The organism is Belliella filtrata (assembly GCF_022549775.1).
GTDB lineage: Bacteria > Bacteroidota > Bacteroidia > Cytophagales > Cyclobacteriaceae > Belliella > Belliella filtrata.
This window is the reverse complement of sequence record NZ_JAKZGP010000036.1, coordinates 1-50061: the sequence shown is the minus strand read 5'-3', so window position 1 is coordinate 50061 and position 50061 is coordinate 1. Positions and strand designations below refer to the sequence as shown.

At 37.8% G+C, this 50061-nt stretch carries 37 protein-coding genes; 19 read left to right on the top strand and 18 right to left on the bottom strand.

The window, feature by feature from the left end; translation table 11 throughout:
* Positions 1-362: 362 nt before the first annotated feature.
* Entirely contained in the window at positions 363-1430 is a 1068-nt protein-coding gene (locus MM239_RS13540; RefSeq protein ID WP_241348784.1) for an agmatinase family protein, read from the bottom strand.
* Positions 1431-1724: 294 nt separating this feature from the next.
* Entirely contained in the window at positions 1725-2195 is a 471-nt protein-coding gene (locus MM239_RS13535) for a SixA phosphatase family protein (RefSeq protein WP_241348783.1), read from the bottom strand.
* 161 nt (positions 2196-2356) lie between these two features.
* On the opposite strand from MM239_RS13535, the gene topA reads away from it, so the two are divergent.
* The 3 genes from topA to MM239_RS13520 all read left to right on the top strand — a co-directional run bounded on the left by topA (position 2357) and on the right by MM239_RS13520 (position 6631).
* On the top strand, positions 2357-4675 hold the full coding sequence (topA, locus tag MM239_RS13530; protein ID WP_241348782.1) for a type I DNA topoisomerase: 2319 nt from the start codon (positions 2357-2359) through the stop codon (positions 4673-4675).
* A gap of 65 nt (positions 4676-4740) precedes the next feature.
* Positions 4741-5919: a carboxypeptidase-like regulatory domain-containing protein gene (locus MM239_RS13525; RefSeq protein WP_241348781.1), complete on the top strand. Its 1179-nt coding sequence runs from the start codon at positions 4741-4743 to the stop codon at positions 5917-5919.
* A gap of 13 nt (positions 5920-5932) precedes the next feature.
* On the top strand, positions 5933-6631 hold the full coding sequence (locus tag MM239_RS13520; RefSeq protein ID WP_241348780.1) for an SIR2 family NAD-dependent protein deacylase: 699 nt from the start codon (positions 5933-5935) through the stop codon (positions 6629-6631).
* 142 nt (positions 6632-6773) lie between these two features.
* On the opposite strand, the gene MM239_RS13515 is transcribed toward MM239_RS13520, so the two are convergent.
* Complete coding sequence (locus MM239_RS13515; protein WP_241348779.1) at positions 6774-10157, bottom strand: alpha-L-rhamnosidase; 3384 nt, start codon at positions 10155-10157, stop codon at positions 6774-6776.
* Between the two features lie 987 nt (positions 10158-11144).
* Between MM239_RS13515 and MM239_RS13510 the strand changes: the two genes are divergently transcribed.
* The 7 genes from MM239_RS13510 to MM239_RS13480 all read left to right on the top strand — a co-directional run bounded on the left by MM239_RS13510 (position 11145) and on the right by MM239_RS13480 (position 17955).
* Positions 11145-11504, top strand: coding sequence for a hypothetical protein (locus MM239_RS13510; RefSeq protein WP_241348778.1), 360 nt, complete (start codon positions 11145-11147; stop codon positions 11502-11504).
* Between the two features lie 123 nt (positions 11505-11627).
* Positions 11628-12329 carry a LytR/AlgR family response regulator transcription factor gene (locus MM239_RS13505; RefSeq protein WP_241348777.1) on the top strand — a complete coding sequence of 234 codons (702 nt, stop codon included), beginning with the start codon at positions 11628-11630 and terminating at the stop codon, positions 12327-12329.
* Complete coding sequence (locus tag MM239_RS13500; protein WP_241348776.1) at positions 12322-15333, top strand: histidine kinase; 3012 nt, start codon at positions 12322-12324, stop codon at positions 15331-15333. The genes MM239_RS13505 and MM239_RS13500 overlap by 8 nt, the downstream gene beginning before the upstream one ends.
* Before the next feature lie 137 nt (positions 15334-15470).
* Positions 15471-15695: a DUF6140 family protein gene (locus MM239_RS13495; protein WP_241348775.1), complete on the top strand. Its 225-nt coding sequence runs from the start codon at positions 15471-15473 to the stop codon at positions 15693-15695.
* A gap of 76 nt (positions 15696-15771) precedes the next feature.
* The gene (locus MM239_RS13490) at positions 15772-16209 is read left to right on the top strand and encodes a hypothetical protein (protein WP_241348774.1); all 438 of its coding nucleotides are present in this window, start codon (positions 15772-15774) and stop codon (positions 16207-16209) included.
* A 57-nt stretch (positions 16210-16266) separates the two neighbouring features.
* On the top strand, positions 16267-16650 hold the full coding sequence (locus MM239_RS13485) for a toxin-antitoxin system YwqK family antitoxin (RefSeq protein ID WP_241348773.1): 384 nt from the start codon (positions 16267-16269) through the stop codon (positions 16648-16650).
* 48 nt (positions 16651-16698) lie between these two features.
* Positions 16699-17955, top strand: a complete 1257-nt coding sequence (locus tag MM239_RS13480) for a hypothetical protein (RefSeq protein WP_241348772.1) — start codon at positions 16699-16701, stop codon at positions 17953-17955.
* 55 nt (positions 17956-18010) lie between these two features.
* On the opposite strand, the gene rplT is transcribed toward MM239_RS13480, so the two are convergent.
* The 5 genes from rplT to MM239_RS13455 all read right to left on the bottom strand — a co-directional run bounded on the left by rplT (position 18011) and on the right by MM239_RS13455 (position 22585).
* Positions 18011-18355, bottom strand: coding sequence for a 50S ribosomal protein L20 (gene rplT / locus MM239_RS13475; RefSeq protein ID WP_241296557.1), 345 nt, complete (start codon positions 18353-18355; stop codon positions 18011-18013).
* Between the two features lie 107 nt (positions 18356-18462).
* On the bottom strand, positions 18463-18660 hold the full coding sequence (rpmI, locus tag MM239_RS13470; protein WP_014773228.1) for a 50S ribosomal protein L35: 198 nt from the start codon (positions 18658-18660) through the stop codon (positions 18463-18465).
* 22 nt (positions 18661-18682) lie between these two features.
* Positions 18683-19234, bottom strand: a complete 552-nt coding sequence (gene infC, locus MM239_RS13465) for a translation initiation factor IF-3 (protein WP_241296559.1) — start codon at positions 19232-19234, stop codon at positions 18683-18685.
* Between the two features lie 90 nt (positions 19235-19324).
* Entirely contained in the window at positions 19325-21274 is a 1950-nt protein-coding gene (thrS, locus tag MM239_RS13460; RefSeq protein WP_241296561.1) for a threonine--tRNA ligase, read from the bottom strand.
* 111 nt (positions 21275-21385) lie between these two features.
* Positions 21386-22585 (bottom strand): 6-bladed beta-propeller, encoded by a 1200-nt coding sequence (locus MM239_RS13455; RefSeq protein WP_241348771.1) that lies wholly within the window; start codon positions 22583-22585, stop codon positions 21386-21388.
* 90 nt (positions 22586-22675) lie between these two features.
* Here MM239_RS13455 and lhgO point away from each other — a divergent pair, with 90 nt between their 5' ends.
* Positions 22676-23875 (top strand): L-2-hydroxyglutarate oxidase, encoded by a 1200-nt coding sequence (gene lhgO, locus MM239_RS13450; protein ID WP_241348770.1) that lies wholly within the window; start codon positions 22676-22678, stop codon positions 23873-23875.
* A gap of 60 nt (positions 23876-23935) precedes the next feature.
* On the opposite strand, the gene MM239_RS13445 is transcribed toward lhgO, so the two are convergent.
* A complete protein-coding gene (locus MM239_RS13445) occupies positions 23936-25459 on the bottom strand; it encodes a DUF4394 domain-containing protein (RefSeq protein ID WP_241348769.1) in 1524 nt (507 codons plus the stop codon).
* Positions 25460-25798: 339 nt separating this feature from the next.
* On the opposite strand from MM239_RS13445, the gene mnmA reads away from it, so the two are divergent.
* The 3 genes from mnmA (at position 25799) to MM239_RS13430 (ending at position 29361) form a co-directional block, all read left to right on the top strand.
* On the top strand, positions 25799-27010 hold the full coding sequence (gene mnmA, locus MM239_RS13440; protein ID WP_241348768.1) for a tRNA 2-thiouridine(34) synthase MnmA: 1212 nt from the start codon (positions 25799-25801) through the stop codon (positions 27008-27010).
* Positions 27011-27033: 23 nt separating this feature from the next.
* Positions 27034-27774 carry a pseudouridine synthase gene (locus tag MM239_RS13435; RefSeq protein WP_241348767.1) on the top strand — a complete coding sequence of 247 codons (741 nt, stop codon included), beginning with the start codon at positions 27034-27036 and terminating at the stop codon, positions 27772-27774.
* Positions 27775-27873: 99 nt separating this feature from the next.
* Positions 27874-29361 (top strand): M28 family peptidase, encoded by a 1488-nt coding sequence (locus tag MM239_RS13430; RefSeq protein ID WP_241348766.1) that lies wholly within the window; start codon positions 27874-27876, stop codon positions 29359-29361.
* Positions 29362-29455: 94 nt separating this feature from the next.
* On the opposite strand, the gene dnaB is transcribed toward MM239_RS13430, so the two are convergent.
* Positions 29456-31042: a replicative DNA helicase gene (gene dnaB, locus MM239_RS13425; protein WP_241348765.1), complete on the bottom strand. Its 1587-nt coding sequence runs from the start codon at positions 31040-31042 to the stop codon at positions 29456-29458.
* Between the two features lie 189 nt (positions 31043-31231).
* On the opposite strand from dnaB, the gene MM239_RS13420 reads away from it, so the two are divergent.
* Genes MM239_RS13420 through MM239_RS13405 form a run of 4 tightly spaced genes read left to right on the top strand, consistent with a single transcriptional unit; the run spans position 31232 to position 35791 of the window.
* A complete protein-coding gene (locus MM239_RS13420) occupies positions 31232-32533 on the top strand; it encodes a cytochrome ubiquinol oxidase subunit I (RefSeq protein ID WP_241348764.1) in 1302 nt (433 codons plus the stop codon).
* Positions 32534-32535: 2 nt separating this feature from the next.
* Entirely contained in the window at positions 32536-33558 is a 1023-nt protein-coding gene (locus MM239_RS13415) for a cytochrome d ubiquinol oxidase subunit II (RefSeq protein WP_241348763.1), read from the top strand.
* 54 nt (positions 33559-33612) lie between these two features.
* On the top strand, positions 33613-34983 hold the full coding sequence (locus tag MM239_RS13410; protein WP_241348762.1) for a UDP-N-acetylmuramate--L-alanine ligase: 1371 nt from the start codon (positions 33613-33615) through the stop codon (positions 34981-34983).
* A 1-nt stretch (position 34984) separates the two neighbouring features.
* Positions 34985-35791 (top strand): 3'-5' exonuclease, encoded by an 807-nt coding sequence (locus MM239_RS13405; protein ID WP_241348761.1) that lies wholly within the window; start codon positions 34985-34987, stop codon positions 35789-35791.
* Positions 35792-35855: 64 nt separating this feature from the next.
* Here MM239_RS13405 and MM239_RS13400 read toward each other — a convergent pair whose 3' ends face one another.
* Positions 35856-39017 (bottom strand): AsmA-like C-terminal region-containing protein, encoded by a 3162-nt coding sequence (locus tag MM239_RS13400; protein WP_241348760.1) that lies wholly within the window; start codon positions 39015-39017, stop codon positions 35856-35858.
* Positions 39018-39144: 127 nt separating this feature from the next.
* On the bottom strand, positions 39145-40236 hold the full coding sequence (locus tag MM239_RS13395; protein WP_241348759.1) for a 6-phosphofructokinase: 1092 nt from the start codon (positions 40234-40236) through the stop codon (positions 39145-39147).
* A gap of 94 nt (positions 40237-40330) precedes the next feature.
* On the opposite strand from MM239_RS13395, the gene MM239_RS13390 reads away from it, so the two are divergent.
* Complete coding sequence (locus MM239_RS13390) at positions 40331-42442, top strand: M28 family peptidase (RefSeq protein WP_241348758.1); 2112 nt, start codon at positions 40331-40333, stop codon at positions 42440-42442.
* A gap of 181 nt (positions 42443-42623) precedes the next feature.
* Here MM239_RS13390 and MM239_RS13385 read toward each other — a convergent pair whose 3' ends face one another.
* From MM239_RS13385 to MM239_RS13360, 6 genes are all read right to left on the bottom strand, one after another.
* Positions 42624-44438: a hypothetical protein gene (locus tag MM239_RS13385; protein ID WP_241348757.1), complete on the bottom strand. Its 1815-nt coding sequence runs from the start codon at positions 44436-44438 to the stop codon at positions 42624-42626.
* 113 nt (positions 44439-44551) lie between these two features.
* Positions 44552-45709 (bottom strand): THUMP domain-containing class I SAM-dependent RNA methyltransferase, encoded by a 1158-nt coding sequence (locus MM239_RS13380; protein WP_241348756.1) that lies wholly within the window; start codon positions 45707-45709, stop codon positions 44552-44554.
* 18 nt (positions 45710-45727) lie between these two features.
* Positions 45728-46561, bottom strand: a complete 834-nt coding sequence (locus MM239_RS13375; protein ID WP_241348755.1) for a DUF4249 family protein — start codon at positions 46559-46561, stop codon at positions 45728-45730.
* Entirely contained in the window at positions 46561-48960 is a 2400-nt protein-coding gene (locus tag MM239_RS13370) for a TonB-dependent receptor (protein WP_241348754.1), read from the bottom strand. Before MM239_RS13370 ends, MM239_RS13375 begins: the two co-directional genes overlap by 1 nt.
* 100 nt (positions 48961-49060) lie before the next feature.
* The gene (locus MM239_RS13365; protein ID WP_241348753.1) at positions 49061-49630 is read right to left on the bottom strand and encodes a DUF4349 domain-containing protein; all 570 of its coding nucleotides are present in this window, start codon (positions 49628-49630) and stop codon (positions 49061-49063) included.
* Positions 49614-49913 carry a hypothetical protein gene (locus MM239_RS13360; RefSeq protein WP_241348752.1) on the bottom strand — a complete coding sequence of 100 codons (300 nt, stop codon included), beginning with the start codon at positions 49911-49913 and terminating at the stop codon, positions 49614-49616. The genes MM239_RS13365 and MM239_RS13360 overlap by 17 nt, the downstream gene beginning before the upstream one ends.
* Positions 49914-50061 lie beyond the last annotated feature (148 nt).

Genomic DNA, 50061 nt, shown 5'->3' with positions numbered 1-50061 from the left:
ACTCCGTATTTCTTACTCCGTTTCCACACGTCCATGAGACCTCCCGTGGTAAGATAACTCACTTTCACTCCATGTCCCTGCCTCATTTACACTCCAACGTCCGTGTAATCTTTGGATTTTGACTTGTTATGCAGTCTTGTCCCATTGGATATGCCTGATGAGATTCGTATTCCTCAGGGCAGAGTTTTGCCGCCAGCTTCCTTCAGATTCCATCTCACAATGGACACCCTTGCTATTGGCTAGTGGTTGGCGATTACAAACCCCCACAGTGGACTTTCACCACCTAGTTAGTTACCATGCACGGCACACAATTAAAATGCCTGCATTGCTAAATGCAGGCATTTTTTCTGTCAAAATTATTTTTATTTCAGATTCAACCTTCCTTGAGATGCCGCATACAAGTTTGCCATGCGATACAAAACTCTAGCTCCTACATTCCCATCCCACTCATCTCCTTCTACACCAGGTGCTACTTCTACTAGGTCAAAGCCCACAATTTTTCTTCCAGACTTCACTACTTCTTTGATTAGATATAAGACCTGCTCAAGCTCAAATCCACCAGCTACTGGAGTTCCAGTATTTGGGCAAAGTTTTGGGTCCAGTCCGTCTATATCTATGGTGACATATACGTCTTGTGGAAGTTGCGCTACTATTTCATCGCAAATGATTTTCCAAGCCTTGCCTTCATACCCATCCCTTTTGATATCCTTATCATAAAAAGTGGTAATTCTATTGTTCTCTTTAGCCATAATGGCTTCAGCTTCACAATAATCTCTAATACCCACTTGTACCATTTTACTTATTTGCGGTAGCTTCAATGCGTTATAGGCAATTGAAGCATGAGAAAACTCAAAATTCTCGTAAGAAACCCTAAGGTCTGCGTGAGCATCTATTTGTAATATACCAAAATTCTCATTTGATTCAGCTACATTCTTGATCAACCCTAATGGTGTGCTGTGATCTCCACCAAGTAGGGCTACCATCTTACCCATAGCGCTGTATTTTTTAGCTTGCTCATATACCCATTCATTCATCTCAACTGAAGCTTTGTTGATCAATCCAGGAACAGCTGCAAATCTCTCCAAATCTTCCTCAGGTGATCCTTTTTCGAGCCAGTGAATATAGTTTGCCGCTAAAATCCTGTGCTTATCACTCAATTCCCTAATAGCTGACGGAATAGGCAACATGTGTATCCCAAGCTTCCACGCATCTCTAATATCATCTTGATAAAGGTCTACCTGCATAGAGGCATTAAGAATTGCTTCAGGACCATCAGCTGTGCCTGGAGAATATGAAACCGTCACCTCCCAAGGAACGGGAATGATGATCATTTCTGCCGTATCCTCATCGAAAGGCAATCCAAAAAGACTATCATGCGTACTTACTCCATTAGGGTCAAAATTTTCAATTATTTGATGTTTTAAGGACATATTATTTTTATTATACTTTAGATTTATTTGTTTCTAATAAGTTAACAATTGTTTTTAAAGTGCTGTTTCAATTTTTATTTCTCCTATCAAAAATACACAAAGAAATGTGATTATCCCATTTCAGAAGTGTTAGTAGGTTGTGGGTTTTTATCTTCTAAGCTCAAAACTTTCTAAAAAAATCCAATATCAGTAAAAATAATCTTGGTCAATATTAAAGAGATCCATGTAGATTATTGATATTTAAATGAGTCTTGAGCCCTCTTATATAGGGTGAAACCGGGTGTTTAAAAAAAATCAAATCATTACTTCTTTGATAATTCCCGTACCTATGCCAACGTGACTCCAATGCGCGATATAAAGCTCAAGTATGATAATCATACCTGGTTCCATACTTAGGTATCCTTGATCTGCTATTTGAGATACAAACAAGCTTATGCCAGGATTGTGTCCAACCAATAAGACTGTCTCAACTTCATCACTTATTTCTGATATTTTGGATGTGATAATAGCGGAGTCAGCTTCGTATAGTTCTTGATGAAAAGTAACTTCAGCATTTGGAAATCCATAAGAGATAATTTCCGTGGTCTGCATGGTTCTGGTAGCTGCACTAGAGATGATTTTTTGAGGAGAAAAATCTGCTCTGAAGAGACTATCGCTCATTTTTATCAACTTACTTCTTCCTTTTGCAGTAAGCTCTCTCTGAAAATCACTTTCAAAATCAAACCCTGCTTCTCCGTGTCTCAATAACCCAAGCACCTTTTTCATGATATGCAATATGCTAATTAATTATACTGAACAGATGAAATAATCATGCCAAATCAGAGATGAAATACAGTTTAATTTGGAATACAATAGAAAGCCATCTATTTTTAGATTTTAATTGGTTCTTGGAAAAAAAGAATCCATTGTTTAAATCCGAAACAAGCATGTCAAAAAATCTAGTTATAGTAGAGTCACCCGCCAAAGCAAAGACCATAGAAGGTTACCTTGGTAAAGATTTTAAAGTAGCATCGAGCTACGGTCACGTCAGGGATTTGCCTAAGGGAGACAAAGCAATCGACATACAAAATAAGTTCAAGCCAACCTATGAGGTCACAGCTGATAAAAAGGAAGTGATCAAACAGTTAAAAGGATTGGTGAAAAATGCAGAAACTGTATACCTAGCGAGTGATGATGACCGCGAAGGAGAAGCCATCAGTTGGCATTTGAAAGAAGTACTCAAGCTAAAAGAGGAAAGTACAAAAAGGATCGTCTTTAGAGAAATCACCAAAAATGCGATCTTGAAAGCTATAGAAAATCCTCGAACCATAGATTACGACTTGGTCAATGCGCAACAAGCACGAAGAATCTTAGATAGATTAGTTGGTTTCGAGCTATCACCTATACTTTGGAAAAAAATCAAAGCTGGTCTTTCTGCTGGTCGTGTTCAATCTGTGGCTGTCCGTCTTATTGTAGAAAGAGAAAGGGAAATTGAGAAATTCAAATCAAAATCAGCCTATAGAATTACAGCACTTTTTGATGTAGAAGGAAAAACCCTTTCGGCAGAATTGCCAAAAAGATTCGATGAGCAAAGTGATGCTGAAGACTTCTTGAAGAAATGTCTTGATGCAGAATTTACCATCAAGAATTTAGAGAAAAAACCTGGTAAAAAATCACCTGCAGCGCCCTTTACAACTTCTACCTTACAACAAGAAGCCAGTAGAAAGCTAGGCTTCTCTGTGGCTCAGACCATGTCAGTGGCTCAGAAACTGTATGAAGCTGGTAAGATTACCTACATGAGGACTGATAGTACAAACCTATCTGAAGATGCGATGGTAGCTGCCAAAAATGAAATCACTTCTGCTTATGGTGCATCTTTTCATAAATCAAGAAAATACACCACCAAAAATGAAGGAGCACAAGAAGCCCACGAAGCCATTAGGCCTACGGACTTTTCAGAGCACAATACCACAGGGGAAAGGAATGAACAAAGGCTTTATGAGCTGATTTGGAAAAGAGCTATTGCCTCTCAAATGGCTGATGCAGAGTTGGAGAAAACCTTGGTGACCATTGGCATTTCTACTTTACCTCAAACTTTAAGTGCAAGTGGTGAAGTAATTAAATTTGAAGGGTTTCTGAAAGTGTATTTAGAAAGTACGGATGACGAACCAGAAGATGAGGAGTCTACAGAAAAAGGACTTTTACCTCCACTATCTATAGGTCAAGTACTAGATCTTATAGAGATGAAGGGTCGTGAAACATTCAGTAGACCTGCCCCTCGATATACTGAAGCTTCATTGGTGAAAAAACTTGAGGAAATGGGCATAGGCAGACCATCTACCTATGCACCAACCATTTCCACAATCCAAAAGAGAAACTACGTAATCAAAGAATCTCGCGATGGAAATGAGAGGAATTATGTTGAAATGAAAATCAGCAAAGGCCAGTTTAAAAAAGATTCAAAAACTGAAATAGCGGGAGCAGATAAAAACAAATTATTCCCTACCAACATAGCCATGGTGGTAAATGATTTTTTGGTGGAGCATTTCCCAAATGTGATTGATTTCTCTTTTACTGCAAGAGTTGAGAAGGAGTTTGATGACATTGCACATGGTGGTCAAAACTGGGAAGACATGATCCAAAACTTCTACGGAGCATTTCATACGCGTGTAGAAGAGACTGCCAATGTTGCTCGTGCAGATGTGAACAGCGCACGTGAATTGGGCGTAGATCCAAAAACTGGCAAAAAAATCATCGTAAGGCTAGGTAAATTTGGGCCATTGGCGCAAATAGGTGAACAAGACGATGAGGAAAAGCAATTCGCTAGTTTGAAGAAAGGTCAATTCATAGAAAGTGTAACTTTAGAAGAAGCTTTGGAATTGTTTAAGTTGCCTCGAGATGTAGGGTATTTTGAAGACAAAAAGATCGTGGCTGCAATTGGAAGATTTGGTCCTTATCTAAGACATGATAGCAAGTTTGTCTCTCTCGGGAAAGAATATGATCCCCTAAGCATCACCGAAGAAGAAGCTGTAGAACTCATCAAGGCTAAGAGAAAAGCTGATGCAGAAAAGCATATCAAAACGTTTGAAGAAAATGAGGAAATTCAAATTCTAAATGGTCGATGGGGTCCCTACATCAAATTTGGAAAGAATAATTTCAAAATCCCAAAAGATAAGGAGGCTGCTGAACTGACTTATGCTGAAACCATTGAGATCATAGAGAATCAGCCTGAAAAGAAAAAAGGTAAATTCACTAAAAAGAAATAAGTTGATCGAAAGGCAAGATATAAATCTTGCCTTTCTTATTTACCCATTTTTCACTATTTTCAAGCATGAAATTCACGCCAATTTTTACAGCATTAATGTTTTGCATTGGAGCTGGTCATTCTCAATCAATACTTCATGGTATAGTAGAAAATCAAATTGATAGATCTCCTATTCCTTATGCCATGATATTTTTAACCAACACAAGTGTGGGTACTACTAGTGATTCTCTAGGAAGATTTTCACTAGAGATCTCAGATGGAAAGCATGAACTTGTCGTAAAATCAATGGGCTTTCACACCATTACATTTGCACTAGATGGTACCAAAATCCAACCTGGTCTATATCGTTTTCAAATGGGAGAAGAAGAAGTATCTATGGACGAGATTTTAGTAGATGCTCAAAGAGATCCAAGTTGGTATCATAACCTTGAAATATTTAAATACCATTTCATAGGGAGTAGTACTCATGCAAGTAAAACTAAAATACTAAACGAAAAAGACTTGATTATAGATGATGTGACCAAAAGAAACTCACTCTTAGTCAATTCAAAGAAAACATTGCAAATTGAAAATGCAAGTTTAGGATACTTAATTGAATATACGCTGCAAGAGTTCGAGTATACCAAGCAAGATCAAAGAATCTTATATGCAGGGTATATTTTCTTTAAACCTTTGGAAGGATTATCAAATAGAAAAACTAAACAAATTACTAGAAATAGAGATAAAGCCTACGAGGGAAGCGCTATGCACCTCATCCGGGCTATATATAAAAATACTGTTGTAGAAGAAGGCTTTCAGCTGAGAAGAATAAAGAGGTTACCAAACCCTGACAGACCTACAGAAGAAGAGCTAAACCTTCTTTCTGAGAAGTTGAGAAAAGGAGAGCCCATTCCATACAGTATGGAAGAATTTTCTAGGTTAAGAAGACTGCCCAAATTCATCGATTATATGAGTGATGAAGTCCTAGACTTAAGTAAATATATAACTATAGGTGAAGATGGTCAAAAGATTCTTGTGTTTGAAGATTTGATCCAAGTGATGTATAAAAAAGCAAAACCAGACGTCAATTATAAGCCAAAATATCCAACAGATTTCCAAGAAAGCATTATCCATTTGACCAAAGGTACTGTGGAGCTATATGAAAACGGAAGCCACTACCCTCCTTTTGACCTGTTGTTTGAAGGCTATTTAGGTTGGCAGAAGACAGGGGATTTACTGCCCCTCGATTTCAATTTCATACCTTAAAGAAAATAATCTCATGAAAAAGAACCTGGTTATTCTTTCGGGTGCAGGTATTTCTGCTGAAAGTGGCATTGCTACATTTAGAGATATTAATGGGCTTTGGGAAGGCCATGATATCATGGAAGTGGCATCACCCGAGGGTTGGAGAAAAAACAAAAGTCTAGTCTTGGATTTTTACAATAAAAGAAGGAAACAAGCACATGGTGTAAAGCCAAATGAAGCTCACCATATCTTGGCAAAACTAGAGCAATACTTTGATGTGACGATCATCACACAGAATGTAGACAACTTGCACGAAAAAGCTGGCTCTAGCAAGGTTATCCACCTTCATGGAGAACTATTCAAATCTCAAAGCACAGCTGACCCCAGATTAATTTATAACATGCACTCTTTAGAAATCAATATTGGGGATAAATGCGAAAAAGGGAGTCAACTTCGCCCATTTATTGTTTGGTTTGGGGAGATGGTAACGATGATCGAGCCTGCCGCAGAAATTGCAAGTTCAGCTGATATATTTGCTGTTATAGGCACATCACTTTTGGTATATCCTGCTGCTGGACTCATTCAATATGCCAGTGAAAATTGTAAAAAGTACCTCATAGATATCAAATCTCCTGCAATTCCTCCAGTCAAAAACCTACAGGTAATTGAAGCATTGGCTTCAGTAGGGACAAAAATAATGGCGGATGAATTAATAGAGGATTTGTATAAGTAAAAAAGTGCCTTTTAAAAACATAGATTTTGAATTAAACCGAGAAGACCTTTCAGATTTGTTTTGCATTTTGGGAGAGGACGATTAATTCGCTCATTTGCTATTTGATGAAAAACCTGAAAGGTCTAAACTAATCAGTAATGATTCATTGATTTATTTCTATGCTATAAGTACCAGCCTTAGCTTCGAAAATAAGCTTCCCTTCTTCTCTCTCAATTAGACTTACAAACTTATTCTTCTTATAATCCTTACCATTAATCAATACCTGATCACTTTCACTTGCATGAAGAATTATTTTCGCACTGGTGTTTGCTGGAATTTGAAAGCTATAGTTCACTCCTTTATCTGTTTTAGTCCAAGCACTTTCGATTCTTCCATACATAGAATCATAATGTCCCTTAGCAAATGTCATGAGGTTTGATGGATCAGGTGTTGGCGCTAATTCAAATTGACGAAAACCAGGGTTAGCTTCATTCACTTTTATCCCAAGGCTATAGCCATACATCCATGCACCGACAGCTCCAAATGCATAGTGGTTGAATGAATTCATGTTGTTGTTTCCATCAAAACCATTCGTATGGGTGTAGGAATTAAGCCTTTCCCAAACCGTAGTAGCTCCTTGTTCGACAGGATAGATCCAAGAAGGATACTCCTTTTGCTGCAGGAGCCTATAAGCCAAGTCATCAAGACCGTGATCCGAAAGTGCTTTGCAAATCCAAGCCGTACCAATAAATCCCGTCATCAGGGAAAATGGAGGTGTATCTATACCCTGATCTGTTTTGCTTTTTCGTGTGATGCTATTGGCAAAATTATCAATTACCTGATCCAGAATATCCTTTTTCACAATCTCAAATGCCAATGGAAGCGCATAAGATGCTTGGGTATCAATTAACTTGTCTTGATATTTAGTCTTTCCTGTTTCTGCATCAAAATACGTATTGTTGAAAAAATCCTTTCTGCTTTCAGATAGCATCGAAAACTTGATCATATCTTCTTTTTGACCTAACACTTGAGCCATTTTCGTCATTAAGTCCAAGTTATAAATCAAATATGCCTCCCAAAAAAGCAATTTCTCGTTATTGCTATCTTCCAGACTCAACCAATCACCAAGGCTTCCCCAGACATCTTTTTCATCTTCTTTGAATACGCCTGTTTCGGCATTGATATCTCCCAGCAAATAGTCCATATAGGCTATCATAGAGGGATAATGTTCTTCTAGCAAGTCAATGTCATTGTACTGCTTGTAACTTTCCCAAGGCACAGTAATACCAGCGCTTCCCCACATCATTTCGCCAAACCCCACACCTAATGGTGCTACGTCAGGAAATCTACCATTTACAGTTTGTACATCTCTCATAGCTAGTAAGTGACGCCTTAAAAACTGAGGAATATTAGATAGAAAATTTGCTGTAGGAGCAAAAACAGAAATATCACCACTCCATCCTAACCGCTCATTTCTCTGAGGGCAATCAGTGGGAATGGATAAGAAATTACTATAGGTAGACCAAGTGATGTTTTCCCACAATTTATTCACCAATGGATTGGAAGTTTGGTAGCTTGATGCCAATTCATGCACAGAACTTAGCACTTGAGCTTTGACATCTTCAAGGGGTAGCGGGCTTTTTAGTCCTGTAATTTCTATGTATCTAAAACCATGAAAAGTGAATTTTGGAGAAATCAATGCCTCACCACCTTTGGCTATATACACATCCTGCGCCATTGCCGCTCGGATGTTTTCGAGCATGATCATTTCTTGATTTTCCCCATATTCATCCAATTGAGGATATTTCACTTCTGCGAAGCGCAAGTATATTTTTTGATTGGGCAAGGTTTCCCTTACCATGATCTTAGGAACTCCAGCAAAGTTTTGACCTAAGTCATAGACATATACTCCTGGCCTTACTTCTTCAAATGATTGGGCAGAAACTTCCTGAATAGCCTTTACATTTGTGCCATATTGCCCAATTATTTTTAACTTATCATGATCAGCTACGCTAGGTACATTACCAGATGCTGGATCGGTGTTTGTCGTGCCAGACAATGGAACTTCTACACTACTCGACCATCCTGCATCATCAAAATCACCAGTAGACCAACCTTTGATTTCAGCTTCCTTGTTTGCATCATATACCTCTCCTTGAAACATGCTGCTGTAGCTTGTTGGGCCATTACTATAATATTTCCAAGTTTCAGGATTTGAATTTACTTCTTCTATGCTTCCATCAGCATAAGTGATCACCAATTTAGCGAGTAAAGACTGTCTATCTCCAAAGAAATTCCAATATTCGCCCATGTAAGTGCTTGCCCCACTCCACCAGCCTTCACTAAGAATTGCCCCCAAGCCATTTTTACCTTCTTGAATCTGATCAGTTATATCATAAGTTTGATAAAACAAGGTTTTGTTGTATTGAGTAAAACCAGGGTTAAAAAAATCCTCCCCTACCTTTTCTCCATTGAGCTGAATTTCATAGATCCCTCTCGCGGTCACATAAAGCCTAGCTTTTGATACCTTAGCTTTTACTTCAAAGGCTGTCCGAAGCATTGGTGATGAGTTTCTGCTCGGGTCAATTGTTTTCAAAAAATTTCCATTTGGTTGATCTCTAGTTAAAGTACCCTCAAAAAGTATATTTGAAGGAGCTCGGAAGTTTCGTACAGTCACATTGGTAATCTGAGCCACTTGGTATTCTTCCAAATGTATCCCTATATCAGCCAATACAGGAAAACTGATATAATCTCCCCCATTACCGTTTGGGTTTAGACCAACGTATCCTATGTGATTCGTTTTCTTTTCTTCATTGACAAATACATCCGTATGGCCTAAGTTAGAATGGATATAAATCTTGTGAGGTTCATATTGATTTTTTGCATTGATAATTTCTTGAGGGATTTCAAATTGCTTCAGCGGCTCGCTACTTATATCTTTTGGTGAATAGCCTACCCTATATATTTTCAATAAGGCATTTTTTCCAGTTTTGATAGGAGAAATATCTAGCTCCATCAGGACATAAGATTGATCACGTTGATTTTCAAGTAGAAAAATATTTTTATTGTTATCCATCAATCGCTCATCATTGGCTCCATAAACAAAACCTACTTTTGAGCTTTGGGACGCTTCATCAATTTGAATTGTAAGGTCCACTTTAAATACAGGTAAGTATTGGGAATACAACACCAAGTCTTGATCACTTCCTCCTATCCACTTAGCACCATCCCAAGCATCAATCCTTGGGTCTAGAAATCCTGTCTCAAACCATGAACTCGAATGATGTATCTTATTTTTCTGATCCCAAACTTTAAGCTTCCATACATATCTTGTTCGGGGATGAAGCTGTTTCCCTTGATATTTTATATGTAAAGATTCATTGGAGCTTGTTTTACCTGTATCCCAAACTGTTCTACCACTTTCATCCGAAACTGTGATCTGATAGGCTTTCTGAAAATCTCCAAATGTCGCTCCTCCCATATTCCAACTGAACCTAGGCTCCGCTACATCAATACCTATAGGAGTCACTTCATACTCTGTTTTCAAATTAATGATTTTAGTTTCTGAAGCTTTAAGTTCAATAAAACAAAAGATGCAAATAATGAGAATAAATAATCGTTGAAACATAGTTATGAATAGGGGTATAAGCAAACTAATCGAATTGATAAATAGAATTGGAATACATCAAAGTGCGAAGATGATCAATATTCAACTATCGACAACATTTAGTTTGTAAAGATTTGCTTGAATCTTGATTTCTAGTCAAAAATGTAATTTTTGTATCAAATTTCGTTGTTTTTATATTATAAAATCCGAGTACTTTTATCTTACTTTTAGCGATGACCATATTGTCTAAAAAGCGATATTAAATTGTATCCCAACTTCCAAATGTGTTGGTGAAAGCTTTGTAAAAATTTTAATCATTGAAATTGAAACTTCAGTTTCAACTTTCAGTAAACAGACCACAAAATAAACTAATTTTATAAAGGAAATATTTGACTATACCTGTTTCGAACTATTCTTATACACTGAAAAAAACGCTACATTGACTGATGAGAGTTTGCTGATTACATCACCCATCGGCTTCCAAATGCCGTCAAAACGATGAATAATTGGGTCATTGAGGATCCTCAGACAGGCACATGCTTTACAATAGAATAACTTATCTAGACATGGATCCTGAAGGAATCACTATATTAAAAGCTATGAAGATTTTTTCTACACACACTTTATCATTGGTGTATGTTACTTGAGTCCAAACTATTTTGGATACGCGGCATTTTCATTTGTAGATCAAATGATACTTGATTTGGATCTTTTTGTATTGAGTCCTGAATCACCTGACTCTTCTTTTATCCTTTCAAACCAAAGGAAAATAAACTTTTTGAAAACTGGATTACAGTCAATGAAAGTAAGATTAAATACCATTTTGAGTCTGGAAGCTATTCTTATTATCCTTTGTTAAATTCTAATGAAGTTTTTGAATACCATAAAAGCAGAGCACTAATTCAAAGACAGCTAGGCTCGAAGTATGTGGTCCAAAAAATACTCTTCTTCAAAGAACGATTAGATAAAAAAGTATTTACTATTTGTCGATGGAGTGAAGATACTTCATGTATTATTCCTGAAGTTGATTTTTTACTACTTACCAAGGTAAAGTTCAACAATCATTCTATTCATTTTGAAGAAGGGCTAATCAGTTACTCAACATATATTTCCAAATTTGGTGAATACCTTGAGCCATTTGCATTCGGAAATTGTAAAATCATACACCCCCAAAACCTTGAAAAATCTCTTTCAATGTTTAAAGAGGTTCGTTTTGAACAAGGCTTAAAATCGTTTGCAAGTTCTCTTCCACTCGACCAACTTGTAAATACAAAACCAAGCTTATAATCTTGATTATTTTTAGTTTCTGTGTATCTTCGACCTTCTGGAAGATGAACCCCACTATTGTCCAAAGACAATTTTGAAAATGGCTCCTTTTCAGTTTAATCTATTTTCAAGTTACTTTCACCTATGTACAAAGTTATCATTATCGAGGATGAGCCCGATGCACAAGAACTTTTAATCGCTTATATACATCAAGCTTTTACAAACAAATTTGATATAGTAGCTAAATGTTTTTCAGCTGATGAAGGGTTTGTGGCTATTCAAAAACACGAACCAGATCTTGTATTCTTAGATATTCAAATGCCGCAAAAAACAGGCATTGAATTACTAAAAGAGCTAGTCAACATAAATTTTGAAGTAATATTTACTACAGCATATGAAAACTATGCCATAGAGGTAATCAACAACTTCCAGCCCCTAGCCTATTTGACAAAAACCATTGATCCTGATGAACTCAAAAGGGTTTTGGTAAATTTTGATCACAAGCATAAACAATCAAAAGCAACTAACAATTATATTGGTATCAGTACTGTAGATGAAAAATTCAAAATCCTCAAAAGTGAAATTGCTTTTATGAAAGGACAAGGGAGCTATACAGATATCAAGTTAATTAATAACAAAGACATCATCACTACTTCAAAAGGTTTAAAAACATATGATTATTTAACTGATAATGAGAAATTTATAAAAACTTCTCAATCCCATATAGTAAATTTTGATTTTGTAAAGAGTTTCAAAACAAAGGATCAGGTTTTGATTCTTACCAACGGTGATCAAATTCCTGTCTCTGGTTCGTATAAAGCTAAAGTTGCCAAAAAGTTTGAGTAAGATATTCATTTTTTTTACAATTTTTGCACTGATTTTATTCACGCCTTCAGTAGCCCAACAGTACCCCGTAACCCACTATACCACATTGGATGGTCTAGCTAACAATGCTGTACAAGCAATGTATGTAGATTCTCGTGGACTGCTCTGGGTCGGCACTGAGCATGGAATTTCTCTTAAGGAAAATGGCACTTTCAAAAATTTTTATGAAGAAGATGGTTTAGCATTTGGAAGCTGCTGGGCAATTACTGAAGATCAAAAAGGCCACATGTGGTTTGGTAGTTACGGTGGTGGTATCTCCAGGTTTGATGGTAAAAGATTAACATCCTTCGGTTCACAAATTGGATTGATTGACACAAGAATAAGGCACTTTTATCCTTATCAAAACAAGATCTTCATAGGTACGGAAAACGGCATCTCTATCATCGATATAGAGACAGATCAAATTACCGCTTTAGAAGAAACGGTGCTTGATAGTCCTCAGAGCTATGTGTCTGGTTTTTTTGATCATGAAGAGTATCTCTATTATAGTACTTATGGAATGGGTGTATACCGACTTGACCCTAAGGCTCCTGAAAATTCGCTGTTCAAAGTAAATGATCACGCTATGATCTATGCCTTAGAGAAAGTTAGTGACCAAATTTACACCAGTAATAAAGGAAACCTGGATCAATTTGACATTGAAGACCTCATAAAAGGTAAAAGTCCCAAATTCTCTTTTGGACAATCCATTGTATGGGATTTTGGAATCATAAATCAAGAAAACATCGTATTGGCAACTTGGGGAATTTACGCCAACAATGGAGGTATATATCGCTTAGGAAATCAAAAATTTGAAGATATTTCTAACAAAATACCAGTAGACTCTAAAACCCTGAAATCTGTTGTCTACAGTCCTAATGATCAAAAACTGTATTTAGGTTCTTCCAAACAAGGAGTTTATGCCATACAGCTGGTGGATGATGTCTTGTATTTCCCTTATGAAAATAAGTCAGTATTAGGCTTTTGTTTTGAATTTGGAAATGAGGCTATTCTACATCATAAAGGATTTGATATACTTCAGAATAATAGCGAAAAGGCCATTTTTATCAAGAATGAAGATTTCAAAAACCAAGCGGATAAATACCTGCAGCAAAGAAATGCTTATATTCCAAAACACGAAGATGATTTTTTTGAATTGAAGCTGGATACATCAAAAGATGACATTTTATACTATGAAGTCCATGCTCATGATGAAAAGTATTGGATAAGCAGCAACCTAGGCTTATTTGTCCTTAATCAAAATGGTGACTTTCTACATTACCTACCGATTCACACTTACAAAATTGGTTTTACAAATCAAGGAGAGCTTATAGAAACTAATCCCTATGGAGGTGTTCGAATCTACTCTAGCTTAGAACCACTGCAATACACTTACTTTGGTTACAAAGAAGATGAAACCACCCCTACCATGGTGACAGGGATTTCGAAGGTTCATAACAAGACCTTTTTTGCATCAGTATTTGAAGGCCTATTTCATTATGATGGAACAAAGTTCTTCAGCTACCAAAATGGCAATGGTTTTGAACCTAGCAAAATCAAGGAAATGAACGCTACTTCGGATGGGAAATTAATTTTAGCGACAGAGTTTGATTCGATATATGTGGTAGAGGGAGCGGGCGATTTTGAAATTTTGGAAAAAATACCACGAGAACATATCGTGGGTAAAACTGTGGTATTCTTGGAAAGCTATGAAGATTACATCTTCATAGGAACTGAAAAAGGATTAAACATCCATCATAATGGCTATGTAAGGGTTCTGGATGATGAGCAAGGCTTGAATCATATGATTTTCTTATCTGCAAAAGTAAGAGAAAATAAGCTCTATCTTGGCACCACACAAGGCTACTATACTTTAGACCTACCTCGCATACTTCATAGTAAACCAAACAAAATACATCTTGCTGTATCCGAAGTTTTGGTCAATCAAAAACCTCTTGATCCTGATGCATACTCTTGGTTTGCATACAATAAGTCTCAAATTTCAACGCCATTTGGAAATCAAACCCTATTGATGAAATTCAAGCCTGTAGGGTATAGATATCCTGATAAGTTGGCTTATCGATATAGGCTAAAGCCAACTGATGAATGGAGTCCATACAGTACTGATGCACAGCTATTTTTATCCTATCTACCTTACGGAAATTTTAACATTGAAGTAGAGGTATATGATCAGTTCACTGGTACCCTATCCACCACGCAACTGATTCAGCTAAAGATCACACGTCCTTTTTACTATAGCCCTATTTTCATCTTTGCTTTCCTAGCATTGGTTCTATACTTTTCTTTTCTTTTGTACAAAGAAAGGATAAGGAGACTGCGTGACAAGGAAGCAATTACGCAAGGACTACGAAGACAATCCGCAGAAACAAAGCTTGAGGCCTTGCAAAGTCAAATGAACCCACACTTTATATTCAATGCCCTTACTTCAATTCAGCTATATATCGTCAAAGGTGATTCCAAGAACGCCACTTCATTTATACAGCGATTTACTAGTTTGATCAGAAAGACTCTCAACAACAGCTCCGAACTATATATTCCGATCAAAGAAGAGGTCAACTATCTACAAGATTATATTGCTATAGAAAACCAACGGAGGCTAGAGAAGATATCCTTTACATTCGATGTAGAATCAGACATAGATCTATCATGGCAAGTACCACCTATGCTGATACAGCCTGTGATAGAGAATATTTTTATGCATGCTTTCGTATCCAATTTTCCAGGTGGTGAAGTGCTGATCATCTTGAAGATAATGGATGAAAAACGCCTTTCCTGCACCGTAGAGGACAATGGGGTAGGCATTAACCAAAAGGGGAAATTCAAAAACAACAATTCAAAAGGTCTTGATCTTGTAAAAAGACGCATAGCTTTACTTTTTGAGGAAGAAGGTGATTACCTCCAAATTGGCACCGCTTCGCAAGGTGGAACTAAGGTCACTATAACCATTCCTTTGAAAAAAATTTAACTTCATACCCCAAACTCATTTTTCAAATATCAATTCAAAACCATAGAATTTACATTCGAATGGGGAGAATATAAGGTTGTCAAGCGTGGCAAAAGATTAACAAATACATTTGGTCTTATTAAAAAACCACCAACCAAATGGCACTTTACAAAATCACAGTCAAACAATCCATGCTCCGCAACGATGTACGCCTTGTCAAAGGCATGTCTGTAGATGTCTTGATGGACCATGCCGCCTACTCTCCCCTACACCACAATCAAGGCGAGCGCGTAGTCGACGCCTTCAAACGAATCTACGACGTCGACATCCGCAAAGCCAATGCGGTGAATTCAGCGAGTTTGGATGTGGTGAAGGTGGGGTGATAGCGAACAATAAATTATTTACACTATATTCTATCGATATGATATATTTAAATCTAAAAAAATTAAAACCTCAAATTTGAAATTGATAACCTCCCGCCCCTATCTCCGATTTGAAATTGACAAGGTATTTGCTCAGGTGAAGGCCGCCATGCATGCTGAAGCGCTGAAGCGTGGCAATGGCTGGGCACTGTATGAAGACTGTTATACTGGACAGACCCTTATCGGTGGTGACCCTTACGACTATGAGCATATCTTCAGCGCCGAATGGATACATTCAGAATACAAACATTTGCTCTCTGATGAGGAGATTGCCAAAGTAGTCAACTGTCCAGAAAATGTAGCCGTCACCCTTCGTACGATCAATCAGTCCAAAGGAAAGACAGATCCCGAGACTTGGCTTGCAAACAAACAGAATATCATCAAGCATCAGATCAACAGTAAACTTGCGCTTAAGCATATTAAAAGGGCGAAGAACGCTATCCGTTCATATGTAGATACCTTAATCAATGAATGAATTATTTTTTAATACCCCTGAGTGTTGCGCGGGCACTCAGGGTTTCATTTTGTATCCATGGAAATAACCTTAGAACATAGCATCTACTTTTACATTATACTAGGCATCATGTTTATCATCGCCATCAGCTCTGATTTACTGAAAAAATCACACCAAGCCCTATTGTTGCGATTCAAAAAGTTGGAAAATTCCAATGATGCATGGTATAAGGTTGATGGATATGATATCAAAAATCTTTACAAAAATGGAAAGCTAGTCAAAATCTATAGCTACAAAAACGGGAAAGTTCATGGCAAAGTAAAGACCTATTTCGAACCAAGCACAATTTACATAGAAGACACTTTTTTCGAAGGAAAACTTATAGCCTACAAAATTTTTGACAGTGAAGGTGAAGTTGTTAAATCGGAATCACTAGTGGATTTAAAATCAAAGGAAACCTAAACACTTATTCGTTTATTTCATATCTTATGCTGCAAACCCGCTAAGCATATGAAAAATATCAATTTCAAAATTACCCAAGCACCAAAGCTATGGCTTGGCTTATACATCTTAATTTATTGCTTTCCCTTCCCTTTCAATGAAATCCCATACAGCTATTACTATATTACACGCCATATTGATATTGCAAAGAAAAAGTTAAGTATTTGGGTAGGTGAATTCTTTTTTGGATTGGAAGACATAGAGTTTATTGAAATCAATGGCAGTGGAGATACTTTAGTAGACTATTTGGGAGTGGTTGCAGTAGGTTTAATTGCTCTAGTATTAACCCTGATCACCATATCTCTAATTAAGAAAAAGGAAACAATCTATCGTTTCTATGCGGGAATTATAATTTATGCACGCTATTTTGTTGGGCTCACATTGATCTCTTATGGTGTTATAAAATTTCTAGAAGGACAGTTCCCAAGTCCTAGCTTACTTGCTTTAGAAACCACCTATGGAGAATCTTCTCCAATGGGATTGGCGTGGAGATTTTTTGGATACTCTTATATTTACAAAGGCTTTATGGGTGCTTCAGAAGTTCTCGCTGGATTTTTATTACTCTTTAGAAGAACCGCCATATTGGGATCTCTTATATCTATAGCGGTATGTACAAACATATTTCTTGTCAATCTTTCCTTTGATGTACCAGTCAAACTTTTCTCAGGGCATTTACTTCTATTTTCCATCCTTATCGCAGCACCGAGTATCAAGTACTTGATCAAATTTTTCTTATTACATCAGCGTACACTGATCAGACCAAGTGTATATAGATTTGATAAGAAATGGAAAAGAGTCAGCTACTATTCAGTTAAAATATTTCTGGTAGGTTTGATCCCACTCGGTCTAATTGTAGGCCACGTCAATAGCCAATCGTTCTATATATACATCAATGAATGGGAAGGTGTATATCAAGTTGATTCTTTTGAAATTGAAGGTAAGCCAGACTTAGCATTCACAGCTAAGTGGAACAAGGTGCTGATTCAAGGAAAAACGATCATCACAATAAACAATGCCAAAACAAGGAGTTACTATACCATTGAAAATATCTGGAATGAAGGTGAGATCAATTTCGTGGAAGACAATGAACAAGAAGATCCATTTACTTTGAGAATAACTCCAATAGATGGTGAGAAAACCTATAGGTTGGAGACAAAAATTGGTGATAATGTCTATCAGCTAGAAACTACAAGAAAGATCAAAGAAGATTACCTGCTAATTAAACGTGGATTCAATTGGGTGAATGAGCGTCCTTTCAACCGATAAAAATGAAAAAACCCCGAAAAATTCGGGGTTTTTATATAAACAAGATAGTGCGATCTTATTTAACTTTTTCAACTACAGCTTTGAATGCCTCAGGGTGATTCATTGCAAGATCAGCAAGAACTTTTCTGTTCAAGTCGATCTCTGCTTTTTTCAAAGCACCCATTAATTGTGAGTAAGATAAGCCATGTATTCTAGCTCCTGCATTGATACGTTGGATCCATAAAGCTCTGAATTCTCTTTTCTTCGCTTTTCTGTCTCTGTACGCATACTGCAAACCTTTCTCGTACTTGTTTTTAGCTACTGTCCAAACATTTTTACCTCTTCCGAAGTAACCTTTGGTTGCTTTTAAAACTTTTTTTCTTCTTGCTCTTGACGCTACCGCGTTTACTGATCTAGGCATAGTAATAAATTTTTTGACTCTTGGTGGCTCGGCTTTCGCTGTGCACTTTTAGACCAAAGCGTCTGGTGAATAATTAACCTTTAATTGATTTTGTTGATAAACGAGAATTAACCGATTCTCAACATAGCTTTTACTCTTCCTTCATCTGACTCGTGAACCATACCCATTTTTGTCAGATTTCTCTTTCTTTTGGTATCTTTCTTAGTCAAAATGTGGCTTTTGTAAGCGTGCTTTCTTCTGATCTTACCGGTTCCAGAAAGCTTGAACCTCTTTTTTGCACTTGATTTGGTTTTTACTTTTGGCATAACTGTATTTGTTTGTTGAAAATTATTTCTTACTTGCTTTTGGCGCTAGGAATAAAAACATCCTTTTGCCTTCCATTTTTGGCATCTGCTCTACCGCCCCGTATTCCTCAAGTGCTTGGGCAAATTTCAATAAAAGCATCTCCCCTCTTTCTTTGAAGACGATCGTCCTACCTACAAAGTGTACGTATGCTTTTACTTTTGCTCCTTCCTTCAGGAAATTGATCGCATGCTTCAGCTTGAAGTTGAAATCGTGGTCATCCGTGTTAGGTCCGAACCTGATTTCTTTCAATACTGTCTTTGCCGCATTTGCCTTAATTTCTTTCTGCTTTTTCTTTTGCTCATACTTGAACTTCGCATAATCGATAATCTTACATACTGGCGGATCAGCTGATGGGGAAATTTCTACAAGATCAAGATCGTTTGCTTGGGCAAGCTTGACAGCTTCGGAAGTCTGCATTACGGCATTGCCTCCCTCTACAAAGTCACCAACGACCCTAACCTCACGTGACCTTATTTTCTCATTGATCTTATAAGGTTCTTCTTGTCTTTGTCTAAACGGTGTTCTTCCTCTCAAAATATTATTTTATGGTTTGTTAATGAAATTGCCTGCAAATATCGGAATAAAAATTGGGATTATAAAAAATCCCAATTTATTTTACCTAATTTATTGTGCTAAAGATTCAGAAATAATCCCTTTGAAGTAAGTAGCAAACTCCTCTGGTGTAAAGCTACCCAGATCTCCTTCTCCATGCTTGCGAACAGAAAGCTTCCCTTCTGCCATTTCCTTCTCTCCTACGATAAGCATAAAAGGAATCTTCTTAACTTCAGCATCTCTGATTTTCCTACCTATTTTCTCATCCCTATTGTCTATAGCTCCCATGATATCATGGTCTTCAAGGATACTTTTGACTTGTTCTGCATATTCGGTGAACTTCTCCGAAATTGGTAATATGGTCATCTGCTCTGGTGAAAGCCACAGCGGGAAGTTTCCAGCACAGTGCTCAATCAATACAGCCACAAATCGCTCCAATGAACCAAAAGGTGCTCTGTGAATCATCACAGGCCTGTGTTTCTGATTATCTGACCCAATATACTCAAGTTCAAATCGATCAGGTAACTGATAATCTACCTGAATGGTTCCTAGTTGCCACTTCCTACCCAAAGCATCTTTGACCATAAAGTCTAGTTTTGGACCATAAAATGCCGCCTCTCCCAATTCAGTCACAGTATCCAAACCTTTCTCTGCTGCCGCTTCAATGATCGCAGATTCCGCTTTGTTCCAAGCATCATCAGACCCTATATACTTCTCTGCTTTCTCTGGATCTCTCAAGGAAATCTGAGCCGTATAATCTTCAAAACCCAAAGCCCTAAACACATATAAAACCAGATCTATCACCTTAATAAATTCCTCTTTCACCTGCTCTGGTCTACAGAAAATATGCGCATCATCTTGGGTAAAGCCTCTTACCCTGGTCAAACCATGAAGCTCACCGCTCTGCTCGTATCTATAAACTGTACCAAATTCTGCATACCTTATAGGAAGATCCTTGTAAGACCTTGGCTTGTGCTTGTAAATTTCACAATGGTGAGGACAATTCATTGGCTTGAGTAGGAACTCCTCCCCTTCGTTTGGAGTCGCTATAGGCTGAAATGAGTCCTTACCATATTTCTCATAGTGACCAGACGTTTCATATAGTGCTTTATGTCCTATATGTGGCGTCACTACTTGTTGATACCCAGATTTATCTTGTGCGCGCTTCATAAAGTTTACCAAGCGCTCTCTCAAAAGTGTACCTTTTGGTAACCAAAGCGGAAGCCCCATACCTACTTTTTCAGAAAAGGTAAAAAGCTCTAGTTCTCTACCGAGCTTTCTATGATCTCTCCTCTTGGCTTCTTCAAGCATATGAAGATATTCCGCTAGCTCTTTAGCCTTTGGGAAAGTCACTCCATAGATTCTGGTAAGCATTTTATTTTTCTCATCACCTCTCCAATAAGCTCCTGCGATATTCAGGAGTTTTACTGCCTTTATAAATCCAGTATTTGGAATGTGAGGGCCTCTACAAAGATCTACAAAGTTGCCTTGCTCATAGAAGGTAATATTACCATCTTCTAGGCGCTCAAGTAGGTCTAGTTTATATTCATCACCTTTTTCTGTAAAATAAGCTACAGCATCGGTTTTGGAAATGTCCTTTCGGATATATTCATTTTTTTGCTTGGCAAGCTCTGCCATTTTAGCCTCAATCTTTTCTAGCTCAGCGCCATCAAACTCCCTATCTCCGAAGTCAACATCGTAATAGAAGCCCGTTTCGATAGAAGGACCAATGCCCAATTTTACACCTGGGTAAAGTGCTTCTAGTGCTTCAGCCATCAAGTGAGCTGATGAATGCCAAAAAGTAGACTTCCCGTCTTTGTCATTCCATGTCAAAAGTTGAACAGTGGCATCTTCATGTATGGGTCTATTAGCGTCCCATACTTCGCCATTTACTTTTGCTGCAAGTACATTTCTAGCTAAACCCTCGCTGATACTAAGTGCAATCTGTAGCCCAGAAACTCCTTTTTCATAAGATCTTACCGATCCATCCGGTAAGGTAATGTTGATTTGTTGATCTGACATTTAGTTTTAAAATCAATTGATGAAACATCGCACCTTTACAAACAGATGCTTTATAGCCTGCAAATATGCAAATTCAATGGCTGTAAAGAAAATTAGTCCTCAAGAGATTCACTATTTTTTTGTTTTGAGAATCAACAAGACATAATTCTCAGAATCTTTGGCATAAAACGCTGCCTCAACAAATGATTTTCCCAAACCATTTTGATAAGCCTCCCAGTCTTCTGTGGACATATTTTGCTTTTTGTCCATTGCAATGCCGTATAGAGTGGCACCTCGAAAAGCAATAGCTACTTCTCCATTTCCTAAATTGTGGGAAGGTTGATAAAAACTTAAAGACTCGTCTATATCGTTTTCAATATTAAAATTTATAATATCAAATGATCTCTGCTGCTTATCAAAAATGGACACATAGGCTTTACCATTGTAGGAGGTTCTTGTCATTAAATACTTTGAATTTGAAAAACCAAATGAAAAAAACGACATTCCTGAGTTTACTCTGAAATACTCAAAAAACTCCATACTATTCATTTGGGATTCTTTTTCTAACATTAGACTATGATTCATTTTCCTTTTTCCATAATCAAATATTATTTTCGGTTCAAACTGACCATTTTCATAACTGTAAAGGGTATCATTATATGTTTTGGCAAAATAAAACCCCTCTGATTCTTCATAAAAATTATAAGGATCACTCATGTTTCCTAAAAAAATGTCAGATCGAGATGCAAAGTGGTTTTCGATGATCTTACCCGAATGATCGACCATAGATACTAAATGATCTGCATTAGAGCCACTATAAATAAAAAATAATTTTGACTTTGTATCATAATAAAAAGTCCTCCCTAATACTTCAAATTTAAATTCACTGATAAATTTGCCTTGCAGGTTATACTTCATGATTTTAGAAGGATGTGCTAAGACATAAATGGTATCTTGAACTACCTGCAGATCTGCTAGCTCTAAATACTTTTCAGGTCCCTCTCCTAAACTTCTGATCCGATTCAAAAAATTTCCTTGTCTATCAAAAATCTGAATATTTTTATTTTTATACCAATCAAATACTAATAGTTTATCTTCATAAGATATCAATTTAGCTATTTCTCCTATCTGTGCATCAGGATTATCACCTTCTTGAAGAAAAAGGTATTCAATCTCAGGTTCAAAAAAGTCAGTCAACTTACCATCTCGAACTATATCCAAGTCCACTTTAATGGTTATAATTCCATTCTTTTCCAAGATAGCGTCTGTATCTGACTGCCTGGTACAGCCAAATACGAGTATTAAGCATACTCCAATGATTTTAACCCTCATTCTCAAAACTAACAATATAAATCAAATCTAGAATTACTTTCAAAGATATTTCTATCAAACAAATGTATATTTGCCTAAAGCTTAATATTCATGCTATACGACATCATCATCATAGGCGGGGGAATCGTAGGACTCGCAACAGGATTGAAAATAAAGGAACAAAAACAAGAATTGAACATTGCCATTCTTGAAAAAGAAAATGAACTGGCAAAACATCAGACGGGAAACAACTCTGGTGTCATTCACTCTGGCTTGTACTATAAACCTGGCTCACTAAAAGCGATAAATTGTATCGAGGGCTATCAAGAATTGATAGATTTTTGTGATCAAGAGCAAATCCCTTATGAAATCACTGGAAAAGTGGTGGTCGCAACCAGAAAGGAGCAAATCCCTATTCTTAATGGACTACATGATAGAGGGTTACATAATGGATTGACTGGAACAAGACACATTACCTTAGATGAATTAAGGGAATATGAGCCCTATTGTGCTGGCGTGGCTGCCATCCATGTACCACAGACGGGTATAGTGGATTATAAAAGAGTAGCACTAGCCTATGGAGAGAAATTCAAAAAGCTAGGTGGCGAGATCTTTTTGGGACATGAGGTAATCAGGACTAGCACTCAAAAAGGTTATTCGGTAGTACAGACCAAACTTCAGCATTTTGACAGTAAGTTGATCATCAATTGTGGTGGACTGTATTCTGACAAAGTTGCTCAAATGAACCAAGTTGAACCATTAGATGTGAAGATTATTCCTTTTAGAGGTGAATACTATAAGCTGAAAAAAGAAAGAGAATATTTAGTCAAAAACCTGATCTACCCAGTGCCAGATCCTAATTTCCCATTTTTAGGAGTTCATTTTACAAGAATGATGAAAGGTGGCGTTGAAGCGGGGCCCAATGCAGTTCTAGCATTTAAAAGAGAAGGTTATAAAAGGTCTGATGTCAACTTGAGAGAGTTATCAGAGACCCTGTCTTGGCCAGGTTTCCAGAAGGTCGCTGCTAAATACTGGAAGACTGGATTTGGAGAGATGTATAGATCATTCTCCAAAGCTGCATTTACCAAAGCTTTACAAGAGCTGATTCCTGATATTCAAGAATCAGATTTGGTAGACGGTGGTGCTGGTGTCAGGGCTCAGGCCTGTGATAGAAATGGTGGTCTTTTGGATGATTTCAGCATACGTGAGAATCAGTTTGCTATCAATGTCTTAAATGCCCCTTCTCCAGCTGCTACAAGCTCACTCGCTATTGGTAATACAGTAAGCCAATTGGCTCTCAAAAGATTTTAAAGAAAGAAGACCAGTCAATTGCTCGACTGGTCTATTAAAAAGTTGAAGATTAAAATTCAATTAAAAACCTAACCCAACGGCCATTGCAGTTGCATTGATATTAAAATCAGCCACTTTTGTCGCTGCACCACTTTCAAGATTGATACTGTATACTGCTGTAGCACCACCTACTTCAAGAAGAGCAAATGCCATATTAGATTTTCCTCCAATATCAAATCCATTATCAGCAGTAATGTCTACTCCTAAAGCTCCGATAGCTACTAGACCTCCATCATTTGGCGGATCTTGCTTGTACAGCATATTAGTTTCACTATCTAACACATAAAGTACAGTAGAAGTAGCGTTTGCTATATTATTGGTATAAGCCGCACCATTTACCATTGGAGTACCTGGGTTCAAGTTACCATCTACAGCTACCACTGTTCCCTCAGTCGGATGCAGTCTTAGGTTTTGTCCTGTATTACTTACCAATCTGATTCTATCAACAGTTGGGTTAAAATCAAACCCAAAAGAAGTTCCTGCAAGAAGTGGATTAAGAACAGCTCCTACAAGGGTCAATTGTCCATTAGCTGTATTTACTGTCATAATTCTACTCATGCTTGTGATTGCATATAGCTGACCATTTGCTGGTCTAAAGTCAAGACCTACAACAGTCTCGTTTGATAATAATCCTTGAAAAGCTACACCATTAGCTTGTGGAGCCATAGGGTCAAATCTATGTAGCATATTGTCTTCAGTTGCAGCATAAGCTACTGGATTTGTTTTGAAAGCTATACCAAATACCGGTTGATTGAATGTTCCTACCCACTGTGCTCTACCAGAAGACAAATTGATAGTGTAAAGTTTCGATTCATTTTCGTGTCTTGTAACAGCCAAAGCAGCGCTATTGTCAGGATTGATGTCAAAATTACCCATTCCCATGAAGTCAATTCCTAAATCACCAATTTCTCTCAATCCCCCGTCATTTGGTGGATCTTGTACATAAAGCTTATTGCTTTCAAAGTCAATGTCAAAAAGTTCCGTTGCACTGGCACCTGCCATACTATTCGTATATGCAACAGCACCAATTCTTGGATTGCTTCCTCCTGAGATATTTCCATCTGTAGCTACTACATTGCCTAATTCAGGATGTAATCTCAAATTTTGCCCTGACTCAGTTACCAATCTAATTCTGTCAACTGTAGGATTAAAATCAATAGAAGCGTTTTCACCACTGACAGCAGGAGAAAATGGACCTTCTCCAAGTGCAGTAGCAACTCCTGAGTTTTCATTGATCACATAAAGTCTGCTACTAGATCCTAGCGCATAGAGTTGACCAGTAGCTGGTCTGTAGTCAATGCTAACAATATTATCACCCGACTCAAGACCAGTGATGTCTTTTGTATCCATTGGAGAGCTAAGCTCTCTTGCATCATACATTGCAATCCTATTTCCTTCCAATAATGCTGTGAAAGAAACCTCTGGTGCCATTCCTGGTTGATCTACACCTGGCATGTCATCTTCATTGTTACAACTAAATCCTAGAATAGCTGTGGTCAAAATCATTAGGGCACGTAGCCCAAAAGTAAAACTGTTCTTTTTCATGTTATTAGTTAATGTTGGTTCGATTAGACAGACTTACGAATGATCTAACTCAACTGGATTGCATGGACTTAAAAAAAGTTAAAATAAAACCAATTTTAATTATATAAAACAGGGTATCATGGTAGTAAAAACTTTAAAAAATAGCCTTAACAACACATAAAAGCATCTTTTTAAAAAACTTATCATAATTAAATTTAATTTGAAAAAATTATTCAATACACGGTATATTGTATCTAAAAATCAAATTATTCTACCTTTACAGAACCTTTCGACAATATTCTATTGTTAGAAAGCATCATTAAATCCTCATGGGCCTTGACCCCATGAAAATTTAACCTCATGAATCAAAGAAAAAGAGTAGTAGTCGGACTATCCGGCGGAGTAGATAGCTCTGTAGCAGCATATCTTCTCAAAGAACAAGGCTATGAAGTCATAGGGATGTTCATGAAAAACTGGCACGATGAAAGCGTCACCATTTCAAATGAATGTCCATGGATGGAGGATAGCACCGATGCCATGCTAGTGGCAGAAAAGCTCGGTATACCTTTTCAAGCTATAGACTTAAGTGAAGAATATAGAGAAAGGATAGTCGACTATATGTTTTCAGAATACAAAGCAGGTCGTACACCAAACCCTGACATCCTTTGTAACCGAGAGATCAAGTTTGATATTTTTCTCAAAGCGGCACAAAAACTTAAAGCTGATTTTGTAGCTACTGGACATTATTGTCAAAAAGGTGAAATAAGTATCGAGGGAAAACCAGTGTATCAACTGCTAGCTGGAGCCGACCCCAACAAAGATCAGAGCTATTTCCTATGTCAACTCAATCAAGATCAGCTTTCCAAAGCATTGTTCCCAATCGGTCACCTTCAAAAACCAGAAGTAAGAAAAATCGCTAAGGAACAAGACTTGATTACCGCTGACAAAAAAGACAGCCAAGGCTTATGCTTCATTGGAAAAGTTCGATTGCCTGATTTTCTACAACAACAACTGAAACCTAAAAAGGGAGAGATTCTCGTAATCCCTGAAGATCTACCTATATATACAGGACAGGTAGTACCCGAAAGTCAAACAGTTAAAAACCTTGACAATGAGCAATTAGATGCTATTTGTCTTCCTATTCATTATAATACTACACAAGGAAAAAAACTTGGCGAACATCATGGTGCTCACTACTTCACTGTGGGTCAGCGAAAAGGACTCCAGGTAGGTGGCACAGGTAAGCCGTTATTTGTCATTTCTACAGATACCAAAGAGAACGTTATTTATACTGGATTGGGGGAAACACACCCTGGCCTATTAAGAAATGGGCTATTTGTGAAGCAAGATGATGTTCACTGGATAAGAGAGGATTTGAGACTAAAAGTAGGTGAATCAGCCAGATATCAAGCAAGGATTCGGTATAGGCAACCTCTTGTAGGTGCAACTTTGATCCAAAGATCAAATGGTCTATATGTTATATTCGACATAGCACAAAAAGGGATAGCCTCTGGTCAGTTTGTAGCTTGGTATCGAGACCAAGAAAGCATAGGATCGGGAACAATTTTTTAAAGAAAATCTTTGACAATCACATCATGAACTATTCACCTCTTGAGATTCTGTTTGAAGATGAAAACTATATTGCGATCAACAAGCCTTCGGGCTTGTTGGTCCATAAAACCAAAATAGCAAACGATCCAAACCCTAAATTTGCCCTACAACTTCTCAGAGATCAGATAGGTCAGCGCATATATCCTTTGCATCGGATTGATAGGCCTACTTCCGGAGTTTTGCTTTTTGGCAAATCTACAGAGGCAGCAACCTTACTTCAACCACAATTTGCTACCACTCAAATCAAAAAAGGGTATTTATGCCTAGTGCGTGGGATCCCAAAGGAAAAGCATTTCATAATTGATCACCCGCTCAAAAAAGAACTTGATGGTTCTCTCCAAGACTGTGTTACTGAGTTTTGGAAGTTAGCCGAAGCAGAGATTCCTTATGCATCTACCCCACGCTACCCTACTAGTCGATATGCCCTATTGAAGGCTTATCCCCATACAGGGAGGATGCATCAGATAAGAAGACACTTGGCACATGCTAGGCATTATATTATAGGTGACAGTACGCATGGTGAAAATAAGCAAAACAGATTTTTCCGAGAGACTTTTGAGCTTAATAACTTAATGCTCCATGCCGCATTTTTGTCATTTATTCATCCTATATCAGGTCTAGAAATAAAAATAACAGCACCAATTCCAACGCATTTTACAACCATATTGGAGCAACTGAGCATTCAATTTGATGAATTTACTGCTGCTATACCGAATTTAAAGTGAAATTGTATCCATTAATGAACATTCTTCACGCATAGACTAGAAAGAACTTGGCTGGTCTAAAGTAAATTTCTATCTTCAAATTAGAAACACAAATATAAAATGAAGAGAAAAAATTTAGTATTAGGCATGTGCCTTCTTTTGACATCGCCATATGCATTTGCTCAAGGAGGAAAGGCAGCCATTGAAGCAAATTTTGATGAAAAGGAATCCTTGTCTCATTTCAGGTACTTGGCATCGGATGAGCTTATGGGGAGAGATCCCATTAGACCAGAGATAGATGCCGCAGCACGATTTATCGCAGAGCAATTTTGGAAATATGGAGCCAAAGAAATTGAAGATGCAAATGGTTTCTATCAACACATACCTTTCAGACTATCAGCACCTCCCAAAAAGGGTGAGATAACGTTAGGGGATGTGAAATTTGAGCAAGGGGAAGATTTACTAGTGCTAGATGGTCCTGCGATCAATGGAGAGCATGAATTGGTCGTGATCGGACATGGACTTGAGGCAGATTATGCTGGTAAAAATGTAGAAGGTAAAATCGTAGTCACCAATGTAGGTGCTCCGGATAGGCTAAGTCCATCAGATCTTTTTGCCGTAGGCAGGGAAAAACTGGCATTGGCTCAAGCAAATGGTGCTGTAGGAATTATAGAAATGTATAATATCCCATCTGTGCCTTGGAACCTTATTGCCAGGTCATTGAACAGAACACAACTCACTATTGATCAAAGTAAAGGAGCTACAACCATCCCCTATATTTGGCTCAAAGATTTAAGCAATACCCATATCAACGCCATAGGAAAAGGTCAAGTCAAATCAGCTAGTCTAGAAGTGGTGGGCAAAGTTAACAAAGACATTATTGGCAAAAATGTAGTCGCTATCATAGAAGGTACAGATCCTAAATTGAAGGACGAATATGTGATGCTTTCTGCACATTATGATCATATCGGTGTAGGGACTCCCAATGCTGAAGGCGACTCTATTTACAATGGGGCGAGAGATAATGCCGTTGGTACAGTGGCAGTCATCAATGCCGCTCGCTACTTTGCCGAAAACCCACCAAAAAGATCTATATTATTATGTGCTTGGACGGCAGAAGAAAAAGGTTTGCTTGGAAGTCGATACTTCTCTGACAATCCATTGATTTCACTTGATAAAATCATCTACAACTTAAATATCGATAATGGAGGATACAATGACACTTCTATCATCACCGTTATTGGCTTTGGAAGAACATCAGTAGACCCTCTTATCGCAGATGCAACAGCTCAATTCGGGTTGGAAACTACAGCTGATCCATCTCCCGAGCAAGGACTTTACGATCGATCCGACAATGTGAACTTCGCAAGAAAAGGAATACCTTCACCTACATTTTCTCTTGGCTTTACGGCATTTGATGATGAGATCAATAAATATTACCACCAGCCAGGAGATGAAGTAGATAATTTCGACCTTGATTATGCTATAAAATATTGGAAATCATATCTCTTGACAGCCGAAAAGATTGCAAACAATCCAGAAAGACCCGTTTGGAAAACTGGTGACAAATATGAAGAAGCTGCTAAAGCACTTTATGGCAATAACTAAAAGGTTGAAAAAATTCAGCTCCCTGTTGAGTAAATAGTCTTTTCTAAGCGGGAGCTGAATTTTTATTGGCTAATTGATTTTTCTCTAATTCTATTTAAAACGGTGCAGGTTCATCACTTCCAAATCCACCTGGGAATGGGCTATCCTCATCTCCACCATTTGCTTTGGACTGTACCCTAATCATATTGCTGGAGTCAAAACCTTGACCACTTGCACTACTCGGAAATTTGCTACCGTATAATGCATCTTGTGGCTTGAAAGGAACATTAAGCTCCAGATCAGTAAATCTGGTGTACTTTCCAATAAACCTCAGCTTCACAGTCTCCAAGGATCCATTTCTATGTTTGGCAATGATGACCTCTCCTACTCCCATGGTTGAGTTTCCTTCCTCATCTTCGTTGATTCCATAGTACTCTGGTCTGTAGAGGAACATTACCATATCTGCATCTTGCTCGATAGCTCCAGATTCCCTCAAATCTGAAAGTTGTGGCCGCTTATCTCCACCTCTAGTTTCCACAGCCCTTGACAGCTGTGAAAGTGCTATCACTGGTACTTCAAGTTCTTTAGCAATCATCTTCAAAGACCTTGAGATACTTGCGATCTCTTGCTCTCTATTTCCGCCACCGCTTGACTTAGAGTCTCCTGACATCAACTGCAAGTAGTCAATTACGATCATTTGGATATCATGCTGGGCTTTGAGTTTTCTACATTTTGCTCTCAATTCAAGGATAGAAAGCGCTGGTGTATCATCTACAAAGAGCGGTGATTTGGAAAGTTTTGCTGTTTTGTGAACTAACTGTTCCCACTCATAATCAGCAAGATTCCCCTTTTTGATCTTCTCTGAATCTAGTTCAGCTTCAGAAGAAATCAACCTGTTGACCAGTTGAACTGATGACATCTCTAAAGAGAAAATAGCTACAGGTCTATTATGATCTACCGCTGCATTTCTCAATACGGAAAGGACAAATGCAGTCTTACCCATTGCAGGTCTTGCCGCGATGATGACCAAATCTGACTTTTGCCAGCCTGAAGTCACCCTATCTAAAGCTGTAAATCCACTCGGAACTCCGGTAAGTCCATCTTTCTGCCCCTTTTTGGACTCCAATTCCATGATTGCAGCTTTCATGATAGAGCGCATATCTGAATAGTTCTTTCTGATATTTTTCTCTGAAATTTCAAAAAGGGAAGACTCCATCTTATCCAAAAGTTCGAAAACATCAGTGGTGTCTTCAAAAGCTTCTTTTTGAATTTCAGACGCTATGCTGATCAAGTCACGCTTCATGGCTTGTTCGGTGATGATCCTTGCGTGATACTCTATATTGGCAGCAGAAGATATTTTTGAAGTAAGCTCTGTGATGAAAAATGCACCTCCTGCAATTTCTAATTTACCATTTTTCCTTAACTGATTGGTCACAGTAAGCATATCAATCGGCTGACTATCTCCAAAAAGGTCAAGGATCGCCGCGTAAATCACTTTGTGGGATTCCTTGTAGAAACTCTCAGGACGAAGAATATCTACTACTTGCGTCAACGCATCCTTTTCGAGCATCAATGCCCCCAACACAGCCTCTTCCAGTTCTATTGCTTGTGGTGGCAGTTTTCCTACACCGGTGATACCAGCCAAATCAGGCTTTTTTCTTCCTAAAATTCTATCTTTCCCTTGTGATTTTTGCTCTGCCATAGTAACAAATGTAAGCTGTTTGTTGCAAAGGTTTTGAACAATTTATACACCATTTATCAACAGCTCACTTAATTAACGGATAACCAACTTGATAGTATCTCTCTTTAAAAAAATTTGAGTTCGAAGAAATTCCGATTTCCCTGTCTTGCTTGGCTTTTATGAGCTATCTTTGATCATCAAACCCAGCCTATGGAAAATCTTGATTATGCTCGATTACAAATGGCCTTCACCCTCGGCTTTCACATTATTTTTGCTTGTATTGGCATGGTTATGCCTTTTTTTATGGTGGTCTCACATTATAAATTTTTAAAAACCAGAGATCCTATTTACAAGAAGTTAACAATGGCTTGGCTCAAAGGCGTTGCCATTTTTTTTGTGACTGGAGCTGTTTCAGGGACTGCATTATCTTTTGAACTAGGAATGTTGTGGCCAGGTTTTATGAAGCATGCAGGACCCATCATTGGGATGCCTTTTTCTCTAGAAGGTGCCGCATTTTTCGTAGAAGCGATTGCGCTTGGTTTTTACCTTTATGGCTGGAACAAGTTACCAGAGAAATTTCATTGGTTCACAGGAATTATTATCGGCGTGGCAGGCGTGGCCTCTGGTATTCTTGTGGTATCAGCCAATGGCTGGATGAATGCCCCTTCCGGATTTGATTTTATCAATGGTGAATTTACAAACATTGATCCTGTCAAAGCATTACTAAATCCAGCATGGTTTACGCAAGCACTTCATATGACTTTAGCTGCATTTGTAGCGACAAGTTTTGGAGTGGCTGGAATTCATGCGTATCAGATTTACAAAAATCGAAACGTAGACCTGCACCTTAAAGCCTTCAAGATCACGATAATCATTGGGACTGTTGCCGCTTTTCTTCAACCAATCAGTGGGGATATTTCTGCCAAAGATGTAGCAAAGAGACAGCCTGTAAAGCTCGCTGCACTTGAAGCACATTTTGAAACCCAAAAAGGTGCTCCACTTTATATTGGTGGTATTGTAAATGAAGAGAATCAGAAAGTAACGCACAAAATAGCCATTCCAAAAGCACTCTCATTCTTAGCATTTGGTGATTTTGATGCCGAAGTAAAAGGTCTCAATGATTTCCCTGAAGATGAAAGACCACCCGTTGCTATCGTGCATTATGCCTTTCAACTTATGGTAGGTCTTGGCGTAGCTATGGTGCTGGCTGGGATTATATACCTAATCAGTATCAAAAAGAAAAGTTGGCTTCAATCCAAGTATTATTGGTTACTTTTTATAATCATGGCGCCAATGGGTTTTTTGGCCATAGAGGCTGGCTGGGTAGTGACTGAAGTGGGGCGTCAGCCATGGATCATTCATCAGGTCATGAAGACAAAAGATGCGGTAACTCCAGTACCTGGAATGAAATATAGTTTCTTTTTCTACCTTGTACTTTACACTATTTTGGCACTTATGGTGACTTGGTTGATGCATCGTCAAATCAAATCACTAAACCAAAAACTAGACTAAAGATGTTATACGTTGTTTTATTCTTTTTGCTCTTCTCACTCTTACTTTATGTAATGCTCGGTGGTGCTGACTTCGGAGCAGGAATTGTGGAGTTATTTACCTCTCGTAAAAACAGGTCACATACCCGTGACATAATCTACAGGGTAATCGGTCCGGTATGGGAAGCCAATCATATTTGGTTGATCATCTTGCTTGTAATACTCTGGGTAGCTTTTCCTGTATATTTTAACATCATCGTGATCTATTTACACATTCCTTTGACCCTTGTTTTGTTAGGAATTACGATACGAGGTGTTGCATTTGTGTTCAGGCATTATGATGCTGTCGTAGATCAATCCCAGTTTTGGTATAATTGGCTATTTAGAATTGGAAGCTTTATGACACCTGTTTTTTTAGGACTTTCATTTTCAGCCTTGATCAGTGGCAAAATCATCTTAATAGAAGATCACCCAGATGCTAGTTTTTATGAGTTCTTTATTCAGCCTTGGCTTAATATTTTCAGCCTTTTGACAGGCTTATTCTTCGCTTCTCTATGTGCTTTTCTGGCAGCTACCTTGCTGATAGGTGAGTCAGAAGGTAAAGCAAAAGAGCACTTCAGTAAAAGTTCAGCAACTTTCACCATAATTCTTGTAGTAGTGGGCTTTGTTCTTCTCTCTTATGGGTACAGCTTTGACATCAAATTTGTTCGAGATTTTATCGAGAACCCTATTGCTATAGGAAGTGTGATATTATCAGGCATATTGCTTTTACCGCTTTGGAAGTTCATCAAACAGCAGCGTAGGATAGCAAGTCGATACATGGCAGGCATTCAGGTTATATTGATTTTGTTTGCAGCGATTGTCACTCATTTCCCTTATTTCATCATTACAGCCCAGCAGGAGATCAGTATACTTGATAATATTGCACCAGCATCTACTATTAACAACCTTGGGTGGATGCTTATCATTGGAGGAAGTATCATTTTACCAGGTCTTTTTCATTTGATGAAATCATTTAAAATGATTAAAATTTTAGAAAAGTCTTGAGTGATATTTATTGCCATTTTGATTCCTAAAACATATTAAATTACAAATAAAAAAATGTCTAAGAAATTCCATTTTATAGCTATCGGAGGTGCTGTCATGCATAACCTTGCTCTAGCTATGGTGTCCAAAGGATACGTGGTCACAGGTTCTGATGATGAAATATATGAACCATCCAGAACCAGACTTTTTGATGCAGGTATTTTACCAGCTGAAAAAGGCTGGTATGATGAAAAAATCCATGCGGATCTAGACGGTATCATATTGGGAATGCATGCTCGGATTGATAATCCTGAGCTTGTCAAAGCCAAAGAACTGGGTATTCCTGTGTACTCCTTTCCAGAGTTTATTTATAATCAAAGTCAAGACAAGAAAAGGGTTGTAATATCTGGCAGCCATGGCAAGACCAGCATTACTTCAATGATACTTCATGTACTCAAAGCTGAAGGAGTAGACTTTGACTACCTCGTAGGTGCACAGATCGCAGGTTTTGATCTTATGGTAAAGCTTTCAGACGCACCTGTTATCATTATAGAAGGGGATGAGTATTTGACTTCACCACTAGATCGAAGGCCAAAATTTTTTCACTACCAACACGATATCTTATTGACGAGCGGGATAGCCTGGGATCATTTTAATGTCTTCCCTACATTTGAAAATTACACAGAGCAATTTGAAAAGCTCGTAGCCATGACTCCAAAAAATGGCACATTCATTTATTGTGAAAGAGATCCTATAGTAAAAAAATTAGGAGAAAACTGTCCAGTAAATACGGCTACACTTATCCCCTACCAAGCACATCCTAGTCAAATCAAGGAAGGGCTCACCTCGTTACTCACAGACAAAGGACCTGTACCAATAGAAATATTTGGAGACCATAACTTACAAAACTTACAAGGTGCTCTTGAAGTATGTAAATCTCTTGGTTTGTCAGCAGATACATTTTACAAACATATCCAAACATTCCAAGGCGCTGCAAAAAGGCAAGAAATACTCGCAAAATCATCTTCTTCCATACTATACAGGGATTTTGCACACGCGCCATCCAAGCTTCAGGCGACAGTAAAAGCAGTGAAAAACCAATTCCCAGATCGGAAATTAATAGCAATTCAGGAATTGCATACTTACAGCTCTCTAAACAAAGACTTTGTATATAACTACGCGCATACCATAGACGATGCTGATGAAGCCATTATCTATTTGAACCCAAAAGCTGTATCTTTGAAAAAATTAGAGCTAATGGATGAGCCTACCTTAAGGGAAGGTTTTCAGAGAAATGACATCATACTTTTCACTGATATACAAAAACTTAAAGATTACTTAGAGGCAAAATCATATCAAAACACAAACCTTTTGCTCATGAGTTCAGGCAATTATGATGATATGGACTTATCATTGATCAAAGAAAAAATCAATCAAAATCAATAAGATGAATTTAAACTTAAAGACTCCCGTCGCTTTTTTTGACTTAGAGGCCACAGGTACCAATATTTCTACCGACCGCATAGTTGAGATTTCTATTGTGAAAGTTCACCCTAATGGAAAGGAAGAAATCAAGACAATGAAAATCAATCCTACCATACCGATTCCATTAGAATCATCTCTGATTCATGGCATATATGACAAAGACATCAAGGATGCTCCAACTTTCAAAGATGCTTCCAAAGAACTGCATCAATTTTTTGTGGGTGCAGATTTGGCAGGTTTCAATGTTTTAAAGTATGATATCCCACTCTTAGTTGAAGAATTTCTTCGTGCAGGAATTGATTTTGATATTGACAAAAGAAACCTTTTGGATGCACAAAAGATCTTTCACCTCATGGAAAAGAGAAATCTATCTGCAGCATATAAGTTCTACTGTGGTGAAAAATTAGAAAATGCACACTCTGCCGAAGCAGATACTATCGCAACTTATGAAGTCTTCAAAGCTCAAATAGCCCGCTATGAAGGACAAGAAGCAGAAGATTTGCTTGGCAACAAACTAGGCACTCTAGAAAATGACATGAAAAAGATCCACCAATTGCTCAATGAGAAAATGGTGGATCTTGCTGGAAGGTTTATTTTCAACGATAAAGGAGAAGAATGCTTCAACTTTGGCAAGCATAAGGGCAAAACAATCGCTCAAGTGCTGAAAGAAGAGCCTTCCTACTATGACTGGATGATGAAAGGTGACTTCCCGCTAGACACCAAGCGTAAGTTTACCCAAGTGAAGTTGAGAAATTTCAATCTAGGCTAATGATATAGGGGTTGATTTTAAGTTTTATTTCCATTAAATGGAATAACCAAAATCAACCCCTATACTATTTTTTCTCCTTCCCCAAGCTGATTTTATAATCGTCTGGAGTACCTTTCATATTGATATTGACAAACCTCACCCTCTTGTCCTGGTCTCTGTAGACTATATCATCTTCCTGATCTGGGTCGACTTCTGCCTTATTTTTCCCACCAAATAACGCCCGAAAACCAACTTGAGTTACCATAGCTAATGGAACACGAATGAAATAATCCATATGAAGATCCAAGCTTTGTCTACCTGATATCTCTATAAAACCAAGACTAGAATTGATGTTCATACTAGGGATATGAAGAACACCTTGCTTGAGCTCAAACGTATTGCTTAAGGTATCAAACCTCACATTTTTCAAGTTTCTATCTCCAAAATATGACGCCATTGCATCCAACGGCGCAAAATTGACTAGGCTACCTTGATAAACAGTCAGGTCCATCGTAGCTTCAGACTTATCAATGATAGGTGTCAGGTCAGGATAAACCAGAAACTTGCTATTTATCTTTCCACTGACAAGCCCGTGTAGATTTTCATTGATCAAATAATCCTGTCCAAAATTCTCAAATTTGAAGAGCAATTTATCAAGGTCAAGTTTGTCCGCCTTCAAATCACTGTGAAAATATATTTCTTCTGGATTGGATCCATTGAAATATCCCTTGGCAGCCAAAGAGCCACTTGCAACATTCATGGATAAAGTATCCAAGTAAAGAAAATGGTTGGTCGTCGTTCTGGCTTTAGCTTTTACATTCTCTAGCCAAAATTTATGATAATTCATCTTTCCGATATTTGCTGAGAATTCCATTTCTGAAAAAGGCAACTGGAAAATATTGAAAGAATCTTGGTGATTGGTTTCATCCTCAAAGCCTTCAAAACCCATCAAAGCATCCAAATCCAAAACTTGGCTGCTTAGTCTAAAATAATTCCTCTTATTTGTCGGTTGAGAGATCGAATCATTTGCTGCCAAGAAATAACCTAAGTCTACCTTGAAATCCGAAACACCCATTTTACCACCAAGTTTTTCGACCGTCAGATAGCTATCTTCGAAATGTACCCTGCCATCAAAATTTTCAAGCTTAAGTGGGTGCACTTTAAGTTTACCAGACAATTGATTGAGGTAGAAATCCGCCGATTTAAATTCCTTTTGGTAATGAAGATCCGCTTTACCTTTGAGTTTCAGATCAGTTACCACTTCATCTGCATAATCTTCAGGAAGGTAATTGACTCCATCGTAGGTCAATAAATCATTGAATTGTAGCTTCTTTGAAACCAAATCAAAATCAAAGCTTGAATCTCCAACTTTTTCGTCTTCAAACCAATTCTTATAATTAGAAAAAACACCAGTGATTAAGAAATCTGTATCATCAATTTCTCCTTTGAAGTCCTTTACCTGAAGCTCATCCTCTCTGATCATGATATCGGCATGAAAATCATGAAACTCATGTGGGAAGTTTTTCAATTTGGCATGAAAATCTTCAATAAAAAACTCACCAAGAGGTAGGTATTCAAAATTCATCAAATCCTTGCCAGTAGACTCAAAAGCCATCTTGATTTCAAAATCTCTGATTTCTTCATCTGTACCTTTTTCAGTTGTGTCTGGCTTGAACAGTTGATTCAGAATGATTTGACTTGACTTGGATTTGAAATTAACCTTTACAGGGGTATTTGTCTGATGCAGCATCGCCGAAAAATCATTGAGTTCGCCAGAAAATGCAAAATCAGAATCTCCAAGCTTAAAGCTAAGAGAATCTAGAATAACTTTCCCCTTTCTCATGTAAGCATAAGCATTTGCCTGCCGAACAGGCAGATGATAGTCTGGTATAGCTAGAGAAAGATTCTTTAACTGAAGCTTGCTCTGCAAACTACCCTCTACACTTGATATAGTAGTAGGTGGAAAGTCGATATCAACAAGTTCATCAAAATCCATATCCAAAAGAACTTGTCCTTGGATTCCTCGCAATCCTTCGATCTCAAAGAATGCTCCCAGGAACTCCAAATCCAAATCAGCATTGAGGTTGATTTTAACATAAGGGTCTTCAAAATTTCGGATAACCATCCTCCCTTGAAATATTCCTTCATCTGGTCTGGCATGAAAATGCTGCAATTGAATCTCAGAGGTCTTAAGGTTTCTATCTGTTCCGTTGGTGTAAAAACCAGTAAATCTCAATTCATCTACTTTTTTCTGGATAGTTGGATTAAGAAAATAAGCATTATCAGCTCCAAATTCGACAGACACAGCTGGGTTCAACCCAGGCCCAGCTATACCACGCACAGAACCAGTGAAGAAAACCTCTCCTTCATTCTTATATCTTTTCAATAACTCTGCCGTCTCATTCGGCAAAAAAGCTGCAAAAATATTAAAATCAGGTTTTTCACCGTCCAACTTCAAATCCAAATCCATCCCCTCCTCTAGTAGGTCAATCTTCCCTGACAAAGCTAATAGTGCACCTTCCAGCTTTAGCTTAGAAGGTGAAATTTTTAAGCTCTTATTATCAGTATAGTAGTCTAATTTAAGGTCTAGGTATACATGTTTGTCAGCAAAAAATGTATTTTCACCATTTTCATCCAGGTCAAAAATCAAATCGGACACTACATCCAAATGCGTGTGTTCATCAGTGAGTTTCAAACTTGACTTAAGTGCATTGATATGAAACACTAAATCTTGGTGTGTGGAAAGATTTGAATAGGTGATATCAAACTTCTTAAGCTCAAATCCTGCCAAATCAAAAGCAAAATCACCAGAACTATCCTCCTCGTCTTCTTCTCTATCCAGTCCTTTGGCTAGTAATAGGTTGATGTCACCATTTTCATATTGAATCAAGTCCAAGTGTCCTTCTGATATACTCAACTTTTTTACTTCATACTTTCCCCTGAAAATATCCCATATATTGAAGCCCAAATACAGGTCCTGGGCTTCATAGATTGGCTTGGTATTCATTTCTTTATTTTCAAAAAACTGAATATGCTTCAAATCAATAGAGATATAAGGAAAGTTAGCGAAAGGTGAAATATAGGAATCGGCAATGACTAAGACTCCTAAAAACTCTTCATTTATCTTTGCCAGTGCATTTTGAGTAATCTCTCTCTGCTTGCTATAGATCACCCCAGTCGCAACAGCAAACAATAAAATCGGAATTAGTAAAAATAGGGATATGTAAATTACTCTTTTTCTATTCATCTAAACTTAACTTTTCATATACTAAGGTCAGAAACGATGTAAAAGGTTTCTTAAGTTTAATTTTTTAAGAATTTTTATCAACGATTTGAATTTTCAAACCTTATAGACACCTACATTTTGGTGCATATCAGTCGCCAAAAGACATTCCCATTGCTTTTGCCGCTTTTACCAAAAAGCCTTCTTTGTCAACAAAGTTGTAATCCTTGACCGCTTCTTCTAAGCTGACGGAACAGTAATCATTGTTCTTGAAAGAAACCATCTTACCAAAAGCTCCCTCTTCTACCAAGTCAAAAGCTTTTACTCCAAACATAGTCGCCAAAACACGATCATAACTGACTGGTGTTCCTCCTCTTTGGATATGACCCAATACAGTTTCCCGTATTTCAGGTTTGCATCCAACTGCTTTCAATTCTTGAGAAAGCTGAAAAGCAACACCTCCAAGTCTTAAATGCTCCGAAACATGCTCTCTATTTGTACCAATCACCTGACCATCTAGCGCTTTGGCTCCTTCAGCGATCACAACATTGACAAAGCCCCTACCTTGCTCATACCTGCTATCAATTTTCTTTTTGACTTTCTGGATATCGTAAGGTATTTCTGGAATTAGGCAAATTTCTGCACCACCAGCTATTGCGGTATGTAAGGCAATCCAGCCAGCATCTCTACCCATAACTTCCATGATCATGACTCTATGATGACTTTCTGCAGTAGTGACCAATTTATCAAAACTATCAGTTGCAATTTGTACAGCCGTTTGGAATCCGAAAGTTGTATCTGTTGCAGAGAGATCATTGTCTATTGTTTTTGGTACTCCAATGATTGGAACGCCCAGTTTAAATAGTGCATTGGATATCTTTTGTGAACCATCTCCCCCAATATTGATTACTGCATCAAAACCAAGAGTCTTTATTTTTTCAGCCAGTCTCTCTGTTCTGTCTTCAAAAATGATGTCCCCATTTTCATCTTGTACTGGGAATTGTAAAGGATTCCCTTTATTTGTCGTTTTCAGTATAGTCCCACCTTTCACATGTATTCCACCTACGGTAGACTTTTTCAGTTTGATAATTTGAATAGGGTCAGCCATCACACCGTTGAATGCTTCAATACTTCCATATACTTCCCATTCTTTGGTCTTTTTCGCCGCTTTGAATATCCCTCTGATCACTGCATTGAGCCCCGGACAATCACCACCTCCTGTACAAACAAGTAATTTTTTCATCTTTATAAAATATAAATTAGCCGATTATAGTATTTCTGTATAGATATAAAGATAGCTTGGATATATTTGTTTTCCACTGATGAAGAAATAATTCATGAAAATAAAACTTATCTCCTGTCTCCTACTAGGATTTGCGCTGACTCAGGTCAGTTATGCTCAAAAACTTGAAGGCTTTACTCAAAATTCAAGCAGTAGTCAAAAAGCCTTAGAAAAAGAGTTTTTGGAAACTGTGGATTTTAGTAGGTTCAAGACACATCTCACTGCCATCACATCAGACCCACACCCTGCTGGCTCTGAAGCCAATGAAAAAGTCAAAGACTATCTTGTAGCAAGTATGTCAAAGGCAGGTTGGGAAGTCAAAGTTCATCCATACGACGTCTATCTTTCCAAAGATCCTGGTGAATCACTTGTCGAAATAGTATCTCCTCGAAGAATACCATTGAATCAACAAGAAGATATTTTGGCAGAAGATCCATTCTCTGCACATCCAGGTTTGGGAAAAGGTTGGAACGCCTTTTCAGGGAGCGGCGATGTAACAGCAGAAGTAATCTATGCTAACTATGGAACAAAAGCTGATTTCCAGAAATTAAAAGATCTTGGTGTTGATGTAAGGGGTAAAATTGTACTCGCTAGGTATGGAGCAAACTTTAGGGGATTCAAAGCAAAATTTGCTGAAGAAGCTGGGGCTGCTGGACTTTTGATCTTTACTGATCCTGGAGATTCTGGATACATGAAGGGCTTGGCATACCCAGAAGGTATCTACTACAATGAGACTTCTACGCAAAGAGGTTCTTTGCTTACTGCGGATTGGACTGGAGATGTATTGACACCCTTTGAACCAGCCCTACCTCTTGATGCCAAGCAAAAGGTAAAAAGACTTGATCCAAATGAAGTTGGGCTTCATAGTATTCCGGTCACAGCTATTCCGTATGGTTCTGCAAAATTGATTTTAGAACAAATGAAAGGCGCCTCTGTCCCAGCTGGCTGGCAAGGAGGATTACCTTTTAGTTATAGGCTTCAAGGAGACGAGAACTTAAAAGTCAGGGTCAAGGTAGATCAAAAAAGGGAGTTCGTCCGAGCAAACAATGTGGTGGGAACACTTAAAGGTACTGAGTTTCCAGATGAGTGGATCATCTTAGGTTGTCACTATGATGCCTGGTCTTTTGGGTCTACTGATCCAAATAGTGGGACAGCCATGCTACTTTCATTGAGCGAAACCTTAGGTAAACTATCTAAGGACGGTAAAAATCCAAAAAGATCTATTCTCATTGCCCATTGGGATGCTGAGGAACATGGGGTAATTGGCTCTACAGAATGGGTGGAACAATTCCGGGAGGAATTACAGGCAAAAGCCGTGGCGTACATCAACTTAGATGCAGCTGTCTCAGGAAGAAATTTTGGCATGTCTTCTTCCCCAACTTTGAAAAATCTAATTGTGGAAGCCTCTAAGGTTGTTGCTTTTCCAGATTCATCAAAGACAGTATTTGAAGTATGGTCTAGAGGAAAAGAGGAACCTTCTATTGGAAATCTTGGAGGTGGGTCCGACCATATAGCTTTTTACATGCATGCTGGAATCCCTTCTTTGAGTGGGGGAGCTAGTGGTCCTACATTGTATCATACCAATTACGACAATCTTCATTTCTATGAAAAATTTGCAGACCCTAGCTTTAAAATGGGTGGAATGATAGAGCAAGTGGTAGGTATCATGACACTAAGATTAGCAAATGCCAGCTTGATCCCATATCAAGTGAGTAGATACACCAAAGACCTCAAAATTCACTTTGCTAATGCTACAAGTCAAATAAGAGCATATGACAGCAATTTTGTGGGATTTGAGAAAGTTCAAGCGTCAATGAGCCAATTTGAATCAGTACAGAGAGCAATGGAAAGTAATCTGGAGAAGTTTTTGAGTGGAGATGAAGTAGAAGACAAAAAGGTATTGAAAGAAGCTAATCAAATACTTTTAAGTTTAGAGAAAGCTTTCATAGATCAAGAAGGAATGTATTTTGGAAATTGGTACCGTTCACTTTATGCTTCAAATGATCCCTTTAGTGGCTATGCTTCATGGATTCTTCCAGGACTTCAATATGAAATCGAATTGAAGTCAACCGGAAGATTGGGTGAATGGGATACTCGCTATGCGGCAGCCATAGATGACCTTCGCAACAAAATTGAGAATCTTTCGAAGTTGATTACTAGAAATTAGAGGAGAAGGGTGAAGGATGAAGGGTGAAGGGTGAAAGGGGAAATTGAAATATGCCAGAGCGATATAGGCATGCTATAGGAGTTTCCTTACTCAAAAAGTTTAGAGTGTCTAGAGTCTAGTATCTAGCGCCTTGTTTCTTGAGTTTTGAGTCCTATTTTTTGATAATATCAAGGGATTTATTTTAGGATGTGACAAATTTTGGAGCTTCTATTTGATTCAATTCATCTATTGCTTCGCTAAACTGACGTTTCATTTTCTCCATCATTTCAATTGTGTCTACAGGCAAGTTGTGAATCAAATTGAGGTAGTAATTTACGCCTTGATTTAGATTTTCTTTGAATTTATCAACGTATGTCTCAAATTTTGTAGGCTGATCTCCAATGTATTTGGTAACCTCCTCTTTTAGATAATCAATGTACAATTGCAACTCCTTTACAAACATGTGAGGACGCAATGGGTCTTTCATAATATTGAGCTTTCCGTAGATGTGCCCCACCATTTCTTTGAGGCTAAAAAGACCTGAAAAATAAGCCAAATTTGGGCCAGGACAGATCGTTACAGCTTTCAAGTTGCGAGCGGGGGTTTCGCCATTGGCTAGTAAAGCCGCAGCTCCTAACCCTTCACAAAGACAATCTTTAACCAAAATCTCTTTTGACCTTTTTTCTAACTCATCTTCACCAAGATTTTGCTGCTTAAGCTGCTTTATTTTAAGATTTAAGTATTGCCTAGATGCTGTGCAAATAGGCTTCTCTGTAAATTCTGTGCTAAAAGAAAGAAATTTTTTATAACAGGGGCTTCCAGGCCTATCTTTAGCAATTCTTTCTTTCCTTTGTACTTCTCCACTACTAGTCTTCAGGTTATTGAACCTAACCCCAAGGGGTGAAGCATCACTCAGGAAATAATCGCTTTTTTTGGCATTCATCAACTTTTTCAATGTATCCTCATCTACATTTGTTGCCTCAGGAACCATTAAGAAAGGACTTCCCCACCCCGTTCCATCCAAATCATAATGATTGGTCAAAAACTCATCTTCCTTTGCTGTACCAATTCCTCCTTGTACTGTAATTTTGATTTTCTCTGAAGAAAGCAATAGTGGTTTTCCTTGATCTTGGAGTGTTTGATTGCAAGCGTCCCAAAGCAGTTCTTGAAGCTCCTCTCTTTTGGTTTTGAACTCTTCTAAAATAGGACCAAGAAGAACACCTTCAGTAGCAAAGGCATGTCCACCACAATTCAGGCCAGATTCAATTCTAAATTCTGAAACCCACAGTCCTTTTTTTGCCAAATATTTTCCCTGAATCAATGCGGATCTATAATCACTTACCTTGAGTGTGATTCTTTTGGAAATTTTACCCACGTGATTTGGAAAGAAGGAATCAAATGAAGCTGCATAATTGTAAAGGGCTGGGTTCAATCCTGCCGAGAACACAACAGATGATTCTATTTTGCTATTGACAAAACCTCTAAGGGCAGACAAGGCATCTGAATATTCACGAGGAAGCGAATTTCCATCCTTATCATAATTGATTTTATCGACTTTGGTCATGATATTAACATCAATTTTCCCAGGAAAAATCATCGATTTGATCTTATCATTCATTTCTTCTCGGATACTTCCTTCGAAGATCATGATCTCTTCATACATGCTTTTCAATACATGTGAATTAGGGAGCAACTCAAAGTAAGTATCTAATTCACTTCCTGTTTGGAAAGTCTGCCTTTTGATGTTTTCTACCTGCAAGTCTACTTGATCAGACAAAAAATCTAAAAATGTAGTAATTCGTTTTGCTCTTGAATCAGGCTCTTTGTCAGTGATTGGTAAATATGGAACGTTGAGCATTCTACTCTTCACCCTACGAAGATCCTCACACAACTTATCATCCATGATAGAAACTACAGATGATATCCCATATTTTGCTACTTTCAATGGTGTCTCCAATGTGTATCCCAAACCCATAACAGGAATATGAAAACTATGTGGTTGATTTGCTTTTCTCATGAAACTCAAAATATTTAAGTTTCAAAATTAGAAAAGTATTTTTAGGAAAATCATGAGTCACATCAGCTTAAAACATGATAAAAGTCATGAAACTTAAAACATCAAATTAATATTTACTTTTTCCCTTTATACAATTCGAATTTCATTAACCTGCAATCAATTGTTCCATTGTAGAACTCAATCTTTCTAGAAGGCCTCAACCCTATCCGCTTACCGAGAGGTAGATTTCCAGTAAAAATATAGCCCGTGTATCCAGCACATTTTTGCTTCATAAAATCCCCCATACGCTTATATGTATCTAAAAGATCATCCTGTTCACCTAGTCTTTCTCCATATTCTGGATTGATCATCAAGATTCCTTCTTCAGCGTTAGGGACTTCACAATCTGAAAAATCACAAACTTCATATTCGATCAACTCTTCGACTCCTGCTGTACTTGCATTTTCTCTTGTGAAAAGTACGGCCTGTTCTGATATATCTGATGCTATTATTTTTAAATCTTGAGGGGCTGTCACCTTACTCTCTAGCTCGATTTTGAGTTTTTGAAAATACTGATCATCATATCCTAAGAAATGCTGGAATGAGTAATGATCACGATAAAGTCCTGGATATCTATTTGTAGCTATCAGTGCTGCTTCGATGGCCAGCGTTCCCGAACCACACATAGGGTTGATAAATGGGCTTTTACGATCCCATTCACTTGCATAAATAGTCGCTGCGGCCAAAGCCTCCAACATTGGTGCTTTTCCAGGGATCTTTCTGTACCCATGCTTGGCCAGTGTTTCACCTGAAGTATTGATATATAATGTAGCCTGTGTTTCTTTCCAAAAAAGTTGAAATACTGCTCCATCATAGTTCGAACCAGTATCTGGCCTTATTCCTGTCTGATCTCTAAACCTATCTACGATTGCATCTTTGACACGAACATTTACAAAAAGTGGATTATCTACACTCTCATGATCCACATGCGAGTTGACTGAAAAATAAGTAGTCTCGGTAATATACTCTTCCCAAGGAATAGACTTAACCCTTCTATAGATATCATCAGCATGGTGAAGGTAGAATGATTTGATTTCAAAAAGCACATGACTGGCTATTCTCAAATGTAGATTGAGAAAAATACAATCATTCATAGAAGCTATTATTTCAATATATGTTCTATTGACTTGCTTCGCTTTGAAACCCAATGCTTCAAGCTCTAGTGCAACGTATGGTGCAAACCTGTCTTTAAAAGTAATGACAACTTTACCTTTTTGTGTGAAATCTAACATGCTACAAAAGTAAGCAATCTATTCCTCTTCTTCTATCAAAACACTAGCGCCTATGTAAGGACTTACCATAAAATAACCTAAAACACTTCCATCATGCTCCAATGGCTTAATGTTTGAAACAGGGTTTTGAGGTGGTGGACTAAATAATCCCCCATCATTAAAAAGTAAACCAACTAATTGAGAAAGATAGTCATATGCCCCCTTATTTAATCGGAATAATTCAAGCCTCACCCTATCTCCCGCTTCAAATGTGAAACCTCCAAGTTCAAACCCTCTGTTCAAAATCTGAGTACCAAAAGTATCATCAAATAGCAAATAATCTGATCTTCTGTTCAAAAGCGTGTCATTTTTCACTACCCTAAGTCTGTAGTAATTATCCTCTTCAAATGGAATATCACCATAAAGTGTCAAGTAATATCCTTCATCTCTAAATACGCGCTGGTCTTTGAACTCATAAGTAATAGAATCTAGGGTGGGCGGGGCAAGTAATACGCCTGTCGATATATATGCTTTATCTTGAATAATTACACTTAACTCATACTCATGCCCTATTTGTCCGATTTGATTATTTGTAGGTAAATATTTCCTTAATTGATTATTGTACACAAAATTTGCAATTCGACCTGTTTCTAAATTACGAATGGACACTTGCGCATCTTCAATAACTTCGTTGGGAGTATTGTCATAATATTCCCTAGATGTTGTGATCATAACCTGATTGATATTCGGTACGTTGGTCCAAACAGCCTCAATCACTGGGGTTGGTTCTAATGTATCCAAGTTCAAGATAACTTCTTCCTGACATGAAGTGTAGCACAATATCGAAAACAAAGCGATGAATACTCTTTTCATTAGAATTCGAAGTTATATGTTAATGAAGGTAGGAAAGTAAACAAATATGTCATCACAGTACCTGGTCTTCTGGAAGTAATGGGTTCAGTAGAAGTAGGTGTGAAGTTAATTTCGTCGTTGAAAATTTCAGTAAATTGATAAGAAAATGGGTTTTTCCTCCCATAAAGATTATAGATGCTAAAGTTCCAGCTACCTCTCCACTTTTTCCCTTTATCCACATTTTTCCATGTAACTGAAGCGTCCATCCTGTGGTAATCGGGAAACCTATCTGCATTTCTTTCTCCTGTATACAAGGGTAACCTTTGACTATCCACTACATAACTACCCGCTGGAAAAGTCACAGCCTGGCCCGTTGTGTAGACAAATGTCAAATTAGCTGACCATTGCTTATCAAACTGATGGTTCAGCACCAAATTGAGGTCATGTGGTCTATCAAATCTAGGGTTATACCACCTATCGAAACTAATCCCTTCAATCTTCCTCCATGTTCTAGAATAGGCATAACTGAGCCAACCTGTTGTTTTACCTACATTTTTTCTCAAAAGAAATTCTGCTCCATAGGCATATCCATCACCTACCAAAATCTCTGTTTCTACTCGATCTGTAAACAAGACACTAGCTCCTTGACGAAGATCAATCAGATTTTTCATGTCTTTATAATAGCCTTCCAAAGAAACTTCCCATGTATCATTTTTGAAGTTTTTGAATATACCTACAGAAAATTGATCTCCTCTGATTGGTGGAATATATGTGCCTGCCAAAATCCACCTATCCAAAGGAAGTCCAGCGGAGCTATTTGAAGCCACTTGTAAATACTGAAATGCCCGATTAGCTGCTATTTTCAAAGAAAGATCTTCTCTAAGTAAATACCTAAGTGCTAATCTAGGTTCAAGGCCATGATAGCCTCTCATCTTTTCGAATGTATTGAACGTCAAAGAGTCCGTGATAACGGCTTCAGGACTGGGAATATTATCCTCAAAGGTGTAGGCTACACCCCTTCCATGTTGCTGATACAATGACCACCTCAATCCAGCTTCAAGTCCTACTTTATCAGAAAACTCATGATTTACCGACACAAAAGGATTGAGCTGTAATCCATTGAAAGGGTTGGAAGTAATAGGCTGGATAGCACTACCTGGTGCAGGCTCTAAGTCAATGGATGCAAAATGATAAAATTGAAGGTGACTTCCCCAATTGATCTTTGTCTGATCAGAGACATGATAATTCCATGTAGCTTTGAATCCAGTCTCACCCAAGGCATTTCCCCATTCAAAACCATTGTCCGCATCATCGAATGACACTTTGTAGTTGTATCGACTTGAATAAGCATTCAGGTCGAAAAACAATCTATCAGATATGTTTCTGTTCCATGTGGCAGCTCCCATCCAGTTGGACCAGCCAAACCCAAATTGACCAGACAGTCCCAAAAAGTCTGATCCATAATATGAGGAAACAGTTAGCTTGTCTTTTTCACCAAGCTTAAAAACTGTCTTTCCACTCAAGTCATAAAAATAAAGGTCATTATTGTTGATATTGGGATCGGAGGACAATCTCAAAAACAGATCAGCATAGGTTCTGCGTGCGGAAATTACAAAACTTGATTTGTCCGAAAACAATGGCCCGTCTACAGTAAGTCTTGAACTTATGGTCCCTATACCTCCCTCTCCTTTGATCTTGTCGAAATTCCCTTCTTTGAGTGAGATATCTATGAGGCTTGAAATCCTACCACCATAATTTGCTGGAATATTTCCTTTATAAAAATCAACACCATGAATGGCGTCTGGGTTAAATACAGAGAAAAATCCAAAGAAATGTGAAGGATTATAGATTGGAGCTCCATCTATTTGCAATAAATTTTGATCCGCTGATCCTCCTCTCACAAATAGTCCAGTAGTTCCTTCTCCAGCTGTTTGAACTCCAGGCAAAAGTTGCAAACTTCTGAGGATATCAACTTCTCCAAAAAGTGCCGGGATGTTTTTTATAGTCTCGATGGGGACGACAGATTTGCCCATATCAAGACTTTTTACATTTTGATCTGGTCTGGTGCTGCTTACAGTCACTTCTTGAAGGTCCATTTCATCTTCTCTAAGATAAATCTTTAGCCCTCTAGCCAGGTCTTTACTGGTCACTTCTCTTTCAACTTGTTCATAGCCTATAAAAGAAACAATCAAAACAGCAGGAAGCTTTGTGGTGGGTAATTTGAATATTCCTTCCTGAGATGTTGTGACACCTTCGGTTGGGCTATGCTTCCAATACACATTAGCACCGGGGATCGATTGATTTGTAGCAAAGTCTATAATAGTACCTTCTAAGTAACTTACATCTTGTGCTATCACAAAAGATGTAGACAATGGGATCAAGCACAATACCAAGGTGAAACACCTTTGGAAAAGATTCATATCTATAAATGGTTTCAAAGCTTAACGACAAAAATGAGGTTTTGATTTGAAAAATCTAAGAAAATATAGTTAGAATAGATTATTAAGTACTCATTATCGATTATTTGCTCCTCATCCACAAGTTCAAGGAGAAGACTGCTAAGCTTATTAAAACTATGTAAGGCCAAAAACTTACAAATCTTAAGACCAATTGTAAAAAGCCAGACCATCCTATGAGAAAGGAAGCCTTTAGTTCATCTAGAAAATTTTCCTCCGATTTCTCTTTAGCCTCAATTTTTTCTAACAGATTGACATTTAATGTACTGAATATTATATTTTGAGATAGTCTTCTAAATCTTGAGTCGTACATGTCTATTTCAGCCCTAATATTATTTAGGCTACTCTCTATTTCTAAAATATCTTTAATGGTTTTTGCTTGGTTCAAAATTTCTCGATACCTATTTTCAAGCGCTTTTAAACTTTCAATTTTTGCATTTAGGTCATGATACTTAGAAGTAACATCCTCTACGTTTGCTGATTTACTTATCACTTTTGAACCTACCCCAGCTGTAAGTCTGTACAAAGAATCAAATCTATCCACTGGTACTTTTATCCTTATGTAGATGCTTTTTTCTAAGCCATTGTTGTTTTCATTCTCTTGCGAGACATATGCCTCATGTCGTTGAATCAAATTTTAGAATTTTCTTGTAATCGTTTTTTATATTATCAGTCTGAATTTGGATATCCCCAGACTTGATAAGTTTTCTTGTTGAAATTTCAACTTGCTGAATATCCTCTGATGTTGGTGGTAAGGGTGGTGGTGGTGGTTGTTCAGTAAGCGGAATGTCCAATAATTCTACAAAATTTGTATCTGAAGCATCGGAACTTACAACATTGCTCTCTTCGCCATGTTTACCGCATGAAACTACTAGTAGCATACTGAAAAGCGAAATAAAAATCAGGACTCTTTTCATAGTCATTTTTTTTACTAATAACCTAAAATCCGCAGGATTCTAATTTGGTTTTGATTTGGATAAATACAGTGCCATAAAGAATCATTTTTTTGTCAATCTAGGATTTTTTATGGTTGAGTGATACTTTTAATTTGGTTTAGGGTAAGGA

What these genes read in the sequence shown, in the direction of transcription:
- MM239_RS13540 (WP_241348784.1), bottom strand. Translation starts at nt 1,430, where the DNA reads ATGTCCTTAAAACATCAAATAATTGAAAATTTTGACCCTAATGGAGTA.
- MM239_RS13535 (WP_241348783.1), bottom strand. Translation starts at nt 2,195, where the DNA reads ATGAAAAAGGTGCTTGGGTTATTGAGACACGGAGAAGCAGGGTTTGAT.
- topA (WP_241348782.1), top strand. Translation starts at nt 2,357, where the DNA reads ATGTCAAAAAATCTAGTTATAGTAGAGTCACCCGCCAAAGCAAAGACC.
- MM239_RS13525 (WP_241348781.1), top strand. Translation starts at nt 4,741, where the DNA reads ATGAAATTCACGCCAATTTTTACAGCATTAATGTTTTGCATTGGAGCT.
- MM239_RS13520 (WP_241348780.1), top strand. Translation starts at nt 5,933, where the DNA reads ATGAAAAAGAACCTGGTTATTCTTTCGGGTGCAGGTATTTCTGCTGAA.
- MM239_RS13505 (WP_241348777.1), top strand. Translation starts at nt 11,628, where the DNA reads ATGTACAAAGTTATCATTATCGAGGATGAGCCCGATGCACAAGAACTT.
- MM239_RS13495 (WP_241348775.1), top strand. Translation starts at nt 15,471, where the DNA reads ATGGCACTTTACAAAATCACAGTCAAACAATCCATGCTCCGCAACGAT.
- MM239_RS13485 (WP_241348773.1), top strand. Translation starts at nt 16,267, where the DNA reads ATGGAAATAACCTTAGAACATAGCATCTACTTTTACATTATACTAGGC.
- MM239_RS13480 (WP_241348772.1), top strand. Translation starts at nt 16,699, where the DNA reads ATGAAAAATATCAATTTCAAAATTACCCAAGCACCAAAGCTATGGCTT.
- rplT (WP_241296557.1), bottom strand. Translation starts at nt 18,355, where the DNA reads ATGCCTAGATCAGTAAACGCGGTAGCGTCAAGAGCAAGAAGAAAAAAA.
- rpmI (WP_014773228.1), bottom strand. Translation starts at nt 18,660, where the DNA reads ATGCCAAAAGTAAAAACCAAATCAAGTGCAAAAAAGAGGTTCAAGCTT.
- thrS (WP_241296561.1), bottom strand. Translation starts at nt 21,274, where the DNA reads ATGTCAGATCAACAAATCAACATTACCTTACCGGATGGATCGGTAAGA.
- MM239_RS13455 (WP_241348771.1), bottom strand. Translation starts at nt 22,585, where the DNA reads ATGAGGGTTAAAATCATTGGAGTATGCTTAATACTCGTATTTGGCTGT.
- lhgO (WP_241348770.1), top strand. Translation starts at nt 22,676, where the DNA reads ATGCTATACGACATCATCATCATAGGCGGGGGAATCGTAGGACTCGCA.
- MM239_RS13445 (WP_241348769.1), bottom strand. Translation starts at nt 25,459, where the DNA reads ATGAAAAAGAACAGTTTTACTTTTGGGCTACGTGCCCTAATGATTTTG.
- mnmA (WP_241348768.1), top strand. Translation starts at nt 25,799, where the DNA reads ATGAATCAAAGAAAAAGAGTAGTAGTCGGACTATCCGGCGGAGTAGAT.
- MM239_RS13435 (WP_241348767.1), top strand. Translation starts at nt 27,034, where the DNA reads ATGAACTATTCACCTCTTGAGATTCTGTTTGAAGATGAAAACTATATT.
- MM239_RS13430 (WP_241348766.1), top strand. Translation starts at nt 27,874, where the DNA reads ATGAAGAGAAAAAATTTAGTATTAGGCATGTGCCTTCTTTTGACATCG.
- dnaB (WP_241348765.1), bottom strand. Translation starts at nt 31,042, where the DNA reads ATGGCAGAGCAAAAATCACAAGGGAAAGATAGAATTTTAGGAAGAAAA.
- MM239_RS13420 (WP_241348764.1), top strand. Translation starts at nt 31,232, where the DNA reads ATGGAAAATCTTGATTATGCTCGATTACAAATGGCCTTCACCCTCGGC.
- MM239_RS13415 (WP_241348763.1), top strand. Translation starts at nt 32,536, where the DNA reads ATGTTATACGTTGTTTTATTCTTTTTGCTCTTCTCACTCTTACTTTAT.
- MM239_RS13410 (WP_241348762.1), top strand. Translation starts at nt 33,613, where the DNA reads ATGTCTAAGAAATTCCATTTTATAGCTATCGGAGGTGCTGTCATGCAT.
- MM239_RS13405 (WP_241348761.1), top strand. Translation starts at nt 34,985, where the DNA reads ATGAATTTAAACTTAAAGACTCCCGTCGCTTTTTTTGACTTAGAGGCC.
- MM239_RS13400 (WP_241348760.1), bottom strand. Translation starts at nt 39,017, where the DNA reads ATGAATAGAAAAAGAGTAATTTACATATCCCTATTTTTACTAATTCCG.
- MM239_RS13395 (WP_241348759.1), bottom strand. Translation starts at nt 40,236, where the DNA reads ATGAAAAAATTACTTGTTTGTACAGGAGGTGGTGATTGTCCGGGGCTC.
- MM239_RS13390 (WP_241348758.1), top strand. Translation starts at nt 40,331, where the DNA reads ATGAAAATAAAACTTATCTCCTGTCTCCTACTAGGATTTGCGCTGACT.
- MM239_RS13385 (WP_241348757.1), bottom strand. Translation starts at nt 44,438, where the DNA reads ATGAGAAAAGCAAATCAACCACATAGTTTTCATATTCCTGTTATGGGT.
- MM239_RS13380 (WP_241348756.1), bottom strand. Translation starts at nt 45,709, where the DNA reads ATGTTAGATTTCACACAAAAAGGTAAAGTTGTCATTACTTTTAAAGAC.
- MM239_RS13375 (WP_241348755.1), bottom strand. Translation starts at nt 46,561, where the DNA reads ATGAAAAGAGTATTCATCGCTTTGTTTTCGATATTGTGCTACACTTCA.
- MM239_RS13370 (WP_241348754.1), bottom strand. Translation starts at nt 48,960, where the DNA reads ATGAATCTTTTCCAAAGGTGTTTCACCTTGGTATTGTGCTTGATCCCA.
- MM239_RS13360 (WP_241348752.1), bottom strand. Translation starts at nt 49,913, where the DNA reads ATGAAAAGAGTCCTGATTTTTATTTCGCTTTTCAGTATGCTACTAGTA.